This window comes from Affinundibacterium flavidum, from assembly GCF_014284175.1.
GTDB lineage: Bacteria > Pseudomonadota > Gammaproteobacteria > Burkholderiales > Burkholderiaceae_D > Undibacterium > Undibacterium flavidum.
Window position 1 is genome coordinate 288,357 of the sequence record NZ_JACOGA010000004.1, and the last position, 45,828, is coordinate 334,184.

At 45.8% G+C, this 45,828-nt stretch carries 38 protein-coding genes (1 of these 38 cut by a window edge); 21 read left to right on the forward strand and 17 right to left on the reverse strand.

All coding sequences use genetic code 11. The features are described from left to right. From H8K55_RS05995 to H8K55_RS06005, 3 genes are all read right to left on the reverse strand, one after another. Window positions 1-352: the 5' portion of an SRPBCC family protein gene (locus H8K55_RS05995; RefSeq protein ID WP_186941162.1), read on the reverse strand. 131 nt of this gene lie to the left of the window's left edge; 352 of the gene's 483 nt are visible here — the first part of the coding sequence; its start codon is at window positions 350-352; its stop codon lies off the left edge, out of view. A gap of 147 nt (window positions 353-499) precedes the next feature. Next, window positions 500-904 carry a DUF423 domain-containing protein gene (locus tag H8K55_RS06000; RefSeq protein ID WP_230408495.1) on the reverse strand — a complete coding sequence of 135 codons (405 nt, stop codon included), beginning with the start codon at window positions 902-904 and terminating at the stop codon, window positions 500-502. Between the two features lie 151 nt (window positions 905-1,055). Further along, window positions 1,056-4,661, reverse strand: a complete 3,606-nt coding sequence (locus H8K55_RS06005; RefSeq protein WP_186941163.1) for an indolepyruvate ferredoxin oxidoreductase family protein — start codon at window positions 4,659-4,661, stop codon at window positions 1,056-1,058. Between the two features lie 291 nt (window positions 4,662-4,952). Here H8K55_RS06005 and dapF point away from each other — a divergent pair, with 291 nt between their 5' ends. The 6 genes from dapF (at window position 4,953) to H8K55_RS06035 (ending at window position 11,315) form a co-directional block, all read left to right on the forward strand. Next, complete coding sequence (dapF, locus tag H8K55_RS06010) at window positions 4,953-5,810, forward strand: diaminopimelate epimerase (RefSeq protein WP_186941164.1); 858 nt, start codon at window positions 4,953-4,955, stop codon at window positions 5,808-5,810. A 66-nt stretch (window positions 5,811-5,876) separates the two neighbouring features. After that, window positions 5,877-6,536 carry a DUF484 family protein gene (locus tag H8K55_RS06015; RefSeq protein WP_230408496.1) on the forward strand — a complete coding sequence of 220 codons (660 nt, stop codon included), beginning with the start codon at window positions 5,877-5,879 and terminating at the stop codon, window positions 6,534-6,536. A gap of 18 nt (window positions 6,537-6,554) precedes the next feature. Further along, a complete protein-coding gene (xerC, locus tag H8K55_RS06020; RefSeq protein WP_186941166.1) occupies window positions 6,555-7,481 on the forward strand; it encodes a tyrosine recombinase XerC in 927 nt (308 codons plus the stop codon). A gap of 113 nt (window positions 7,482-7,594) precedes the next feature. After that, window positions 7,595-9,475, forward strand: a complete 1,881-nt coding sequence (locus tag H8K55_RS06025; protein WP_230408497.1) for a CIA30 family protein — start codon at window positions 7,595-7,597, stop codon at window positions 9,473-9,475. Between the two features lie 47 nt (window positions 9,476-9,522). Further along, window positions 9,523-10,677, forward strand: a complete 1,155-nt coding sequence (locus H8K55_RS06030; protein ID WP_186941167.1) for a sensor histidine kinase — start codon at window positions 9,523-9,525, stop codon at window positions 10,675-10,677. A gap of 32 nt (window positions 10,678-10,709) precedes the next feature. Then, window positions 10,710-11,315 carry a response regulator transcription factor gene (locus H8K55_RS06035; RefSeq protein ID WP_186941168.1) on the forward strand — a complete coding sequence of 202 codons (606 nt, stop codon included), beginning with the start codon at window positions 10,710-10,712 and terminating at the stop codon, window positions 11,313-11,315. Between the two features lie 97 nt (window positions 11,316-11,412). Here H8K55_RS06035 and H8K55_RS06040 read toward each other — a convergent pair whose 3' ends face one another. Further along, the gene (locus tag H8K55_RS06040; protein ID WP_186941169.1) at window positions 11,413-12,861 is read right to left on the reverse strand and encodes an amino acid permease; all 1,449 of its coding nucleotides are present in this window, start codon (window positions 12,859-12,861) and stop codon (window positions 11,413-11,415) included. 621 nt (window positions 12,862-13,482) lie between these two features. On the opposite strand from H8K55_RS06040, the gene H8K55_RS06045 reads away from it, so the two are divergent. The 7 genes from H8K55_RS06045 (at window position 13,483) to H8K55_RS06075 (ending at window position 19,059) form a co-directional block, all read left to right on the forward strand. Further along, window positions 13,483-14,490: a TraB/GumN family protein gene (locus H8K55_RS06045; protein WP_186941170.1), complete on the forward strand. Its 1,008-nt coding sequence runs from the start codon at window positions 13,483-13,485 to the stop codon at window positions 14,488-14,490. Then, entirely contained in the window at window positions 14,490-14,888 is a 399-nt protein-coding gene (locus H8K55_RS06050; RefSeq protein ID WP_186941171.1) for a hypothetical protein, read from the forward strand. The genes H8K55_RS06045 and H8K55_RS06050 overlap by 1 nt, the downstream gene beginning before the upstream one ends. Window positions 14,889-14,927: 39 nt before the next feature. Beyond that, entirely contained in the window at window positions 14,928-16,049 is a 1,122-nt protein-coding gene (locus tag H8K55_RS06055; protein ID WP_186941172.1) for a DUF4214 domain-containing protein, read from the forward strand. Then, window positions 16,046-16,594: a TlpA family protein disulfide reductase gene (locus tag H8K55_RS06060; RefSeq protein WP_222612378.1), complete on the forward strand. Its 549-nt coding sequence runs from the start codon at window positions 16,046-16,048 to the stop codon at window positions 16,592-16,594. Before H8K55_RS06055 ends, H8K55_RS06060 begins: the two co-directional genes overlap by 4 nt. 10 nt (window positions 16,595-16,604) lie before the next feature. Then, window positions 16,605-16,850: a DUF4266 domain-containing protein gene (locus H8K55_RS06065; RefSeq protein WP_186941173.1), complete on the forward strand. Its 246-nt coding sequence runs from the start codon at window positions 16,605-16,607 to the stop codon at window positions 16,848-16,850. Between the two features lie 120 nt (window positions 16,851-16,970). After that, complete coding sequence (locus tag H8K55_RS06070) at window positions 16,971-18,107, forward strand: DUF3570 domain-containing protein (protein ID WP_186941174.1); 1,137 nt, start codon at window positions 16,971-16,973, stop codon at window positions 18,105-18,107. 46 nt (window positions 18,108-18,153) lie between these two features. Continuing rightward, complete coding sequence (locus tag H8K55_RS06075) at window positions 18,154-19,059, forward strand: FAD:protein FMN transferase (RefSeq protein WP_329605002.1); 906 nt, start codon at window positions 18,154-18,156, stop codon at window positions 19,057-19,059. Between the two features lie 57 nt (window positions 19,060-19,116). Here the strand turns inward: H8K55_RS06075 and H8K55_RS06080 are convergent, their stop codons facing one another. Further along, window positions 19,117-20,031 (reverse strand): hypothetical protein, encoded by a 915-nt coding sequence (locus tag H8K55_RS06080; RefSeq protein ID WP_186941175.1) that lies wholly within the window; start codon window positions 20,029-20,031, stop codon window positions 19,117-19,119. Window positions 20,032-20,152: 121 nt separating this feature from the next. On the opposite strand from H8K55_RS06080, the gene H8K55_RS06085 reads away from it, so the two are divergent. Next, window positions 20,153-21,835: a prolyl oligopeptidase family serine peptidase gene (locus tag H8K55_RS06085; protein ID WP_186941176.1), complete on the forward strand. Its 1,683-nt coding sequence runs from the start codon at window positions 20,153-20,155 to the stop codon at window positions 21,833-21,835. A gap of 102 nt (window positions 21,836-21,937) precedes the next feature. Here H8K55_RS06085 and H8K55_RS06090 read toward each other — a convergent pair whose 3' ends face one another. Both H8K55_RS06090 and H8K55_RS06095 read right to left on the reverse strand, forming a co-directional pair. Further along, window positions 21,938-22,354 (reverse strand): divergent PAP2 family protein, encoded by a 417-nt coding sequence (locus H8K55_RS06090; protein ID WP_186941177.1) that lies wholly within the window; start codon window positions 22,352-22,354, stop codon window positions 21,938-21,940. Window positions 22,355-22,361: 7 nt separating this feature from the next. After that, window positions 22,362-23,222: a decaprenyl-phosphate phosphoribosyltransferase gene (locus H8K55_RS06095; protein ID WP_186941178.1), complete on the reverse strand. Its 861-nt coding sequence runs from the start codon at window positions 23,220-23,222 to the stop codon at window positions 22,362-22,364. Between the two features lie 236 nt (window positions 23,223-23,458). Here H8K55_RS06095 and H8K55_RS06100 point away from each other — a divergent pair, with 236 nt between their 5' ends. Together H8K55_RS06100 and H8K55_RS06105 are read left to right on the forward strand one after the other, a co-directional pair. Beyond that, window positions 23,459-24,763, forward strand: coding sequence for an FAD-binding oxidoreductase (locus H8K55_RS06100; RefSeq protein ID WP_186941179.1), 1,305 nt, complete (start codon window positions 23,459-23,461; stop codon window positions 24,761-24,763). Continuing rightward, window positions 24,764-25,534: an SDR family NAD(P)-dependent oxidoreductase gene (locus tag H8K55_RS06105; protein ID WP_329605003.1), complete on the forward strand. Its 771-nt coding sequence runs from the start codon at window positions 24,764-24,766 to the stop codon at window positions 25,532-25,534. A 133-nt stretch (window positions 25,535-25,667) separates the two neighbouring features. Here H8K55_RS06105 and H8K55_RS06110 read toward each other — a convergent pair whose 3' ends face one another. Then, on the reverse strand, window positions 25,668-26,915 hold the full coding sequence (locus tag H8K55_RS06110; protein WP_186941180.1) for a GIN domain-containing protein: 1,248 nt from the start codon (window positions 26,913-26,915) through the stop codon (window positions 25,668-25,670). 273 nt (window positions 26,916-27,188) lie between these two features. On the opposite strand from H8K55_RS06110, the gene H8K55_RS06115 reads away from it, so the two are divergent. From H8K55_RS06115 to H8K55_RS06130, 4 genes are all read left to right on the forward strand, one after another. Then, complete coding sequence (locus tag H8K55_RS06115) at window positions 27,189-28,010, forward strand: D-hexose-6-phosphate mutarotase (RefSeq protein WP_186941181.1); 822 nt, start codon at window positions 27,189-27,191, stop codon at window positions 28,008-28,010. A 678-nt stretch (window positions 28,011-28,688) separates the two neighbouring features. Further along, window positions 28,689-30,851 (forward strand): TonB-dependent receptor, encoded by a 2,163-nt coding sequence (locus H8K55_RS06120; protein ID WP_186941182.1) that lies wholly within the window; start codon window positions 28,689-28,691, stop codon window positions 30,849-30,851. A gap of 292 nt (window positions 30,852-31,143) precedes the next feature. Beyond that, the gene (locus H8K55_RS06125; protein WP_186941183.1) at window positions 31,144-32,766 is read left to right on the forward strand and encodes a M20/M25/M40 family metallo-hydrolase; all 1,623 of its coding nucleotides are present in this window, start codon (window positions 31,144-31,146) and stop codon (window positions 32,764-32,766) included. A gap of 248 nt (window positions 32,767-33,014) precedes the next feature. Beyond that, window positions 33,015-33,782 (forward strand): class II glutamine amidotransferase, encoded by a 768-nt coding sequence (locus tag H8K55_RS06130; RefSeq protein WP_186941184.1) that lies wholly within the window; start codon window positions 33,015-33,017, stop codon window positions 33,780-33,782. Window positions 33,783-34,027: 245 nt separating this feature from the next. On the opposite strand, the gene H8K55_RS06135 is transcribed toward H8K55_RS06130, so the two are convergent. The 9 genes from H8K55_RS06135 to H8K55_RS06175 form a co-directional block, all read right to left on the reverse strand. After that, the gene (locus tag H8K55_RS06135) at window positions 34,028-36,337 is read right to left on the reverse strand and encodes a M28 family peptidase (protein ID WP_186941185.1); all 2,310 of its coding nucleotides are present in this window, start codon (window positions 36,335-36,337) and stop codon (window positions 34,028-34,030) included. A 73-nt stretch (window positions 36,338-36,410) separates the two neighbouring features. After that, the gene (locus H8K55_RS06140) at window positions 36,411-36,911 is read right to left on the reverse strand and encodes an EVE domain-containing protein (RefSeq protein WP_222612379.1); all 501 of its coding nucleotides are present in this window, start codon (window positions 36,909-36,911) and stop codon (window positions 36,411-36,413) included. Between the two features lie 30 nt (window positions 36,912-36,941). Beyond that, window positions 36,942-37,313: a VOC family protein gene (locus H8K55_RS06145; protein ID WP_186941186.1), complete on the reverse strand. Its 372-nt coding sequence runs from the start codon at window positions 37,311-37,313 to the stop codon at window positions 36,942-36,944. Window positions 37,314-37,387: 74 nt separating this feature from the next. Next, window positions 37,388-38,083, reverse strand: coding sequence for a helix-turn-helix transcriptional regulator (locus H8K55_RS06150; RefSeq protein ID WP_186941187.1), 696 nt, complete (start codon window positions 38,081-38,083; stop codon window positions 37,388-37,390). Window positions 38,084-38,365: 282 nt separating this feature from the next. Then, on the reverse strand, window positions 38,366-39,241 hold the full coding sequence (locus H8K55_RS06155) for a DNA adenine methylase (protein WP_186941188.1): 876 nt from the start codon (window positions 39,239-39,241) through the stop codon (window positions 38,366-38,368). A gap of 13 nt (window positions 39,242-39,254) precedes the next feature. After that, window positions 39,255-41,012, reverse strand: coding sequence for an AAA family ATPase (locus H8K55_RS06160; RefSeq protein WP_186941189.1), 1,758 nt, complete (start codon window positions 41,010-41,012; stop codon window positions 39,255-39,257). A gap of 203 nt (window positions 41,013-41,215) precedes the next feature. After that, complete coding sequence (locus H8K55_RS06165) at window positions 41,216-42,460, reverse strand: type II toxin-antitoxin system HipA family toxin (RefSeq protein ID WP_186941190.1); 1,245 nt, start codon at window positions 42,458-42,460, stop codon at window positions 41,216-41,218. Window positions 42,461-42,462: 2 nt separating this feature from the next. Beyond that, window positions 42,463-42,900, reverse strand: a complete 438-nt coding sequence (locus tag H8K55_RS06170) for a helix-turn-helix domain-containing protein (protein WP_186941191.1) — start codon at window positions 42,898-42,900, stop codon at window positions 42,463-42,465. 150 nt (window positions 42,901-43,050) lie between these two features. Next, window positions 43,051-44,358 carry a dicarboxylate/amino acid:cation symporter gene (locus H8K55_RS06175; RefSeq protein ID WP_186941192.1) on the reverse strand — a complete coding sequence of 436 codons (1,308 nt, stop codon included), beginning with the start codon at window positions 44,356-44,358 and terminating at the stop codon, window positions 43,051-43,053. Between the two features lie 328 nt (window positions 44,359-44,686). Between H8K55_RS06175 and H8K55_RS06180 the strand changes: the two genes are divergently transcribed. Continuing rightward, window positions 44,687-45,547, forward strand: a complete 861-nt coding sequence (locus H8K55_RS06180) for a head GIN domain-containing protein (RefSeq protein WP_186941193.1) — start codon at window positions 44,687-44,689, stop codon at window positions 45,545-45,547. Window positions 45,548-45,828: the final 281 nt, after the last annotated feature.

The following is a 45,828-nucleotide window of genomic DNA, read 5'->3' on the forward strand; positions in this document are numbered from 1 at the left end:
CGGTATGGCCGCTGTCATACACAAAGCGCACAAATAAGGCTTCGGGCACTGGCTCTTCTATGCTCATGCGCAGGGATGATTGTGGAATATCTTTTTGCGCAGGCACATCATAATGCACATGCTGCTGATGAACGAAACTAACTTGATCGGCAATACGCAAATCACCGTAACGCAAATTGCGTGACATGGTCACTTCGCTGCGCTCTGTGATGCTGCATTCATCAATGTAATCAACAAATAATTTGGGCGACTCTGCGCGCAAAATCAGGCCGCGCCATAACTGTTCACGCGTAATTACCAGTATCGCGGGATTGCTCAGGTCATTGATTTCGACCAGATGTTCAAATTTCATAGTAAATCCTTGTTGTATCGGTGTCGCACAAATGGCAGGCTCAGGTGGCACTTCACTCTATACACTTTCACCGCGCTTTGATCCCATTTTTCTGCGTTTTGGTGCCGCAAACTTATGCTTTCAGTTTATACCTCTTAGTGCCCGCGATTAAGTACTTTTCGTCGTCAACGCAATCCAAAAGAGGTTTGCCCATGCGAATAAAAAAGCCAAGCCGCCAATTGGCGTGATCGCGCCGAGTATGCGTATCCCGCTCAATGCCAACGCGTATAAACTGCCACTGAATAGCAAGATGCCCAGCAACATCGCGATCGCGCTGCGACGAATAGTGCGAGCAGGCCAAGGTTGCGACAAACTCGCCAAAGCAAATAATGCTAGACCGTGCAGCATTTGATATTGCACCGCGGTTTGCCAAATTGCGAGCATCTCACTACTTAGTTGGGATTTTAGGCCGTGCGCGCCAAAGGCTCCGGCAGCAATTGCGATAAATAAATTCAAGGCACCAAAAGCAAGCAGATGACGCTCTTGCAGCCATTTTTGCTGATCGTCTTGCATAAAAATCCCGAAAAAAGCGATACCACTGTGATCGCCGCAAGCGGCAGCGAACTAAGTAAACAAAATTGCAGGCGAAAAAAATGACCGGACGAGCCGGTCATTTCCCTTACACACCTACACTACACACACAAACATTTTAGCACGTACTTGATCAAGCTGCAGACTTTGCTGTCGTTGTGACTGTTGCAACCATACCAAATTCTGCTAATAATTTCGCTTCTTTCTCTTTTGCCAACTTGAAATGACGCTCTTTGACATGACCGTAACCGCGAATATCCTCTGGAATGCTCGCAATCGCGACCGCTTTTGATATATTGTCAGCATTCAATTGCGGTAATAATTTGCCAATTAATTGCTTGTACTCGATAGGCAAAGCACGCTCCATGCGACGCTCTTCAGTGTAGCCGAACACGTCTAAGGCGGTACCACGCAAAGATTTCAAGCCTGCCAATACGCCGAAGGCTTTCATCATCCATGGGCCGAATTGTTGCTTAATCAACTCACCTTTATCATTGCGCTTTGCCAACAATGGTGGAGCGAGGTGGAAATTGATCGCGTAATCACCTTCAAACATATCAGCAATTTTTTGCTTAAATTTGCCATCGGTGTACAGGCGTGCGACTTCGTATTCGTCTTTGTACGCCATCAGTTTAAACAAATACTTCGCCACTGCTTCGGTCAAACGTAAACCTTTGCCATCGACCAGTTCGCTTTCTGCCGCTTTTACTTGATTCACAAAATCGCTATAGATTTGCGCATACGCTGCATTTTGATAGTCGGTCAAGAAAGCCACGCGTTTCGCAATCGTATCGTCCAGGGTTGGTGCACGCTTGAGCTCGATGACTTGTGCTGGCGTGGTTAAGCGCTGTACCGCCGCCAAATCATTCGCAGCAATCCGCCCCCAGTTGAAGGCTTGTTTATTGAAGTCGATCTGCACGCCATTCAATTCAATCGCCCGCATCAAAGCCGCTTCAGTCAAGGGCACCCAAGCTTTTTGCCAAGAGTAACCGAGCATGAACATATTTGCCGCGATACTATCGCCCATCAAAGCGGTGGCGATCGTCGTCGCATCCACCATATCAACACGATCTTGACCACAAGCTTTACGGATCTCGGCTTCAGCAGAACCTGCTGGGAATTGCCAGTTAGGATTCTTAATAAAGGTCGCAGTCGGGCTGCTGCTGGCATTGATCGCGCCTTGAGTACGGCCTTCGCCCATACGGGATACCGCATCTTTACCCGCAGTCACGATCAAATCGCAACCTATGACCAGATCGGCCATGCCAGTACCAACGCGCGTTGATTGTATGTCTTCAGCTTTATCCGCTAAACGTACATGCGACATCACCGCGCCACCTTTTTGCGCCAAACCTGTCATGTCCAGCACAGAACAAGATTTACCTTGCAAGTGCGCGGCCATCGCCATGATCTGACCAATCGTGATCACACCTGTACCACCAACGCCCGTCACGATCACGCCATACGGCGTTGCGGTGCTTGGTAATACTGGTGCTGGCAAACTGCTGACATCAAATGCACCGCCTGCTTCAACCTTGGTCTTGGCTGGCTTTTTCAACTTGCCGCCTTCTACCGTCACAAAACTTGGGCAGAAACCATTCACGCAGGAATAATCTTTATTGCACGAAGATTGATTGATCTGACGCTTGCGACCAAATTCTGTTTCCAATGGCTCTATCGACAAGCAATTCGATTGCACGCCACAATCACCACAGCCTTCACAGACGGCTTCATTGATCACGGCACGTTTGGCTGGATCAGGGAAACCTGGCTTGCCGTCTTTGCCGATTTTTTTGCGGCGACGACGCTTTTCAGATGCACAGGTCTGATCATAAATCATCGCGGACACGCCTTTGCATTCACGCAATTCGCGTTGTACCGCATCGAGTTCGCTGCGATGACGGATCGTCACGCCCGCTGCCCATGGATAATTCGCTGGATACTTTTCTGGCTCGTCGGTCACCACGATAATCGGTGACACGCCTTCTGCCGCAATTTGGCGAGAAATCATGCCCGGATCGAGTGGACCGTCAAATTCCTGACCACCCGTCATCGCGACCGCATCGTTAAACAAAATCTTGTAAGTAATATTCACGTTACCAGAAACCGCTGCGCGGATCGCCAATAGGCCAGAGTGGTAATAAGTACCGTCACCCAGATTGGAGAAAATATGCTTCTCATTGGTAAACGGTGCCGCCCCAACCCAAGTCACGCCTTCGCCGCCCATGTGGGTGAAGGTCGTGGATTCACGGTCCATCCAAGTCACCATGTAGTGACAGCCGATACCGGCTAAAGCACGGCTACCTTCTGGCACTTTGGTCGATGTATTGTGTGGACAACCTGAGCAGAAATGCGGGATACGATCTTTGTTCGCATCTGGTTTGGATACGGAATTCAGAGCCGCTTCTTTCGCTTCTAAATAAGCGACGCGCTCTTTGACTTGTTGTTCGACTGGATGACCAGCGAAGTAACGGCTGATACGCGATGCAATCGCATGGGCGATCTGTGCTGGACTGAGTTCATACGTCGCTGGCAATAACCATTCGCCGTGACCGCTACCCTGAATATTGGTCCACTCACCGGTATCGTCAAACTTACCAACCACGCGTGGACGTGCTGCTTCTTCCCAGTGATAGAGCTCTTCTTTCAAAGCGTATTCGAGAATTTGACGCTTTTCTTCGACTACCAGAATTTCTTCCAAGCCAGTCGCAAATTCGCGCACGCCGTCGGATTCTAATGGCCAAGTCAAACCAATTTTGTAAAGACGAATGCCGATATCTTTCGCGACTTGTTCATCGATGCCCAAGTCCGCCAAAGCCTGACGTGTATCGAGGTAAGACTTACCCGCAGTGATAATACCGATCTTGGCTTTCGGGCTATCCCAAATAATTTGATTCAGTTTATTCGCACGGGCATACGCTAAAGCTGCATACCATTTGTAATTATTCATGCGCGTTTCTTGCTCCAGAATTGGGTCTGGTGTTCGAATATGCACGCCATCCGCTGGCATCACGAAATCAGTAGGAATCACTGGTTTAACACGATCAGGATCGATATCGACCACGCAGCCAGATTCCACGATATCGGTCACGCATTTCATCGCTACCCACAAACCGGTGTAACGCGACATCGCGATACCGTGCAGGCCGTAGTCCAGATATTCTTGGACTGAAGATGGGTACAGCACAGGAATACCGCAAGCTTTCAGAATGTGTTCACTTTGATGCGCAGCGGTAGAAGATTTCGCCGCATGATCATCACCAGCAATCACCAAAACACCACCGTGTGGCGAAGTACCTGCCAAGTTCGCATGTTTAAATACGTCACCGCAACGATCCACGCCCGGACCTTTGCCATACCAAATACCGAACACGCCATCGTATTTTGCGCCAGGGAATAAATTCACTTGCTGCGTGCCCCAGACCGAAGTCGCGGCTAAGTCTTCATTCACGCCAGGGTGAAATTTGACGTGATATTTGTCTAAATGCTTCTTAGCTTTGGCGGCTGTAGTATCAACCGCACCGAGCGGTGAGCCGCGATAGCCAGTTAAGAAACCAGCCGTATTCAAACCAGCTTTTTCATCGGCTTGACGTTGCAACATGGTCAGACGAATCAAGGCTTGCGTGCCAGTCATAAAGGCGCGACCACGCTCTAAAGTGTACTTGTCGTCGAGAGAGATATTCGTATTGATTGCGGCATCCGCTATAGCGGATTGCTCGTTTTTATTTGGGGAATTCATGCTGCCTCCGGGATTTTTTTGATTTGGCTTGAATATGCCTTCGCCCTGAAACGAAAAATGCGAGCTTGTGGCTGCATCATACGCTCAAAGCCTACTAATTTACGAGGCTCGCACAGTAACATGTGTCCTATTCGCCCCCCATGCACAGTCACCACCAAAAAGACCAGTACAGTATGACTGACAATTAAGTAAAGTGTACTGGTCAATCCATGGATTTCACTCTTTATATTGCTTAGACTAGCACTTCCCAAGCCATGCTTACTGGCTACGATTACAGGCTATAATCCCTGCATGAAACTTAAATTCACCAAAATGCACGGTGCGGGCAATGACTTTATTGTGATTGACGCCATCAATCAATCCATCCATTTTTCTGCCGAACAATGGCGCGCCTTGGCGGATCGCCGCTTTGGCATTGGAGCTGACCAAATTTTAGTGGTCGAAGCGCCACCGACACCCGATCTGGATTTTCGCTATCGCATATTTAATGCCGACGGCGGCGAAGTTGAGCAATGCGGCAACGGTTCACGCGCCTTTGTCCGTTTTGTGGTTGACAAAGGTTTGACTACTAAATCAACGATACGTGTATTGACCATGTCCGGCGTGATCGAACCAAGTATCGCCAGCGATGGCCAGATTACCGTCAATATGGGTGTCCCGAGTTTTGTCCCTGCAGATTCACATTTTGATGCCGAAGGTCTGACGACAGAAGAACAGGCGAATGCGACTTTGTATCTCTTGCCTTTGTCCGACCATGTAGTCGAAATAAGCTGCGTCTCTATGGGCAATCCACATGCTGTACAGATCGTCAAAGATGTTAAGCATCATGCTGTCGCCAGTGAAGGTCCGACAATCGAGCATCATCCTTTATTCGCAAAACGTGTGAACGCAGGCTTTATGCAAGTCGATGATGCTCAGCATATCCAATTGCGTGTTTATGAGCGCGGTGCTGGTGAAACACTGGCCTGTGGCACGGGTGCTTGCGCAGCGGTCGTTTCTGGGATTCAACGCGGCGTGCTGCAAAGCCCGGTTGAAGTACGGATGCGCGGCGGCGATTTGCAAATCGCCTGGGCTGGCGCAGGACAACCGGTCTATTTGAGTGGACCTGCCGTTGCCGTCTTTGAAGGTGAAATCGAGATCGCTGATTAAAATCGGGCGTCACGCAACACCATCCAACCATTAGATAACTAAGTTAGATCACCGAGTTCAATGATTATGAATAGCAATGACATCGCAGAATTTTTGAGTCAACATCCGCATTTCTTTGAAGAACATGCGGAACTATTGGCGCAAATAAAACTGACTAGCCCTGTCATGGGACGTACCATTTCTTTGCAAGAGCGACAAATGGAAGTCGTACGTGAAAAATTGAAAGTCATGGAATTACGCCTGTCAGACTTAATGCGTGTCGCGCAGGAAAACGATGTCATCACGGATCGTTTCCAACAATGGACGCGTGAACTTTTGTTAGCGCGCAATGATGTCGATTTGCCGTATATTTTAACGCGCAGCCTGCAAGAAATATTTAACTTGCCGCATGCCACCTTACGTCTTTGGCATGTGGGTGCAGACTTCAAACACACTTGGTTTGCCGCCGAAACAACGGAAGATGTGCAATTGTTCGCAAAAGGATTACGCAATCCATTTTGCGGCGCGAACAACGACTTCGAAGCGGCTGGCTGGATAGAATCTGAACAGGCAATCGCCTCCATCGCGATGTTGCCCTTACGCCTAAGTGCTGACGAAACCTGCTTTGGACTCTTAGTCTTAGGCTCACCCGATCCGGCACGATTCACCAAAGAAATGGCCACCGATTTTTTGACAAAAATCGCCGACACCTCAAGCGCCGCTTTGATGTGTATGATTGATCTCTAAACTTATAGAATCTCTCCTATGACTACCACCACGCAGAACGATTGGATACAACAGTATCTCAACGTTTTGCGGCAGCAGCGTCAATTATCTGAACACACCGTCAGTGCTTACGCACTCGATTTGGCAGAACTGCTAAGCTACGCGCAACACAAAGAATTGGCGAGTCTGACGTATTTTGATATCCGCCGCCTGACTTCACAACTGCATGCCCAAGAACTCAATCCGCGTAGTATCGCTCGCAAATTATCGAGCTGGCGCGGTTTTTATCGCTGGCTGGCAGAGCAAATATCTATGCCCGCCAACCCAGTTGAAGGTATCAAGGCGCCGAAGAAGGCCAAATCACTACCGAAAGCCCTGGGTGCCGACGATGCAGTACAGTTAGTCGCGCATCACGGCAGCGATGAAGCTTCACCTTTAGCCAATCGTGCGATGTTTGAACTCTTGTATTCCAGTGGCTTGCGGGTATCTGAATTAGTCGGCCTGGATGTGCGAGATTGCAGCGATGCCAGCTATCAAAGTTTGGGTTGGGTCGATTTCGCCCAAGCTGAGGTGCGTGTTACAGGCAAGGGCAATAAACAAAGAATCGTCCCGGTCGGCAAACCCGCGTTAGCGGCATTGCAAGATTGGCTAGCGATACGCCCCACGCTGGTGAAAACCGCTGAGCACGCCTTGTTTCTGAATGAACGTGGGAATCGCATGTCGGTGCGCTCTGTGCAACTACGGCTGAAGGCACATGCGCAAACTATCGGTATTCCGGCGGATGTTCATCCGCATGTATTACGTCATTCATTCGCCTCACATGTATTGCAATCTTCCGGCGATTTGCGCGCAGTACAAGAAATGCTAGGTCATCGCTCTATCGCTGCGACGCAGGTTTACACCGCACTGGACTTCCAACATTTGGCACAGGTCTATGACGCCACCCATCCGCGGGCAAAGAAATAATCCGATTCCAAGCGGATGACATTTGTCATACAAAATTGGTGGCAATCTGCTCTAAAAATTCAAGCGAGATGCCGCCATACTCTCTCCATCAACACTGACCAATGGAGACGACCATGCATATCAACACACAATTCAATCGGGTATCAAACGTAATGCGCACTGCGCTTTTTACAACAGGCTTGCTCCTGCTTAGTGCAGTACAAGCACAAACCCAAACACAAGCCCAAACCCAAGCAGCCACCCTAATTCAAAACGTAAGGGTTTTTGACGGCGAAAAAATGCTGACAACACGCCATGTCTTAATCAATCAGGGAAAAATCGTCAATGCTAATTTCAAAGGAAAGATCACAAGCGATATGCAATTAGTCGATGGTACAGGCCGTAGCCTGCTGCCAGGCTTGATCGATGCACATGTACATGCTTTTCAAGATCAAGACCTGCCTTTGCTATTTGGCGTTACCACCCAGATCGATATGTTCAGTCCGGTTGCAGCCATGCAGGATATGCACCAACGTCGCCAAAAGCCTAATAATCCGAACAATGCGAACAGTGCGAACGGTTCCGACGTATTTTCCGCAGGCATACTCGCCACGGCACCAAAAGGGCACGGCACAGAGTATGGTATGGAAATCGAAACACTGACTAAGCCAGAACAAGCACAAGCCTGGGTCGATCGCCGGATAGCCGAAGGCTCGCATTTCATCAAGATCGTGATGGAACAAGGCGGCATCGGCTTTCACTTCAATAGCCTCGATCTCGCCACAGTTCAAGCCTTGATCAAGGCCAGTCATGCACGCCATAAATTGGCGGTTGTCCATATCAGTACTTACGCTGATGCCAAAGCTGCATTAGCTGCGGGCGCAGACGGTTTGGTGCATTTGTTCAACGGCACCGCGATTACACCAGCGCAGATACAAGAATTGGTGCAGCTCGCCAAAACCCATCACGCTTTCGTGATTCCTACTTTTTCGGTCTTAGAAAGTATTGCTGGTATCAAAGCCAAAGACGTATTGGCTGACAACAACATGCTGCAGTTGCTGGGTAAAAATCAACTCATGCCACTCAATACAACTTACGGCATGGAAGTGAAACAAGAATTATTGAACGCACCAAAACAACTTACTGCGGCGCTACATCAAGCCAAGATTGCTGTCTTGGCAGGAACTGATGCTGGTAATCGCGGCACGCAATATGGCATCAGCTTGCATCATGAACTAGCTGCTTTAGTACAAGCTGGCATGTCTCCGAGTGCCGCCTTGCAAGCGGCGACCTCTGCACCTGCACGTGCCTTTCAATTGAAAGATCGCGGTCGTGTTCAAAACGGCTATAAGGCGGATTTGCTATTAGTCGATGGAGATCCCAGTGCGGATATCAGTTCCACTCGTCGCATCGTTGAAATCTGGAAGAATGGCAACATCGTATCCCCGCTACGCACACAAAAAATACAACAAGTCGCAGAAGAAAATTCGCGCAAAAAATCTGCCATTGACTTGCCCGCAGATGGCCGCATCAGCTTGTTTAGCGCCAGCAAATTTGCCAGTCCTTTTGGTTACGGCTGGATGGCATCTACCGATGCACCTATGGGTGGGAAATCCGCCGTGGAATTGAGTGCGGCAGACGCCGATATTGCTGGACAAACGTCCTTGATGATCAAAGCAACGATCAATCCCGGCTTTGCTTTTCCTTGGGCTGGTGTGGTGTTTTTTCCTTCAAGCCAACCTATGCAGCCAGCTGATTTAAGCAATGCCAACACCCTGAAATTTAAGGTGAAAGGTGATGGCAAGTCCTATAATGTAGGCTTCACCATGCAGGGCAGTTATATCCCTTTAAATCAGCGATTTACAGCGGGTGCAGAATGGCAAGAGATCAGCTTATCGTTTAAACAGTTTAAAGGATTAGATGCCAGCATCGTCACCATGCTTAGCTTCAATGCCGGACCCGATGCAGGCACTTACCAATTGCAAATTGCCGACGTACGTTTGCTCAAAGAATAGCGCATCGTATTTTGCATACTCATCGCGACTTTCGTAAGGATACTCAGATGTCACAGACAAACCAAGCAGGCCAAACCGAACCAGTGGGTTTTCTGGGAAAACTGCAAGGCCTATGGAGCAAACCATGGATACCAAGTCGCTATGGTAAGGCACCTTTTTTCTGGATGCTGTCGTTTGTGATTTTTGGCTGGAAGTATATCTACGAAGCACCAAGTACCTTCGAGTTGCTGATGATCATCGTGAGTATCAGCATCTTCCTGCCGATTTACATTTATAGTTTTTGGATCAGCGGCTGGCGTGCAGCACTTTGCATCATCGTCATTTTGAGCCTGGGCTTGGGTTGGGCGAATTATAATTTTGGTGGGTCTAGTTTCGTGATTTTTGCGGCGACCATGTGTTCGCGATTTCAGCAAAAACGTGATTCCTATCTGGGGCTATTTTTGGTATTGGCAGGAGCCGCGTTGGCCAGCTACGTGCTTAAATTTCCAACGTATTTTTGGATACCTGCCGTCATCTTTAGTATCCCCAGTGCGATGGGCGCGATCATCGGTGAGCGACTCGGTCGTGCGAACGAAAAACTCTTCAGAAAACAAGAAGAAATCGAACATCTCGCCGCACTCGCCGAGCGTGAGCGCATCGCCCGTGATCTGCATGATTTACTCGGTCATACTTTATCCGTCATCACGCTCAAAGCCGAGTTGGCGAAGAAACTGTTCGACAAAGATAATGCGGCCTGCAAAAAAGAAATTATCGACATCGAACAAACCGCACGCCAAGCTTTGGCAGAAGTACGTTCAGCCGTCTTAGGTTATCGCGATACCGGTTTAGCCCATGAATTACGCGGTGCGAAAAATACTTTAGATTCCGCCCAAGTCCAGTTAGAAAGCGAAGTCGATGTGGTGCAACTACCCGCTGCGATTGAAAATATTATTGCCTTGGCTTTACGTGAAGCCGTAACCAACATCATTCGCCATTCAAATGCCAGCGTGTGTCATTTATCGCTGAAGTTGCTAGAGCAGAACATACATTTTCATATTTCAGACAATGGCTTTAAAGATACACAAAAGACGCCCGAAATCGAAAAAGGCAATGGCTTGACGGGCATGAGTGAACGCGTGCGTGCCATGGGTGGGAAAATGCTTATTTCGGTCAATCAAGGTGTTGCGATTGATATCCATATTCCTCTACACGGTGCGCATTGAGAAACATTGGAAGGCATTAAGAAAGTTTGATGATGATAAAAATTATTTTGGCAGAAGATCAAGCACTGGTATCCGGCGCTCTGGCGGCACTCTTAAAATTGGAAGGCGATATTGAGATATTGGCATTGGCAAAAAATGGCAAAGAAGCCCTCACGCTTTGTCAAACCTTACAACCCGATGTGTTGATTACCGATATAGAAATGCCCATCATGACAGGCTTGGAATTAGCGGCCGAAATCGCGGAGCAAAAACTCGCCATCAAAGTCATCGTGCTCACCACTTTTGCCCGCTCAGGTTATCTACGCCGCGCGATGAGCAGCGGTGTACGTGGTTACATGTTGAAAGACTCGCCAGCAGAAGATCTGGCAAAAGCGATACGCAACGTACAAGCGGGTGGAAGAGCGATCGCACCAGAGTTAGCGATGGAGAGTTGGAGTGGTCAACAAGATCCGCTGAGTGAACGTGAACGCCAAGTATTGCGTCTGGCAGGGACAGGCTCGACCAGTACCGAAATTGCCAAAGTAATGCATCTCTCCGAAGGCACGGTGCGCAATTACTTATCGGAAGCCATCAGCAAATTGAATGCCAAGAATCGGGTAGAAGCATTTCGCTTGGCGCGTGATGAGGGTTGGTTGTAAATTGTCATCGCAGATTTGTCGATTTCAGTTTTCTGACAAACATAAAAAAACGCCGCAAATTTGCGGCGTTTTTCATTGCTGGAAATTAATTTCCGGCTTATTTCTTTTCAGACAAACCCAATACGCTATAACGACGGGCAAAAGCAAAGTAAGTTACCAAGCCCAATACTGCCCAAATACAGAAGTACTTAATAGTTGGATCCCAACCGAGGCTTACGAACAACAATGCACAACCACCCAATGCCAAAGGACCTACAACCCAGATCATTGGTGCACGGAATGGACGTGGACGATTTGGCTGAGTAACGCGCAAAATCATCACACCCAAAGCGACGACGAAGAAAGCGAACAAAGTACCGGAGTTAGAAATATCGGCCAATACACTGACTGGGAACACCGCAGAGAAAATCGCAACAAATACACCAGTCACAATAGTCACTACATGTGGTGTATGGAAGCGCTCATGCACAGCAGTAAATGCTTTTGGCATCAAACCATCACGTGCCATTGTGAACAAAATACGTGTTTGACCGTAGATCATCATCAAGATAACAGATGGCAAAGCCAAAATCGCAGCGATACCTACCAAATCACCTACGCGTGGGTAACCGAGTTCACGCAAAATGAAAGCTAAAGGCTCTTTAGATTGAGACAAAGCACCACCTGGTTGCGCACCAACAGCGCCAACTGCAGCATAAGCTACCAGCAGGTAGAACACAGTACAAATACCGAGTGAACCGATCAAACCGATAGGCAAGTTAACATTTGGATTTCTTGTTTCTTCTGCCGCAGTAGAAACTGCATCAAAACCAACATAAGCAAAGAAGATAGAAGCCGATGCCCCCAACACACCAACACCAGATAACGGTGTGCCCCAACCATTTGGCAGCATTGGTTCAAAGTTCATGCCTTTAACTGCTGGGAAAGCCAAGATCACAAAAGTGGTCAATGCAACGATTTTGATGATAACCAAAACGGAAGTCACTTTCGCGCTCTTAGAAGTACCGATCACTAATAACCAAGTCACCAACAGAGAGATCAAAAATGCGATCAGATTAAATGCACCATGGGCAGTCGTGCCGTCAGGTAAAGTGATCGTGTCTGCAGGACCTGCTGTCAATGCCAAAGGTAAGCCAGCGCCGATAGAGTGCAAGAAACCATTAGCATAGCCAGACCAACCTACTGCTACCGCACCCGCAGCGATCGCGTATTCGAGGATCAAGGCCCAACCTACTGTCCAGGCGATCAACTCACCTAACACAGCATAAGAATAGGTATAGGCGGAACCTGCAACTGGCACCATCGCAGCGATTTCAGCATAAATCAATGCCGTCAACGCGCACACAAAACCAGCGATGATGAAGCTATACATCATGCCTGGTCCTGCTTTATTCGCAGCAACCGAAGTCAAAACGAAAATACCCGTACCGATGATGGCACCAACACCCAGCATCATCAGGTCAAACCAGCCTAATTGGCGTTTGAGACCTTTCTTTTCCGCGGATTCCAGAATCTGGTCCAGCGATTTTACACGATCAAAAAACATAGTGTTTCCTTAAGGCAAATACGATAATTTAATTTCTTATTCCCTCTCAAACCGCTTTCATTCTCGTTGTGACGAGCGTTGTCCGCAGGCGAAAAGGATCTGTTTTGTCAAACCTGCGTAACATAAGCGATTTATAGCTAAACAGTAAAGAGCAAATACGCGAAAAAATGCCGAATCCGCACGTTTCCGACAAAATTTCTGCACTGCATAGCAACAATCTGACTTATTGTGGTAGCTGCGCAAATATTATTGGCAGCACTTGATTTGACGCAGGCTTTCGATCAAAAGCGGCATGTTTAGTTCCCAAAGAAAATTATATTTTCCACAAGGAAACTTAAACTAGGGTATTCACTAGCTTGTCTTCAAACATGATCGAAATATTCAAAGCCCTGTTTGCGATTGATCTGTATTGTTTTTACCGCAGGCTCTGACAATTCGCCCTTTGGTCGGCTTCGATAGTTTTGTTACTTTGCCAGCAGGCAATATGGTGTATATTCGGCCGATTGCGCCAGCCGCTACAGTATTCATTTCTACGTGCATCTCATTCATTTCATACCATCGTCATCAACGTAACTATCGTAATCATGTCTTCTCGCATTCACTTTTTTGATTGGACGCATCATGCGAAATAATTTGCCCCAAATCCCCTATCAAATTTGCCAACGCAGCATCGCCCTATGTTTTGGTAGCTTATTTAGTATCGTGATTTGCCTCGGTCTGGGACTGACGCAAACCGCCAGTGCTGCTGAAAAAACCATCAAGGCCGCAAAAGCTCCAAGCAAAGTCACAGGATTGCTGTATGAACTCAGTTTGCCACCAACTCCGGGATTAACATCTGTCCGAGATAGTAAGCAGAAAAAGACGGTCGCCTATCTCTATGGCACCATCCATATCGCGAAAAAAGACTTTTATCCCTTAGCCAAAGCGGTCAAACAATCTTATGCGAGCGCTGATACCCTAGTAGTCGAAACCGATATCACAGATGAAACCGCGAATCGTTCTATTATTGGCAAACTCAGCTATATCGCACCCGACCGCTTGGAACATCACCTGGGCCCTGGCACTTGGAATACTTTACGAGAAATGACGGGTCAGTCATTGGAACAATTTCAATTCTACAAACCAATTTTAGTCGCGATGGGGTTGACCGTCAGTGCGGGTATGCAACTCGGCTTCGATCCAGAACAAGGATTAGACCTACATTTCATTAAGGCAGCCCAGAAAGATAAAAAGAAGCTCATCGAACTAGATGGGATTGAAGTACAAGCCGATGTCTTAAATAGTTTAAGCAATGAAGAAGGTGATGCAATACTCATCAATACTTTGAATTCATTCAAAAATGGCGAAATTCGCAAAGAGTTTGAACGTATGAGTGAGGCCTGGCGTGCTGGCGATGCTGACAAACTGGCACAGATCTTTGTTGAGGCAGCAAACAAAGACATAGGCTCGAAAAAAATCACACAAAAACTCATCGATGAAAGGAATCCCGACACAGCAAAGAAGATTATTGAATTGATGTCGAGTGGTAAAAAATTATTCATCGCAATCGGCGCCGGGCATATGGCTGGTGAAAATAATCTGATCAAGCTACTGCAACAACAAGGACTGCAAGTGCAACAAATACGCTAATGACAGACTACGAAAATACTAAACTGGAAGTCGATCATCCATGGATCGCTTTTGAATCTATGGCCGAATTAGAAGCATGGATGGAATTGAACAATCAGGAATTACAAAAACTGATAGGTAATCGCGCCACACAAGGTCAGGGAATTTGTTTCAATTTGTTACTAGGTGGCGAAATCTACTTTCATACTAATGCGGATGGCGATATTCTGTTAGATGTGACTCCTGAGGCACAATGGGTGACGCCACTCATTTCCGCATGTACTCAGGTCGAGGCTCCACGTGGACAAATCTGGCACTTACCGCAACATGTACTGATCGCCATCATTATGGGATTAAACCCTCTGGTCGCGAGTAGCCGCTTAGTGACGCAACACGCATTCAGGATACAAAAGTTTTAGAACCGAATCTTGCTTTGAAATTTGCCTATGAGGTGCACCATGCGATTCCCGACACTGTTACAGTTTCCCCGACTATTTCTGTGTTTGCTCAGCGTGTCTATCATAGGCTGCGGTGGCAATCCTGAGTTTGCCACTAAGGACACGCCGAAAGCAATGTCTGCGACGCCAGCTGCCGCACCAGCGACGGTAGCCACTTTCGCTGGAATCAGAAACGCGTATAAAATCAGCAAAACCAGTACAGGTTTTAGCGTCAAAGAACTCAGTGGTGCGGGTACGACCGTCAATCTCAGCGGCCAAACCAGTGCTAAGTTTGCAGACGTCACCGTTAATTTATTGGTTGGCGACAAATCCAAAACCATACCAGCAGCGAGCCTTAAAACACTGATCGAACTTTACATCGCCTTTTTTAATCGCGTGCCCGACGCCGATGGTATGAGTTACTGGATAGATCAAATCAAAGCAGGCGTCAACGTCGATCAATTATCGGCCAGCTTCTATGATGCTGCGGTTCAATTCACGGCATTGACTGGCTACTCGGCGACCATGAGTAATGAACAATTCGTGCGCATCATTTATCAAAACGTTTTAGGTCGTAGCGGAGCTACCGCGCCACCCGATGCCGATGTCGCCTATTGGGCAGGTGAGCTGGCAAGTGGCAAACCCAAAGGATTTCTGGTCGCTACCATGCTGAACTCAGCGCATACTTTTGCGAATGACCCGGAATGGGGTTGGGTGCCACAATTACTCGATAACAAAGTGACGGTTGGTACTTTTTTTGCGATTCAACAAGGCTTGAACTACAACACCTCGGAAGAATCTATCAGCAAGGGCATGGATATCGCCAAAGCTGTCACGTCAACTGATATCTCGCTGGCGAAAACAAAGATCGGGATGACCGATGTGCTATTTGATTTGACTGCGGCGATCAGCAATTCTGAATTTGAAAAAGTACAGAGCATTATCAATGCACATTGCCTGACATGCCATTCGACTCAAAGAACTGAGGGCGGCATCGCCCTCCACACTGCGGACTTGATCCGACGCAATGCCGACGCTCTATATATCATGACCGTCGTTACCCGGGCGATGCCACAAGATGGTGTATTAAGTGCCGACGAAATTGCGACGATTAGCGCCTGGTATTTAGCTGGGGCGAAATGATGACTGCGTTTGGTGGTTTTAACCGACGACACATTCGACTATCGTGGTGGCAAATTGGGCTGAGCCTAATCTTGGCTTTTCCGCTGATTTCCCTCGCCCAAGAAACCTTAAAAATAGAACCGGTGTCAGCACCAGCATTTGAACTAACTGCCGAAAACAATAGCAAACACCAGCTCAAACACTATTTGGGCAAATTGGTGTATATCGATTTTTGGGCTTCATGGTGTGCGCCTTGTTTGCAGTCCTTTCCATTTATGAACAGCATGCAGCAGAAGTATCAAGCGGCTGGTTTACAAATTGTCGCTATTAATTTGGACAAAAAAATGGACGATGCGCAGATTTTTCTGAAGAAAAATCCTGCACAGTTTTTGGTACTGTTTGACCCTGAAGGAAAAACACCACTGCAATACGCCGTTAAGGGAATGCCAAGTAGTTATCTGCTAGATCGCAGCGGCAAAATCATCTTTACCCACAAAGGATTTAAGGCTGCAGATCAAGCGCTATTGGAAGCCAAAATAAGAACCGAATTGGGACTAAAGAACTAAGGGACTCCACATGAAAAGACCACACACGATAGGGCGCTCCTTGATGATCGCTGGTTTATTACCTCTCATTCTTATCTGCAGTGGCTGTAGCCACTTCAGTTCGGTCGCAGCTTGGGAGAAAGGCTATCTGGCCAAAGCTGAGATGCGTTTCGATCAAGATAAACTCGCGATGAAAAATGCCGATCACATTTACACCAGTAAAGAAGCGGCATCGGGCAGCGGTAGTGTGGGCGGTGGTGGTTGCGGTTGCAATTAAATTCCGCAGCATTATTACTGCCAATCTTATGACCACTCCTATCGCCACAAGATTGACCATCGAGCAGCATGCCTCACAGACAGCAACTATTTAGTGACGAATTTTTAGTAGATTGAACTCATGAGCGACAACATCAAAGCAAGTCCAAGCATTTTGCTAGCCGCCCTGAGTCTCAGCGGCGTCTTACCTGCCGTCACAAGTACTGCGCATGCGGAAGATGCCCCCGACAAGGCGGAAGTCAGCGTGAAATATTTGCGCTATCGGGATCAACAACCTGGGCTTGATCGTCTGACCGTCAATTCACCATCGCTGTCGCTGAGTGTACCGCTAGCTGGATTGTGGAGTCTCGATGCTGGCCTGATCGCGGATCAAGTTTCCGGTGCGTCGCCGCGCTATCACACTGCGGTGTCGAGCGCGTCAAAAATGAGCGACTCACGCCGTGCTGCCGATTTAAAACTACATCGCTATTTTGAACGCGTCAAACTATCGGCTGGAATCGCCTATTCGACCGAGCATGATTACGATTCGACCGCGCTATCGTTGAATGCCAGCATCGCATCGGAAGATAACAATACCACCTGGAATCTGGGCGTCGGCAATGCCAGCGACAAGATCACGGCCACTGGTCGCGTTTTGAAAGAAGAGAAAAACGGCCATGATTTTCTCATCGGCGTCAGTCAGGTTTTGTCACCGGTCGATATCGCACAATTGACTTTTACGCATACGAATGCGCATGGCTATTTTTCGGATGCGTATAAATCGCTTGATATCCGCCCACGTGAGCGCCAGCAATCCGCCATGCTGCTCAAGTATCATCATTACTTTACACAGGTCGATGGCACTTTACGACTGAATTATCGTCACTACCACGATAGTTTTGGCATACGTTCGCACACTATCAATCTGGAATATGCGCAAAGTTTAGGTGATGAATGGACGATCACGCCCATGCTCCGTCTATATTCACAAAGCGCGGCAGATTTTTATTTTGATCCGGTTTATACGTTTTTATTTATCCCAGTCGGCTATAAAATTGGCGGCACACAATTTGTCAGCGAAGATCAGCGCATGTCAGCATTTGGTGGTCGCAGCTTTGGTCTCAAATTAAGTAAGCAAGTTGATCAGCATTGGCAAGTCGATGCCAGTCTGGAGCGATATCGCCAACGCAGTGATTGGACGTTTTTTGAGAATCACCGTCCAGCCTTGGCGTCACTAAATGCCAGCATGTTACAAATAGGTTTGCGCTATCGGTACTAAAATCATTACCCCGATCGTCGTGTAAATCTGAATATTGAGCCTCTTCGTGCAACTATTTTCATTCTCATTTCAGGCAATGGGCAGCCGTTGCGAGTGCCGTTTGACGGCGACCACGGAGTCGCAAGCCTTCATTTTTGCGCAGATGGTGATGAATGAGGTCGGTCGGATTGAACACAAATATTCACGCTACCGCAACGACAGTATTCTCAGTCAGATCAATCAGCAGGCCGGGCTCAAAGCCGTCAACATTGATCAAGAAACTAGCGAATTACTCGATTACGCCGATGTCTTATTTCGTAGCAGCGACGGCCTGTTTGATATCAGCTCCGGCATCCTGCGACGCGCCTGGAATTTTAGTAATCCAGTGCTGCCCGCGCCATCTCTGATTGAATCCTTACTCGACAAAGTTGGTTGGAACAAAATTGAGCGCGATCGCCAACACATCTACTTACCAATACCGGAGATGGAAATCGATTTTGGTGGATTTGGTAAAGAATATGCAGCAGATCGCGTCGCTGCGCTATTGTTAAATGCTGGCGTAAGGCACGGCTTAATCGACTTGGGTGGGGATCTGCGCATATTGGGGCCGCAGACAAATGGCGATGCCTGGCAGATAGGCATACAAAACCCGCGTGATACCGAACAGCTGATCGCCACCATCCCTATACATAGCGGTGCTTTGGCGACCAGCGGTGACTACGAACGTTTTTTTGACATCGATGGACAACGCTATTGCCATATTCTCGATCCACGAACTGGTTATCCAGTCAGACATTGGCAATCGGTGAGTGTGTTAGCGCCCTTAAGTATTGCAGCAGGTAGCTATTCTACCATCGCGATGTTGAAACAAGACGCAGCTCAAGCATGGTTGGCTGAGAGCGGCTTAGCTTACTTATTGGTAGATGCGCTCGGTCAAATTCAGCAACACAATTCGCAAACATCCGTCGCATAAGTGGGCAACACACGCCAATTAATAGCTTATGCGTCAAAAATGAAATAAATACAGGCCTTAAGTTTCTTGATATCGTTGAACGACCAGAAGTACAAATGGCAATAGTGGCAAATACAATCGCATCTCACCAATGATTGCGACTGTGCATAAAGCAATCAAATAAAGTACAAAAATACCGAAAATATGTTTTCCGGCAGGGCATTTCTGCCATACCCACTTCATAAAACGAATTGACTGCTCTAAGTACAGTAGAAATAGAGCGCTCAAAAAAATTACTGTTGGCGTTTTTATTAATGATAGTAATTTCACGTTCTCGCTTATCATTACTACGGCAACATAATAAGTGGCGTCTGGAAAAATGACATACTTTAGAACAGCTTGTATCAAAATCGGAATGGCAAGAATAAGCATCCACATACCATGTCTGAAGAAATTTCTATGAAACAAAAAGCTAAAAAGAACGGCGAACAAGGCCACGTCCGCACGTGCAAAACTCATACAAACAACGCTTATAACAAACAATGACTTCTTACCTAAATTTAAAAAATGTACGATCAAAATCGACAGTAGAAGAATAAAAGCACTGTCACCACGAGGTCCATTAAACATCAATACTGGGTAAAGTAACGCGAGTATCAGTGCTAGAAGAATTCGATATTTTTGATTAATTTTTAAATAGACGACTTCTAAAATTAAATAGATAGACGCGGTCAAACTAAGCGCTGTAAATAGCATCACTGCAAGATACAAATTGAGGACGCGAAACAATAGACCAATCAAATGATTTTGCAAAAGTCGATATTGGTCAGGCGCCGGCCCTTGACCATTGAGTATTTGAATGAAAGACGGTTCATGCATCTTTAAAGTTTCTGGAGGCAAATGTATATGCATGAACAACCAGGCACCGAGATAGCCTAACAGCAGAGAAGCTAGTAAGTTAATAAACTTTGACGATAGCAAGGTTTTTTCCATATTAAGAAATTTTAAACTTTTAGGTTACTAACGAATTAATTTCAAATTGTTGAAAATCTAAATTTCGTTGAATTTGGGTTAACAACATTAACTTCAGAACTTTATCTTATAGAGGATTTTTATGCTGAGAAAATTTTTACCAATACTTTTTACCGTACTTATTTCGTCAAATGTGTTTGCAACAGCCACAATGCCTCCTGTTGCTGCCGCATATCCAGCACCAAGCACGCAGCAAATGTATGTAGCACGTGCATATTTCATGCTATTTGGTAGGATTCCGGATACAAGTGGACTAAATTATTGGGTATCGCGGGTCGCGGCAAATAATGGTACTACGTTCATTGATACAGTAAATGTAATAAGCCGGGAAGCTGCTGGTGCAAGGTTAGCGCCGATAGTAGGGTATGTTGATAGTACTGGCACTGTAACAGACCCTAATATAGGAACATGTTCAACAAGCACACCAGGCCCTTGGGATGAACTTGTTGAATATGTTTATGCCAATGCGCTTGGACGAGCAGCCGAGGATGAGAATTTGGCTAGTTCAACTGAAGGTATTCGTTACTGGCAATGTCAAGCAAGATTCGGCGCATACGGAAAGAACACAGGCCAAATGCTGGATGCAATTAGTAATTCAGCAGCATCAGACCCTATTTATAGCAACCGACTTGTGTTTCTTGAAGCAGCTGTGCGATTACAGTTAGGTAGAGGCAGATCACTCAATTATCACGACTCCAATACCATATTGGTGCGTGTTCGGGGAACAAACAATTCGTTCAATGACGCGTTTGATGTATTAAATCAATTAACAAATGGTATGCCCGTTAGTGCCAATGTACATTGGGAAATTCCAACAAGTGGAGCATATACCCGATCAAACATCTCCACCAATTCAAGCCCATTGCCTCGTCTTGAAAAATCTATTGATGACGGTCTCACTTCAATTTCAGGCGGCTCTGTTCACAAGTATTTGGTCTGGTACAACCGCAGTGGTCGCATGATGCTTGCACACGCATTTTTGCCACAAAATTATCAACTCTCAGGTGTTTACTATCCTACAATCGTAAGTGTCTTTGGCGGAGCTTGGAGAGGGGGACTGATTGAAAAACTTCAGCGATTTAACACTTCGTTTATCAGAACCACTCCATTAGCAGGTGGAACTGCAGGAAACAACTTCATAGTATTGGCACCTAGTTATCGTTTAACATCAAACCTGTATTATTCATCTACCGATTCTGCAAAAAATAACATGCCACAAGAGGATATTGATGACTTTATAAGCTTGGTTAAAAGACCAGAAACTATGACTATGCTCGGTGTGGACACTTCAAAAGTAAGTTTATTCGGGCACTCTTCGGGGGGGCACATTCTAAATTTGCTCGGCAGCACAAAAAATATGGGAAGAATAGCGACATTAGCACCAGTTAGCAATTTGGCGATTACAAATAATACCAATACAAGTGCATTAATTCCGTATATTAATTACTATACCGACGCTCAACAATATGGTACTTGGGGTGGTACGACTTCACCAATAAATGCATGGTTATTAAATAAGCCATTAACATCCTTTTTTATTCAGCATGGCACTGATCAATTGGTCTATCAAGCACAATCAAAGGCGTTTAGAGATCAAGCCATTAGTAATAACAGTAATAATGTTCAAGCATGCAACTCTAATTCAGGTCACATTTTCTTTGAGTCTTATAGCGACCCAAATGTTAATAACGCAATTTATAAAACCACGGCCTTCCGGGCGTTTCAATACTTGAGTGGAATTACCCCTGTTTGCACGTCACTGTAATTAGATTTCGTATTACATTACTCTGTAAATTTTGATATAAGCCTTAAAAAAGGAAAGCTCAACACATCGAGCTTTCCAAATTTCAAATGTAAATCAACTTCTTCAAAGAAAGCTCATTAAATAAAACAAAAGCGAGGAGGTCACAACACCGGTGACAATACCACCGATAATTTCAAAATTACTATGTCCGACTTTTTCACGAAGAACCGTTTGTTTTTGCGTAGTAAGTTGGTTAATTATAGTTGCATGCTTTCCGATTTCATTACGCAGACCATGAGCATCGATAATCACGATGATCGCAACACATAAAGACACACAAAAAACCGCAGATGAAACCCCTTCCTGTATTGCAATTATTGTGGCCGTCCCTGAAACAATACAACTATGATTACTTGGGAAGCCGCCATAACCAATCTTGTGAAAAGCCAGTTGCCTAGCTTTAAAACTATTGATCACAAATTTCAGTCCACCACCGACCAACCAGCATATAGGAGGGGTCATCAAGTATAAAAATTTCATTTCGCTCCTAACTTGGCCACAACGCCCACATACAAATCAATATCCAAACACAAATGGTGATAATAAGCGGCACGTCAGAAAGTACAACCTCAGTTGGTGCTTCACCGATTGTTGAATCTTCAATGACAAACCAGTATCTAAAAATACCAAATAAGACAAATGGTATCGTCAACAACAATCGAGGCTTACTCGACATCACAAACATCCCGTAAAAAACTAAAGCACCTGTCGCAGACATTTCAGCATAGCGATTGACTAGGCTAATGGAATAAGACCGCAAAACTTGTCTGCCTGAATCTTTTGCTATATTTTGTTCCAGTTCCTTCTTTCTTTTAATTGAAGCCAGATAAATTGCAAGGCACAAACTGGTAATAAACATCCATCCAGACATCTGCACCGAGAGCGCTACTGCACCTGAAAATACGCGCAAGACAAATCCTATTCCGATAGTGAAAATATCAATGACAGGTTGATGCTTTAAATAATAAGAGTAGGCGATATTGAGTAATAGATAGGAGAAAATGACCAACATCACCGAGCTTGAAAAAAGCCATCCGCTAAGTAATATAAGGTACAAAATCGCAAGAAAAATCAAAGCTTCATTACTTGAAATAAAGCCGGCAGCAATCGGACGGGTTTGGGACTTTTCAGGATGCAATCTATCTACTACTTGATCTTTGATATCATTCACAATGTATGCTGCGGAAGAAGCGACGCAAAACAACAAGAAAGTGATTAGCACGTTACGATTGGCAGTCCAATTTAAAAATGATCCCGTAAACAATAGAGGCGCGAAAACAAAAATATTTTTGACCCATTGCTTTGGGCGTAATAATTTGACGAAAAAATGTAATTTATTTATTTGCATTTAAATAATTATTTGTTATTGAGATAATGCTTTGGCTGGAAGAGTATAAATTAACTTTCTACCTAAAATAAATTTGGACTAAGATTTGTTTCAAATTAATTCAAAAAACAAAGAATTTACTTGGAGAAAAATTAATTTCAACTCCAATAAAGCAAATATAAATCTACTAATGCTCTACTCTATATACTCGGCGAATAAAAAAATCCCAATAGAAAATTCGCATTCAATTTCAAATCATGGAAAAAATCTCATCGTGGGGACGCCTGTCCGCGGAAAAACATCAAAGTATTTATTTGACCGACCGCGATTCCGTGCTGGCACAAATCCAATCGAGTGGGGTGGGAATTAGCTATGGTGCGGGACGAAGTTATGGCGATGTGTGTTTAAACCCGGGCGGGGTAATTTGGCGCACCAACAATTTGGATCACTTTATCCGCTTCGATTCAAGTACAGGACGCTTAATCTGTGAGTCAGGTCTTCGCCTTCAGGAAATTCAAGATTTGTTTGTTCCCCTTGGATGGATGCTAGCGGTGACACCTGGAACAGAATTAATTACTGTCGGAGGGGCGATTGCGAACGATATACATGGAAAAAATCATCACCACTGTGGCACATTCGGCGAATGGGTTCATAAAATTTGCCTGCAAAGAACCGATGGGGAATTAATTGAATGTACTCCTGAAAGTAATTCGGACTGGTTTGCCGCAACTGTTGGGGGCATAGGCTTAACCGGAGTAATTGTTTGGGCTGAACTACAACTAGTCGAGATCCCAAGTGCTTTCCTGCACGTTGAAAATATTGTGCAAGCTAATTTGAAAACCTTTTTTGAATTGAGCCAAAACTCTCAAAATGAATGGCAACATTGTGTCTCTTGGATAGACTGTACACAGAATAGGCAAAAGGATCTCACCGGCATTTTCTCCAGAGCCAATTTCGCGCATGGTGAATACCCGTTGAAAGTTCAAAAGCACAATCTCACTTTCCCCGTAACCCCTCCCATATCGTTGATTAATGCTTACTCCATGAAGTGTTTCAATTTACTTTATTTGTGGATGAAACAGCAGGGCAAAAAGCAGACGACTGAACACTATAAAACATTTTTATACCCACTAGACGCCATACAAAACTGGAATAAGGCATACGGGGCAAAAGGCTTTTACCAATACCAATGTGTCCTACCGGGCGACGCAGCCGCCATCGCGCTCACCGAGATGTTAGAGCAAATTCGAAAGGCAAATGACGGCTCGATTTTGACCGTATTAAAGTCATTCTCAGAGAGACCCTCTGTTGGAATGTTGAGTTTTCCGACTGCAGGAATTACCTTAGCCATAGATTTTCCGAATCGTGGACAAAGAACCATGAAACTATTTGACAGCTTAGATGCTATTGTTCGAAACGCAAAAGGACGCCTATATTTGGCGAAAGACGCACGCATGCCTAGAGATCTATTTGAATCGTCTTACCCGCGACTGAATGAATTTCTTCCATATCGTGACCATGGAATTAGTTCGGCGTTATCTCGCCGTTTGATGGGATATTAAGTGGAAAATTTAAGTACTATGAAAAGAAAACGACGAATATTAATCATTGGTGCCACTTCTTCTATAGCTGAACATTGCGCTCGATTATGGATAGAAAAGTCATCTTGCGATTTCGTTTTCGTGGGTAGAAATTTGGAAAGATTGAAAATTATCTCAGACGATATTCTTATCAGGGATTCTCAATCAAGTATTAAATTAATTACGATGGATTTCTATGACCCGAAAAAAATTGCTACAGGGATTGATCAAATTATGCAGGAAGCACCGGTGGACATTGTCTTGGTGGCACATGGTAGTTTGCTTGCGCAACCTGAGTGTGAAGACAATTTGACCACGTGTCGCGATAGTCTGCTGATCAATTTGATCTCGCCTATCCTTTTTATAGAAGCCTGCGCAAAACATTTTGCAGTTCAAAATTCTGGAACCTTAGCAATCATAGGATCTGTTGCTGGGGATCGCGGTCGAAAATCAAACTATATCTATGGCAGCGCAAAATCTGGTTTGTGGCGTGTAGCACAAGGATTACAACATCGCTTTGCGAATACTAAAGTGCAAATCACTTTCATCAAACCTGGTCCGACAGACACGCCAATGACGGCGAAATTGAAAGTAAACGGTACGAAATTAGAACCGGTGAAAAATGTAGCGCGACAAATCGTTTTAGGCATCGACCGTGGTGACCGCATTATTTATACTCCGCCGAAGTGGCGTGTAATCATGTGGGTTATTCAACATCTGCCGTCTGTGATTTTTAATCGACTCAATATTTGATCTGATTTAACACATACCAACAAAAAAGCGACCATTGAAATCAGTGGTCGCCTTTATGTTAACTTTATTTCTTTGCTCAATCGTTCTTCATAATTTTATTAATCAAGTGCTTGAAGAAGTTGTTCATGAATATTTATTGAACTACACCATTACGATCAATCGTCACCACGCGTGAGCCATTTTTGATCCGGCTTTCATGGGCGTTTGCTTCACCTGCCGCTTTCACATTGACGCTGGCTTCACCGGGTCCATTTACTTTGACTGAAGCGAGTTCGAGTAATAATTCAGTCGCATGCAAATCACCAGAACCGTTTAAATTCGCGCTCAGTTTTTTTGCTGTGCCGTGCAAAGTGATACTACCTGGGCCATCAGAGCTGATTTCTATCGTCGTCGCAGAAGATAAATCCGCTTCGATGTCACCCGAACCAGAGGCATCAATCATCACGTTGCCCGTCAAGGTCTTAAACTGCAAATCAGCAGGGCCTGAATTACGAATGTCCGCGTCACCCACTTTTAAACGTGATGCATCAACACTACCAGAACCACTAACACGCAATTTCAAAGACTTCGTTTCGCCAGAAATAGTCAACTCACCTGGACCGGACATTTGTATATCGGCCTTCTCTGCCTGAATTTCATCGACTGAGACATCACCAGAACCTGACATATCGATGTCGAGGTTTTTACTCACTCCGCGTAAGCTGATGCCGCCTGAGCCTTCCACAGTTAATGTGGTTTGTTCGCTTTGTAATTTAGCCACGTGCAAATCGCCGCTACCAGTCAATTTCGCATTCAGGCTTTGCATCACTTCACCAAATTCAATATCGCCAGAACCATGCATTTCTACTGTCAATTTTTTGGTATTCAATTGACGCAAGCTAACGTCACCGCTGCCACTGGTGCGGAAGTTCAATTCTGTCGCGGAACCCGCCGCTTTGATGTCGCCAGAACCTTCATTCACAATTTCCAGCTTGTCATTTTTCAAATCACGCAAGCGCATGTCGCCGCTGCCTGAATTCATCGCTTTTGCCAAAGCGGCTGTACTGATCTTGACGGTCGTTGGAGCTGTCTTCCAAGAGAAGTGGAAGCTGCCTTTGCGTTTATTGCGCACCACCAGCGTATGACCTTCGACTACTGTCTCAACTTCTTTGACAAAATTATCATCGCCTTCAACAACAACATTGTTTTTGCCATCTACGACTAATTCGATATCGAATGGCGATTGGTTATCGATACTGTCAAAAGTAGTCGCGTCACGTTTCTCGGTGATGATGTGACCACTGCCTTTGATGCTGTCGTCATTGATACTGATTTCGCAGCCACTCAGGCCAAGTACCATAGTTGATGCGACTGCTGCCGCGATAGCTATTTTTGTAAACATGTCCGCCCCCTGAAAATTAAGAACCAAAATTTGAAACCGATAACTAAAAAAAGATGAAAATTCTTTGGAATTTCTATGTTCACAGTTTACGTCAAGCCGATTTTATCCGCCCATGGTTAACGACAGAACGCAAAAATCATCGACTCAATGGTCGAATTGGAGCCAAATCGGTCGTAATTTGCGCTAAGTTTGAACTCAGTATGTGGCGCAGAGGCGATAAAATGCAGGCTTACTATTCACCTCATCGCTATTTCAGCAGAAAGTTCTAGTCGCATGGATAAAGTCATACTTCAAGCAAGAGATGGTGCCCGCGCCGAAATCGTCACGCATGGTGCACATGTCTGTTCGTGGGTGCCGGCGCAGGGTAGCGAGCAATTGTTTATGAGTCAGGCCTCAGAATGGAAGGAAGGCGTGGCGATCCGTGGCGGTGTGCCCATCGTCTTTCCGCAATTTTCTAATTTGGGCAATTTGCCTAAGCATGGTTTTGCCCGTACCGCGATTTGGCGCCTGGTGCGCTCTGGTCAATTAGAACAAGGAGCCGCGCAAGCTGTGTTTGAATTACAAGAAAGCGCGGCGAGTTTACAGATCTGGCCACATGTATTTAGAGCAGAAATGATGGTCACCGTGGCAGAGCAGAGTTTGCAACTAGACTTCTCAGTAGTAAATAACGGCGACAGCGAACTGCGCTTTCAAGCTGCCTTGCATAGCTATTTCCGCGTGCAGGATATTCAGCAAACCCGCGTCCATGGTTTGGGTGGCCTCAACTATCGCGATACCGTGACAGGTGAGGACAGCTGCCATCAATCCGATCAGATGCTACAAATCGTCGGGGAAGTCGACAGCATTTATACCGATGTGGTGTCAGATATCGTGATCAAGCAGCCACACCAAGTACTGCAATTGCGCCAATCGGGCTTCACCGATGCCGTAGTATGGAACCCAGGTGCGGAAAAAGGTGCACAACTCGCCGATTTAGAAAGGGACGGATTCCGTCGCATGCTTTGCGTAGAAGCCGCTAGCATCATGCAGCCCGTGGTATTGGCACCAAGTCAGGTGTGGTCGGGTATGCAGTTGATGAGTATATTGACGAAATAGTTATCTGCAACTTCATTCTTGCTCACTAAGCCTCTTATATTGACCCAAATAGGACGCAAAGATTAAGAGCGGGTGCAGCTCGCGGCACTAGAATACAGCGTCTGCATGCTTTGAAACGGCCAGCGCGCTCGCTTTACTTCTTCCCCTTCAAGAAATAGGTATCTATACAAGTCCAAGTAACTCAAAAAAACCCTGCACATACTTCCTTCCCGCAAGCGGCGAGTCGCAAATGCCGGATTGTGGATGGGGATCGTTGAGTAGGTGAAATGATGTTTCATCCGTACATTTTCGATATAGACAACGACTTTAAGTAAGCATTTTGCCAATCTGAACGCCCCTCACACCACCCCTCTCCCGCTTGCGAGAGAGGGTGTTTTATCCCTTCCTCGACTTGTGTAGATGCCTATGCCTTGAAAACGCGGGAACCTAGTGCCCATGCGGTTTAGGTTAATTTTGAATTTGCTTAGCGCCTATGCAATTGCACCCACCGTACAAATACCACTCTGGAATTTCGCCGTTTGCCCATCAAAAACAAATAATAAAGAGACAAAAATAAGCCTCCCTCTCGCTACCAAATCTTGATTTAAAACAAAAATCCGACCTAATTTTAATTGCAAATGATAATAATTCGCATTTATAATTGCGACTATTCAGTTATTTTATCTTTGTGAGAATTTTATGCAACGCACTACACCACGATTTGCTTTAGCAACGCTGCCGGCTTTATTGGCATTGATCAGTTTCCCGGCACTGGCGCAAAACAGCACGACGACCGCTACAACCAACTCAACAACAAACACTACAAGCACAAACAGCAAGCAAGAAACCAAGCTGCCAGAAGTACAAATCGTCGGTGCCAGTGAGCAAAAGTATGCGACCAAGATCAGCGGTACGGCGACTAAAACCGATACTTTGCTGCGCGATACGCCGCAGTCAATTACGGTTGTCACCAAAGAATTGATCAAAGATCAGGCGATGCAAAGCATGGCTGATGCAATCCGTTATGTGCCTGGCGTAGTCACTGCCCAAGGCGAAGGCAACCGCGATACCGCCGTATTCCGTGGCAATAGCTCGACTGGCGATTTCTTCGTTGATGGGATTCGTGATGACGTGCAGTATTACCGTGATTTCTACAATATCGAAAGCGTCGAAGCCTTGAAAGGCTCAAATGCAATGATCTTTGGTCGCGGTGGTTCTGGCGGCATTATCAATCGCGTGACTAAGCAAGCACAATGGTCGCCAGTGCGTGAAGCATCGATTACGGTCGGCTCTTGGAGCAATCGCCGCGCCACAGCTGATATTGGTCAGGCAATTGATCAAAACATGGCTTTCCGTGTCACTGGCATGGTGGAAAATTCTGACAGCTACCGCAATGGCGTGAATATCAAGCGCAGTGGTATCAATCCGACTTTCGCGATTCGCGCTGGTCAAGACACCAGCATCGTACTCGGCTACGAACATTTCAAAGATGATCGTATTGCAGATCGTGGTATTCCTTCTTACCAAGGCAAGCCACTCAATGTAGATAGCAGCGTGTTTTTTGGAAATGCCGCTTTGAGCCCGACGTCTTCACGCGTTGATGCCTTCACCGCTTTAATCGACCACGATTTAGGTAATGGCTTTAGCTTACGCAACCGTACTCGCTATGCGGATTATGATAAGTTTTATCAGAATATTTTTTCTGGCGCAGTCAATAACACCGCCACCAGCGTGGCCTTAAGTGCGTATAACAATGCGACCCAACGCAAAAATTTGTTTAATCAAACTGATCTGACTTTTGATATTCAAAGCGGTGGCATCAAACACAAGATTTTGACAGGATTAGAACTCGGTCAACAAACGACCGACAACTTACGCAACACCGGCTATTTCCCTACGGTTTCTGCAAATGCGACTAGCATTAACGTTCCGGTTAGTAATCCCATCACCAGTTCCGTCGTATTCCGCCCATCGGCGACAGATGCGAACAATCATGGCGTTGCCACAACGGTCGGTGTGTATGTGCAAGACCAGATCGAGTTTTCACCGAATTGGCAGGCAATCGTTGGCTTACGTCGCGACAGCTTCGGGGTCGATTTTACGAATAATCGCACGGGCGAAAAGATAGAAATTACGGATACACCAGTCTCGCCGCGCGCAGGTTTGATTTACAAGCCATTCACAGAAATGTCTTTGTACGCCAGCTATAGCCTGGCATTTGCCCCCCGCGCAGGTGATCAATTGTCATCGCTCACTGCCAGCAACAAGGCTTTCGACCCTGAAAAATTTAAGAATTTTGAATTGGGTGCGAAATGGGATGTGTCACGTGACTTAAGCTTAAGCGCCGCGGTATATCAATTAGATCGCAGCAACGTCGCGATTACCGATCCTAGCGATTCAACGAAATCCATCTTGATTGATGGTCAACGTACCAAGGGCCTGGAATTAGCCGTCAATGGCAAACTTGCCGCGGGTTGGAGCATCATGGGTGGTTATGCTTACCAAGATGCAAAAATCACTCGCACGCTGTCCACCACAGCCTTAGCGGGTGCAACTTTGGCACAAGTGCCGACCCATAGTGCATCATTGTGGAATCGCTACGACGTCAACAGTCAATGGGGTTTTGCCGCTGGTGTTGTGTATCGCGGGGCAATTTATCCATCGACTGACAATACTGTGGAATTGCCGGGCTTCACCCGCATTGATGCGGCACTCTACTATGCTTGGGATAAGAATATTCAAGTCCAGTTGAATGTAGAAAACCTAGCGGATAAAAAGTACTACGCTTCAGCAAATAGTAATAACAACATCACACCAGGCTCACCACGCGCCGTGAAATTAGGGATTAATTTTAGATACTAATCTAGATTCTGATTCGCTTTAGATTGGAAACACAGCGAAAACCACAGCCCCGACAACAAGTTCGGGGCTTTTTTTTGCCTCAGCGCGAATGAACTGCAAAAAATATTGCATTGCAGCATCATTAGTCCCGACTTTGTGTCATCAGGTGGGAACCATTTCGGGTCAAAGCTTATCCAAACCGCTTCGATAGCAGATGCATCAACATCTGTCCGAATCTACGGTACTAAGCAATCGTCATTAATCAAAAACTTAATCACTAAGATTAATCACTAAAACTACAAGGAACAATAAGATGCGTTTGATCAGCCTTTTGGTGTGTTCGCTGTTTGTCAGCTCCACACTCCCTGCACTAGCCGCCGATGAAAAAGTCGATTTAAATCTCGTGAATAAAATTCGTGATGAAGGAACAAATCGTTCCAAAATCATGGAAACTTTAAGCGTACTGACCGATGAAATCGGTCCGCGCCTGACAGGATCACCAGGCTTACGCAAAGCGGGTGACTGGACTAAATCACAATTAACGGACTGGGGTCTGCAAAACGCCCAAATCGTCAGCATCGCGCCTTTCGGTCGTAGCTGGGTATTAGAAAAATCCTCCATGCGTTTGGTCGCACCATCGAATCTGGTATTAGATGCAATCCCTAAAGCTTGGACGCCAGGCACAGACGGCGTGAAACGTGGCAAAGTAGTCTACGCTAAACTCGAAACTGAAGAAGACTTGGCCAAGTGGAAAGGCAAATTGAAAGGCGTGATTCTGTTGCGTGACGCCATGACCCCAACCAAATTGCATACGGCTGGCGATGCAAAGCGCTACACCGAGCAAGAATTGCAAGAATTAGAAAACTTGGATTTAGGTGGTGCAACTGGTCGCCCACCTATGGATATGGCAGAAATTGCAAAACGTATCGCCTTCGGCAAAAAAATCAATCCTTACCTGACTGAAGAAGGCGTGATTGCAACGGTGAATGTCTCACGTGGTGATGACGGCACAATCTTTGTACAAGGCGGCGGTTCTTACAAAAAAGACGAGCCAACTGGCCCGGCAGCATTGGTCATGTCGACGGAACAATACAATCGCATTTTCCGCCTGATCGAAAAGAAAAAAGATCTTGAAGCAGAAGTCGAAGTCGCTGTGAATTTTGGCGATGAAGACCCAGCTAATTCCATTAACGTATTTGCAGAAATCCCAGGCAGCGACAAGAAAGATGAAATCGTCATGCTCGGCGGCCACTTAGATTCATGGCATGCAGGCACAGGCGCGACCGACAATGCAGCGGGTGTCGCAGTCGCCATGGAAGCAGTGCGCTTGTTAAAAGCCATCGGTTTCAAACCACGCCGTACCATTCGCATCGCCCTGTGGGGTGGTGAAGAACAAGGCTTGTTAGGTTCCCGTGACTTCATCAACAAAAATGTCGCATCACGCCCAGAATCAACTGACCCTAAAGAAAAAGACTTGCCAAGCTTTATGCGTCGTCCAGCCGGACCACTGAGCTACAAACCTTTGCACGGTAAAATTTCTGCTTACTACAACCTCGACAATGGCGGCGGCAAAATCCGCGGCATTTATGCAGAAAACAATTCCGCTGCGAAAGTCATCTTTGATACCTGGTTAGCGCCATTCCATGACTTAGGTGCCAAGACTTCTACTTTACGCAAAACTGGTAGCACCGACCATGTGTCCTTTGATACTGTCGGTGTACCTGGCTTCCAATTCATCCAAGAACCGATGGACTATTTTGCCCGTACTCACCATAGCAATATGGACGTCTACGACAAACTGCAAAAAGGCGACATGATGCAAGCTGCCATGATCATGGCGAATTTTGTTGCCCACACAGCAAATCGTGATGAATTAATGCCACGCAAACCTTTGCCAGTAGAGCCTACACGTCCTGCAGCACCGGCTAGTCGCTAAGTTATTCAGGGTTAGTTGCAATAACTAAGTTGCCATAGCTAAGTTATTGCAACGGAGATGTGATAGTCGACCAGCAATAAACACTTATCACAATCCGACACCAAACCAGCATGTTGATATAAACAGCATGCTGGTTTTTTTACATCCTTTGTTCGAAAAACGCATAAGCAAATCGCCACTGATTATTTCAATCTCAGCCGCATCAATGTTAAGGTAGCTCACCTCATCACAGCTCACCGATTATCCTCATGTGCCAACTCTTAGGAATGAATTGCAATACCCCGACCGACATCGTGTTTAGTTTCACGGGTTTTGCCACGCGTGGCGGGCGCACCGACGAGCATAAAGACGGCTGGGGCATCGCATTTTTCGAAGGTAAGGGCGTGCGGCATTTTGTCGATCATCAGGCTGCGATTGATTCGCCGATTGCAGAATTAATTAAACGTTTTCCGATCAAATCCACAAATGTCATCGCCCACATACGCAAAGCGACACAGGGCGTGATTGCTTTAGAAAACTGTCACCCATTTGTGCGTGAGGCCTGGGGCTATCAATGGGTATTTGCGCACAATGGTGATCTGAAAAATTTCGACCCACAACTCAACGGTAGCTATTTGCCTATTGGTACTACCGATAGCGAACGGGCATTTTGTTATCTGATGCAAAGTCTGCGCACGCGCTTCGGCGCGCAGTTGCCAGAACTCAGCGCCTTGCGCGAATTCTTAAGCGAAATTTGCCGCGAAATCGCCAGCCACGGCACTTTCAATATGATGCTCTCCAACGGCAGCGCCCTATTCGCGCATTGCTCAACCAAATTGCATTACATAGAACGCCAACATCCATTCAACACGGCTGCCTTATCCGATGAAGACGTGTCGGTCGATTTCGCCCAAGTAACAACGCCACAAGATCGGGTGGCAGTGATTGTTACTGAGCCGCTGACGACCAATGAACAGTGGACTGCTTTGCAGTCCGGTGAATTGAAATTATTTGTAGATGGGCGCGCCTTGGATTGAACGTAGTTTTGTTGAGGGTAAAAAAGGTAGAAGCAATCCACGACGCTTAAACGCCGTGCACATGGAGAGCTCTACAAACACCTTCAAATATTCGGCGAACCGGAATACCGATAGAGCTTATGGCCCCGCCCTACATGTTTTATCCTTTTAGTGTAATAGTATCCGCGCTCTCAAAAATCAAGTTTGATGCTGAATCGACCTCGACTGCGCATAGGCACATTTGTGAATTCTTCCACTTAGCAACGTCAAGGAATCTGCAAACTACTAATCGTTTGCGCCACAAAATCCACCGATGTCGCCGGTGGCGCAACGATATTTTTCGCCGTAGTTGGCAACACATAAAAGCTATCCGTGACCCGTACTGTCATACTTGCAGGTGCCTGATCTTTGGCGATTTGTAAGTATAAATTGACTCCCTCGGTGGGCATCGCATGCACACTGGTCGTCCATTTTTCTTTTGCTTCTTTTGTCAATACCAAGCCTTGTAGGCGTGCCGATAAAACGCTGCCACCTTCCACTTGTATTCTGGCGTGATTCGCTCTATCCGGGCTACTGATATGGAGTGTGATTTCACGGCTATCACCGACGACCTGATCGGATACCAACTGCAATACTGGTGCCGCAATGCCAGCATCAGGCGCTGGCTTGAGCCAATAAACCCATTCGCCGCGTGGCATGTTTTTACCGAACAATTCCGGTACGGTGCGATGTTCTGGATTGTCAGCCAACATAGGCAAAAGCTGGGCGTTCACTGCTTGTTGTGGCGTCAACCAATAACTAAGCTGGCTTTGTGGCATAGCGACATACACCAGTTGCGGTGGAATCGGGAAATCACGATGAAAGGCTGCGGTCGCGAATGCACCAACAACGACAGCAACGACACTGATCAGTAAAAAATAACGTGCTCGACATTCTTGCAATATCCATAGCCAAAGCGGTGTCAGCAAGCTCAACAAGATGAGAAACAAAATCACGGGAACGCCGAGAGAATGGAAACCCAAGGCAATATTGAACAGCAAAACCAAAGGAGAAAACAAGACGATGCCGACTACGCTGCCAGCACCGATGAGCCAGATATAAGTCGCGCTATCCTCACCGATCTTGCGTAAGCGAATGAGTAACCATGACAACAACACCGCACATAGAGGCCAGGCAAATAAAAAACTGGCTCCCGGAAAACGTGCACTGGTCATCAGCAATAACACGATCCAGATGAGCGCCGCGCCATGGGCCCATTCTTGTACGCGTATCCAGCGATTTAGCACTTTTTGCAAAAATCCAAATCCCAATGCACTTAGCAGCAACACGCCTAGCAAATAGAAATGCCCCGTATCTTGATCATGCATTTCCAAGTACGCAGGATAAAACTTAAACACCAGATTCCACGCTTGCTGCACTAGATAACCTATCGCTATCAGCCCAAGCAACAAAGCAAAGGATGCCCCAAGTGTTGCTAAGGCGCGCACTTGCCCATGCTTGCGCGCCAACCAGAAACAGGCGATGCCCAGCGCGCTGATCAACAGCGCAATCGGCAAAGCATAACCGACCGGATAATGCACCAAGCCCAGTAAGGGAAAACTAAAATACACATGGTCGTCCGCTGTAAGCTGAGTCAAATCCTGATTACCAAAATGGCGCACCAAAGCCAGCATCATTGCCCCTTGCTGCTGTTGTGAAGCGGGGCTGATTAATTCGGAACGATCATAACGCGTGTGATAGCTGGAGATATTTTGTATCATCGCAAAATTCAAACCCGGTATTCCTTGCTTGCGGAACACGGTGAAGTCGGTATCGTTTGGCAGAGCCTTATACACTTCATACATCATAGAATTACTGATCACGCCCGGCACCGCTTGCGCCAGACCTGTGATTAATTGCCCATTGCCCGCCGTTGGTTCAAACATCAACACCGGCCCCGCATTGCCACGGTTATCAAAATTGAGCAACATGCCCACGTCTTTCATCCACGTGTGGTCTTTCGCAAAACCAGCCGCGCCTAGCAGGCCAACTTCTTCGGCATCGCTCAACAGGCAAATCACATCATTGGCTAAGGGAGCTTGCGATTTCAATACACGCAAAGTCTGCAAGATAGAAATCACCGACACGCCATCATCGCCCGCACCAAAACTATTTGGCACCGCATCGTAATGCGCAACCAGCAGTAAGGCTTTCTTGTTTTGGTCTAGCGCTGCATTGCGACCAGACAGCCGCACCACAATATTTTGTACCTGACCACTCGCTGTGCCTTTTTCAAAGCTGGCGAAACTGTTGTGGATTTGCGGCTCTAAACCCATGGCTTTGATTTCTGCCACCAAATAGTCGCGCACGGCATCGTGTGCAAGGCTACCGACCGGATGCCGTTCGCGTGTGATCTCGCGCAATTGGGTTTGCGCTGCAATGAGAGAGAATTGACCCGCAGCTGGTGTCTGTGGTGTCAGAGCGGGTGCTGGTGGTTGCACGCTGGATAAAGCCAAGCTGATCAACAAAAACAAGGCCAGTAGCAAGGCGATCAAGGTGTACTTGTGTTTGGCTGTAGCCGGAAAGAAGAATGACATGAAAGCTCCCGAAGAGTAGTGCATGCATTCTGACCCAATTCACTTCGCTTGCAAATCAAGATCAAGCGCGCAGTTAATCTTCGAGGATTTCTAACAACAGATCAGCTTGTTGGTTTTGTAGCTGTGTCGGTGCTTTGATGTCGGTCGACATCGCCGCTGCAATCAAGGCCATGTCATGTGCACTAATTTCAAATAAACCAAAGCGCAACTGATAACCCCAATTTTTCTTACCGCGTGAAAATTCTAATTGATCTAATAAGGACAAAATCGACGTCGGCGGTGCGTTAAGCCAATCGACGTCACGCCTGAACGGGCAAAAACCCGGTGCCATTTCGACTTGATACGGCACGCTTTCTCGCACCGTCCCTATCGCTGTAAAATTTTGCAATTTGTTTTTGCTACTAAATGACGAAGCTGACGAAGCCATGGTCTGCGTCGGTGAATAATAGACGACGCAGTCACCCGCCTGAAGGCGACGTAGAGGAGCCACCTTACCGTGGCAGACCTGCATAAATCCCTGCGCGTGACCGATGGCGACATGATCGGCAGAAGCGACTGCAATCCAGTTTTTCATAATGGTTCTTAGTTGGTTCTTAAATGGTTCTTAATGGGAGCCAGGTGCAAATACACGCAAGCGATGCCCGTCAGGATCGAGTCCAACAAAGGTATAGCCAAAGTCCATTACGGTAGGTGTTTGTGCTAAATGGATGCCGCGTTCTTGCCAATCTTGCGCCATCGTATCGACGAGGTGATTATTCTCGACGGCGAACGCCAACTCATTGCTACCTGCCGCCGCGACTGCAGTTGGTAACACCGTGTGCTTCGCCCACAGGCCGAGCATGACACCAGAATCTAAAGCAAACATGGCAAAAGTGGCGGAAGCTTCAATGGCTTTTGTGCCCAGCAGATCGGCGTAAAATTGCGCGCTCAAAGTAGGACTCTCAACGTAGAGTAAGATGAAATTTGGATGTGGCATGGTTTCCCCAATCATGGATTTAAGTCCACACAGCAAGTGGTGTGAACGAGCTTTCATCATATTGGGCACTACTGTCAGATTCTGTCAGTAGTGATGCCTTCTTTTGCGCGCCATTCTTTCAACAGTGCTTGGCGGCGTTTTGGATAACGCAAGTCATAGACTTCAAATGCTTCAATGCGGTCACTGCGAAAGTGTCGTATCTCTTGCCGCAGTTCGCACCAGGCAATCAAGACTCGTACGTGTTCAAAATAACCTAGCGCAAATGGCCAGATCATGCGTTGGCTTATTTGACCTTTACCATCTTTATAACTTAGGAAGATCTTGCGTTCATTGCGAATCGCCGAACGCAACAATGGCAAACCGGTATCGATGTCCGCTTTGGACTGATCGGGGCCAGCGAGCAGGGTGGTCGTATCTAGGGACTCGCGCAAATCAGCGGGCAAAACCGCCGCAATTTTATGTAAAGCATTACGCGCCGCGGCTGCCAGCCTGTCATCACCACGATCCGCTACCCAACGCGAACCCAGCACCAGCGCTTCGATTTCTTCTTCAGAAAACATTAAAGGCGGCAACATAAAACCAGGTTTCAGCACATAACCCAAACCCGACTCACCAGCAATACTCGCCCCTTGCTCTTGCAAAGTTGCGATATCACGGTACAAAGTACGCAAACTAATCCCCAATTCTTCCGCCAATTGCGTACCAGTCACCGGAAAACGATGACGACGTAAGATTTGGATCAGATCAAGCAAGCGTTGTGCGCGGGACATGAGGTTGATGGGTATTTAAATGGCGTGGTAAGGATGAGTTTGGCGCATTTGCTGTCAAAAAATGGCAGTATTGGTAGCTAAAACTTTCCGTTCATGTGGCATTAGTGACATACCTTGCTTGATCTAACTGAGCGATAAATTTCGACTTTAAATCGCCTATGAAGACGTTATAGCAGACGCATACGAGGAAATTATTTTAAAGGCTAAAAAAGGTGTGACAATTTTCTATGCAAGTTACAGGCTAGAAGATTTGATCACCTAACTAAGCTAAAAAACTTATGTTTATGCTGCCATTAATGGTTTAGGAAGACCCTTGTCGGTTATTTTTAGCTTCTGACTGAAAAACATTACTTCCGATCCAATATATCTTGTTTGTGCTGTGTAGCTCAGACCATAATCTAACGACCGTGTATTCACATACATATCTTTTATTTCTTCAACGTTATCATACGACACGAGCCATTTTCTACCGAAGCGCGAACTCTGCAATAATTTGGCGATATTTTCATGGTCGATTCGCTCATAAAAATTACGGTATAGTCCTTGACCTTTTACAAAATATGGAGGGTCTAAATAAATTAGAGATTTTGACGGTAGAAATGAAGCACAGCGTTTTAAGAGTGAAAGAGCATCTTCACAATAAACGGAAATATTTAAAGCATTTAAGGCGATTCTTGCGATGCGATCCGACAATACTTTTTTATTCAATCGCGCATCCATTTTATAAACACCAGCTTGTTCTTTCCCGCCAATAACACCTGCTTTCAGAATCCCAGAACGATTCGTACGATTTAAAAAGAGCGTTGCAAAGCCTCTTTCAACCTGGCTAACTTCAATTTTTCCTCGTAAGACATCACGCCAAAAATGCCATTGTTCCATATCTATTGGAGTGTCTTTTAGAAGCTTAAGTAGTTCTTCAGGATATCTGGTAACGCTAATCCAAAAATCATAAATCGCAGTGTCATAGTCATTGATATGAATGTGCTTAGCAACTCCGTGGAATAACAAATCCAATGCAACCGCAGCTCCTCCAGCATAAGGTTCCAAGTAGTGTCCATCAACGAGGTTGTTTTCAACCATTAAATTTGTGACTAACGGAGCAAAGGCGGATTTGCCACCTGGGTATCGTAATGGAGAATAAAGTCTGTTTGAGTACATGTTGTGAACGTTATCATTTCATACTAGTCTTGGCCAGTTTTTTTTGGGATTCGATTTGAGTTTCGATATGTTTTACAGCTTCAACGATTTTATCAATAAAAAGATTAACATTTAATTCGTTATCGGCAACCCAACCTTCAATTAATCTCAAATTATTTATGTTTTCTAGTCGACGATTAAACCATGTCTTTGCATGGTCGCGGTCTGCTGCGACAGTTTTCTCTGGTTTCGCTTCATTGCCTTGAAGATTCAAGACGTGCTCTTGAATATGATCAGTAGTATAGCTTTTTGCCCTAAGTAATTTACGCGTTTCTGGATAAGAGTTCTGATCGCTTACAAGCAATTGACACATTCCTTCAATAATTGGTTCTGGAGCTTGTTTTATCGTTAGACGCGGATCTACTGGAAGTCGAACAATATTTTTTACATTAGGAATCCCTCTTGACTCAGTATCTCCATCAACGACGACAATTACTGTTTTAAAGTAATCGTCTGTCTTGTGCAAAGCCATCAAATTTGAGCACCCTAAGTGACAAGAAAGAACTTCAATCCTCTGATTTGTCGCAACTTGAATTTTGTTCAGTCGAGTTCTCGTTAATATTTTTTTGAGAAACAAAGCCGCTTCATCATCTTCAACATAAATTTTTATTGGCTTCTTTTTTTCCTCTGAAGAAAAACGTAAAAACATATCGTCATGTATCTTTTGATATTCCGTGACGTCTAATAACTCTACTGGATTTCCACCTTGTAGATAGACGATTGAATCTTCGCGTTTTGAAATTTGAGGAACTTTTGAAATCTCAAAATGAACTTCAGAAAGTAACGTTAGTGAATGTGTCGTTGCGATTATTTGCAAATCTAGTCTACGTGCCTCCGTTTTCAATTCTTGAAATAATTTTTTTTGCGCTTGCGGGTGGAAGCCAGCATCAATTTCGTCAATTACCAATAAACCACCTGGATAATCATTTCCCATACTCGTCTTTATTTTTTGAAATGATGCCAATGCGGTGGCAATTGAACTTAAAGAGTCCTGACCGAGAGACACTCCTTTGCTGTCATACCCAGCATAAGGCGGGTGTAATGATCGTTTCTTTGTCCCCTTTACCCATTGGTTGGTAATTTCTGGTTGTTCACTTGAAGAGCCTGTATGGATTATTCGTTTTGTAAATTCGTCTATAAACATAGCGTCGGCAATATGCTCAGTCGTGAAAGCACTACTTTCCAGCGTTCCAGGTTCGGTTTCACCGACAGGCATCATTCGAATCATTCCTAAGTAAATAGTTGGTAGCGGTACCTTACCTGCTGCTTTTATAACGATATCACCTGCAACTATTTCGGTTTTAGGTTCATTTCTAGGAACTATACGAAGACCACTTCCCTTTCTCAAAGTTATATTGCACTTCTTTACTACAGGAGTGTCATTTGCAACATATGCTAAGAACACGTTTGGTTTCTCGGCTTCATTTTCAACGTAATCATTTTCCATTGATAGATGAATTATCTCGTGCAAATTACCTTGCGGAAGCTTGCCAAAAAATGTGAAATTTTGACCTCTAGTGATTCCTGACGCGTTAGCGATAAGTCCGAGTAAAGTCGATTTACCTACGCCATTTCGACCAGCAATCAAAGTAAATCTAGGAGCAATATTAATTTTTAAACTTCCTAATTTCCTAAATGGAATTTCAGAAAAATTTATCGAAGTGAGTTGAATTCTATTTAATATCTTTTTGCTTACTTCAGATACAGTTTTCTTATTGGTTTTCGTCGCCATAGATTTTTCTCAATTTTTTAGGTTTGTCTGCTTCTTTTAGCAATATTTTATTTTTTATAAATCATACATAGAATTAGTAGGCGAGTTACCGAGAGGTAAGTTTTATTTCTATAGACGACGTGTTGAAAATCAAAAAACAACGTTCTGAAAGGGAAAATCAAAGCATAGGTTAAGCTCAGCATCGCATTCTCTTAACTATCCACTTAAATCTTAAACACAGATTCCATACGTTTAATTTCAGCCGCTGTTATTTGCAAACTCTTCGCTTCTTCCCGCCAAGTCTGCACCGCACCGAGCACTTCATCAAGAATGATCGCCGCTTGTTGTTCGTTCAGGCGGTAAAATTCATAGGTAGAAATAACTGCCTCTAGCGCATTCTCAGGTGTCGTTGCGATGCCTAGATGCAAGCTGTGTTCGCGCTTTGCTGGATTAGGATTCACATCGAAGGCAGGAGCGAGTCGCCAGCCTGAATCGTCTCTCAAGAAGCCGTGATTGCGCAGATGATCGTCTCTGTTTCCGATGGTGACATTAAACAAGAGTCGTCTAAATAGTTGCGCTAAATCGGTTTCGATAAAGCCGCGTGATCCATGTTCTGTGAGGACTTGAGCGATGTCTAAATAGCTGCCGGATTCACCATCTTGTTTGCCCGTCATGGTCATGGCAGAGGCATACATGCGGCGTCGATGATTAAGTCTGTCAAACCGTTGCACGCAGAAGGTGTGGTAATGGGAATTGAGTTGTTCGACTTGGGCATTGGGAACGTGAATGCCAGCCTTTTTTGCCAGATGGTGTGCCAGATATTCCCATTTTCCTATGTCGTAGCGATCTTCCTGTGCGGGAAACTTGGCGATCCACAAGCTACCATCGATGTTTTGAAAATTGGCTTTTGGTCGCGCTCCACCGAGCGATGAGCCTGGTGCCATCAGCATCGCCAGCCATTGCTCGTATTCTGGTAAAAATTCAATCCCAACTTCTTGTATCCGTGTTGCCAATGCTTGTAATTCACGTAGTTGACTGACAGGTGGAACGGCAAATTCTGCGGCGGCAATAAAGTGGCCTTGATTGTTCTGAAATTGTAAACCGCCCATACGAGAGGTATCTTGTACAGCGAGTAAAAAATCAATATCAAATAATGTCTTGCTGGTTCTATTTTCTTTGATAGCGCTTAAAGATTCTCGACGTTCTATCAAGACGCGGCCCCATCGATCTGGTGCAGAATCCCGAAAGATGCCTGCGAGTGTGCCGCGTACTGGATATTGATGTCCATTGACTAGTGGGAGATAAGGATCAATCGCATAGGCATCTTTATGCTGCAGCCATGTGCTTTCATAACTAAATGAGGCCGGCGCTTCATTGCGATCAGAAATCCGCAACTCTCCTATCAATACTGGCTGTATGAAGCCAATATCATCTAACCAGACTTTTACAAGAGTAGACGGACGTGCCATGTTTACCCCTGTTTGTCTGATGGGGGCTTATTTTTATATTTCGCCATGACCTGATTGATTAACGATGGCGCATTTACCTGAAAAGTATTCTCAGTCACGCCAGTTTTGCGTGGTAGTTTTAACGTTGAGCTGATGCTGTTTCGCTTAGATTTTGTAGCCAAGCTTGCATCCTGTAGTTTGCGCCCCAATACATCTTCATTTGCCAGATGATCGATATCGTTTGCTAAACCTAAAGTTTGTAGTGCACTCAGATACGAGCCAAATGCCACTGTAGGATCACCATTTTCAACTCGACGCAGGGTTTCTCTTGAAACACCCATACGCTCAGCGAACAAGCTTGTAGTGAGCTTACGCCGTAGTCGGGCAAGACGAATGCGTTCACCCAATGCCACCATCTGAGTGGTTTGATTTGGATAAAGAGTGAGAGATTTTTTTACCATGGTGACTTATATCATAGGCAAAGCATTTAATTTTGTCAATTATATGAGTCAATTAATGAGATTTCTTGAATGTCTTAATAAAATAAAGCCACATAAATAAGGCAATTAAATAGCTATTGCTTGATTTATGTGGCACGTTTGCCGGAAGATTTACACTGGCAATTTATCTGCGAGCACAGGGTTTTCAGGTGTAGCTGCTACCGTACTCGGTTTCCCCAACTCTCTATGCATAACATCATGCTGCAATTCACCTTCCCAATGCGATACCACGACCGTCGCGATGCCGTTACCGATGAAGTTGGTGAGGGCGCGGGCTTCTGACATGAAGCGGTCGATGCCGAGGATGAGCGCCAAACCTGCGACAGGAATTGTTGGCACAACCGCCAAAGTTGCTGCGAGGGTGATGAATCCTGCACCGGTCACGCCAGATGCACCTTTGGACGTCAGCATGGCGACCCCTAGCATGGTGAGTTGTTGCGTCAGAGTGAGTTCGATGTTTAATGCTTGTGCTACGAATAAAGCCGCCATCGTCATGTAGATATTGGTGCCGTCCAGATTGAAGGAGTAACCGGATGGAACGACCAAGCCAACCACGGATTTTGAGCAACCCATTTTTTCCAGTTTATTCATCAAAGGTACTAAGGCAGATTCTGAAGACGACGTGCCCAATACCGTCAGCAATTCTTCTTTGATGTAGACAATGAAGCGGAAGATATTAAAACCGACTAGCTTGGCGATAGAACCGAGCACGATGATGATGAACAAGATACAGGTTAGATAGAAACTACCCATCAACGCGGCTAAAGGTTTTAAGGAAGCGAGGCCGTACTTGCCGATGGTGAAAGCCATCGCCGCGCCAGCACCGATTGGTGCTAATTTCATGATCACATTCATCATGCCAAAGAAAATATGCGAGGCTTCTTCTATGAATAAATGTACAGCCTTGCCAGTTTTACCCATGCGCATCATGGCGTAACCGAACAAGACAGCAACCAATAAAACTTGTAATAAATCGCCAGAACCCGTGAAGGCATCGGTGAAGGTTTTAGGAATAATGTGGAGTAAAAAGTCGACTGTACTTTGGTCATGTGCAGCTTTGGCATAAGTTGCCACCGCTTTCGCATCGAGTGTGGCAGGGTCAACATTGAAACCCGCACCAGGGCGTATCAGATTGACGACGATTAAGCCTATGGCTAGAGCGAGCGTCGAAACCACTTCAAAATAGATTAAGGCTTTGCCGCCAACGCGACCGACTTTTTTCATATCGCCGGCACCCGCGATACCCAATACCACGGTGCAGAAAATCACGGGACTGATCAGCATCTTGACCAGAGCGATAAAACCATCGCCAAGCGGTTTTAGTTTGACGGCATTGGTCGCATCGAGAAAACCAAATAGACCGCCACAAAAAATGGCGAGTAAAACCCAAAAGTAAAGATGTCCGGTAAAGCGTTTCATGTTTGTCTCCTGATAATTTTTTGACCATTGCAGCTAAGGTAGCTAAGACTGCTATGACAGCTCTGATAGCAATGGCGAAACTGGATGATCCGTTACATGAATATGGCGTATGAGCGAACTATCCTTGTGCCCATTATCAAGAGTGGCGCGGGCAGCGTCTATTGTGGATAACCGCAATGGGGTTTTCCCTTAGGGTTCATATTTTCGCAGTTCAAGCCCTCGACTCAACAGTTCATCGCTTTGCTATGGAGACAAGATGACGGTTTCGATACAGTGCACTCCTCAACGCAATTTCTGCATACGATTAACTTAATTAGGAAGACCTACCATGCGTACTATTTTTGCACTTTGTTCAATTTTGGCTTTCTCTGGCTGCGCTATCATCATCGCTCCAGACGGTAATGATGCTCGCTTTGAAACTGCCTGGAGTAGCAATGCAATTAAGGGAAATGGCGATGTCACAAGTGATAAGCGTCAAGTGAATGGCTTAGCCGCCTTAAGTGTCAGTGGCCCTATGCAAGTCGAAGTCAGAGTCGGTGCTGCGCCTGGATTAGAAATTATTGGCGATAGTAATTTACTTAATCTGGTGCAAACGCAGGTGAGTGGTGATACACAAAAAATTTGGATAGACGAAAAATTCAATAGCAACAATCCTATTCGCGTGGTGTACACAGTGCCAGCCGTGACGGAGATTACTTCTAATGGCTCGGGTCGTTTGATGGTGAATGGCTTGAACGGCGGGAATTTGAGCGTACGCAACTACGGTTCACGCAGCGTGAATTTGGATGGTAACGTGAGTCGCATCGACATCGTGAATACTGGCTCTGGCAGCATCAATGCATTGGGTTTGATGAGTAAGGATGCAAAAGTCAACTTGCAAGGTTCTGGCTCTTTGAATCTGGGCGCCGTGAACGGCAATGAATTGGCAATCACCGTGAATGGCTCCGGTTCAGTCCATGCGAGCGGTAACGTGCGCAATCTGGTAGCACAGACTCACGGTTCTGGCTCGGCAGATCTCTCCGCAGTGAAGAGCTTGAGCGCCGATTTAAATAGTTATGGTTCAGGCTCAGTGACGGCAGCTGTTTCACAAAACGTCAACGCGCAAAGTAATGGATCTGGTAGCGTGAATGTGTATGGCAATCCGGCACAGCGTAATGTGAATGGACGCCGGGTGAATTTTATCAACTGATGAAGAAATTTTTCAGGCAAGTTAAAAAGGCGACAAAATTTTGTCGCCTTTTTTCGTCTTTTTTTGTTTGTCATTTACCTACGCAAATTTGCACTAACCAGAGTTTCATCGCGTAAGGTGCGCCGTGCGCACCACACACGTTGACCTAGGCTTCGGTGCGCATGGCGCACCCTTGTATTATGAATGAAGAGTCGGTATTTTCACGGACTCGATGTTTTAACAGTTTTTGATAGGCATATCAGAAACGAGCAACTGGATGCCGTGCGCACCCTTTGGTTAAA

Bases quoted from the DNA above. Each gene is read 5' to 3' on its own strand.
- H8K55_RS06080 (WP_186941175.1), bottom strand. From the start codon at position 20,031: ATGGAAAAAACCTTGCTATCGTCAAAGTTTATTAACTTACTAGCTTCT.
- H8K55_RS06015 (WP_230408496.1), top strand. From the start codon at position 5,877: ATGAATAGCAATGACATCGCAGAATTTTTGAGTCAACATCCGCATTTC.
- H8K55_RS06160 (WP_186941189.1), bottom strand. From the start codon at position 41,012: ATGGCGACGAAAACCAATAAGAAAACTGTATCTGAAGTAAGCAAAAAG.
- H8K55_RS06150 (WP_186941187.1), bottom strand. From the start codon at position 38,083: ATGTCCCGCGCACAACGCTTGCTTGATCTGATCCAAATCTTACGTCGT.
- H8K55_RS06085 (WP_186941176.1), top strand. From the start codon at position 20,153: ATGCTGAGAAAATTTTTACCAATACTTTTTACCGTACTTATTTCGTCA.
- H8K55_RS06045 (WP_186941170.1), top strand. From the start codon at position 13,483: ATGCGAAATAATTTGCCCCAAATCCCCTATCAAATTTGCCAACGCAGC.
- H8K55_RS06110 (WP_186941180.1), bottom strand. From the start codon at position 26,915: ATGTTTACAAAAATAGCTATCGCGGCAGCAGTCGCATCAACTATGGTA.
- H8K55_RS06155 (WP_186941188.1), bottom strand. From the start codon at position 39,241: ATGTACTCAAACAGACTTTATTCTCCATTACGATACCCAGGTGGCAAA.
- H8K55_RS06115 (WP_186941181.1), top strand. From the start codon at position 27,189: ATGGATAAAGTCATACTTCAAGCAAGAGATGGTGCCCGCGCCGAAATC.
- H8K55_RS06170 (WP_186941191.1), bottom strand. From the start codon at position 42,900: ATGGTAAAAAAATCTCTCACTCTTTATCCAAATCAAACCACTCAGATG.
- H8K55_RS06060 (WP_222612378.1), top strand. From the start codon at position 16,046: ATGATGACTGCGTTTGGTGGTTTTAACCGACGACACATTCGACTATCG.
- H8K55_RS06005 (WP_186941163.1), bottom strand. From the start codon at position 4,661: ATGAATTCCCCAAATAAAAACGAGCAATCCGCTATAGCGGATGCCGCA.
- H8K55_RS06125 (WP_186941183.1), top strand. From the start codon at position 31,144: ATGCGTTTGATCAGCCTTTTGGTGTGTTCGCTGTTTGTCAGCTCCACA.
- dapF (WP_186941164.1), top strand. From the start codon at position 4,953: ATGAAACTTAAATTCACCAAAATGCACGGTGCGGGCAATGACTTTATT.
- H8K55_RS06000 (WP_230408495.1), bottom strand. From the start codon at position 904: ATGCAAGACGATCAGCAAAAATGGCTGCAAGAGCGTCATCTGCTTGCT.
- H8K55_RS06025 (WP_230408497.1), top strand. From the start codon at position 7,595: ATGCATATCAACACACAATTCAATCGGGTATCAAACGTAATGCGCACT.
- H8K55_RS06090 (WP_186941177.1), bottom strand. From the start codon at position 22,354: ATGAAATTTTTATACTTGATGACCCCTCCTATATGCTGGTTGGTCGGT.
- H8K55_RS06035 (WP_186941168.1), top strand. From the start codon at position 10,710: ATGATAAAAATTATTTTGGCAGAAGATCAAGCACTGGTATCCGGCGCT.
- H8K55_RS06175 (WP_186941192.1), bottom strand. From the start codon at position 44,358: ATGAAACGCTTTACCGGACATCTTTACTTTTGGGTTTTACTCGCCATT.
- H8K55_RS06165 (WP_186941190.1), bottom strand. From the start codon at position 42,460: ATGGCACGTCCGTCTACTCTTGTAAAAGTCTGGTTAGATGATATTGGC.
- H8K55_RS06135 (WP_186941185.1), bottom strand. From the start codon at position 36,337: ATGTCATTCTTCTTTCCGGCTACAGCCAAACACAAGTACACCTTGATC.
- H8K55_RS06130 (WP_186941184.1), top strand. From the start codon at position 33,015: ATGTGCCAACTCTTAGGAATGAATTGCAATACCCCGACCGACATCGTG.
- H8K55_RS06065 (WP_186941173.1), top strand. From the start codon at position 16,605: ATGAAAAGACCACACACGATAGGGCGCTCCTTGATGATCGCTGGTTTA.
- H8K55_RS06070 (WP_186941174.1), top strand. From the start codon at position 16,971: ATGAGCGACAACATCAAAGCAAGTCCAAGCATTTTGCTAGCCGCCCTG.
- H8K55_RS06100 (WP_186941179.1), top strand. From the start codon at position 23,459: ATGGAAAAAATCTCATCGTGGGGACGCCTGTCCGCGGAAAAACATCAA.
- H8K55_RS06180 (WP_186941193.1), top strand. From the start codon at position 44,687: ATGCGTACTATTTTTGCACTTTGTTCAATTTTGGCTTTCTCTGGCTGC.
- H8K55_RS06095 (WP_186941178.1), bottom strand. From the start codon at position 23,222: ATGCAAATAAATAAATTACATTTTTTCGTCAAATTATTACGCCCAAAG.
- H8K55_RS06145 (WP_186941186.1), bottom strand. From the start codon at position 37,313: ATGCCACATCCAAATTTCATCTTACTCTACGTTGAGAGTCCTACTTTG.
- H8K55_RS06140 (WP_222612379.1), bottom strand. From the start codon at position 36,911: ATGAAAAACTGGATTGCAGTCGCTTCTGCCGATCATGTCGCCATCGGT.
- H8K55_RS06050 (WP_186941171.1), top strand. From the start codon at position 14,490: ATGACAGACTACGAAAATACTAAACTGGAAGTCGATCATCCATGGATC.
- xerC (WP_186941166.1), top strand. From the start codon at position 6,555: ATGACTACCACCACGCAGAACGATTGGATACAACAGTATCTCAACGTT.
- H8K55_RS06120 (WP_186941182.1), top strand. From the start codon at position 28,689: ATGCAACGCACTACACCACGATTTGCTTTAGCAACGCTGCCGGCTTTA.
- H8K55_RS06055 (WP_186941172.1), top strand. From the start codon at position 14,928: ATGCGATTCCCGACACTGTTACAGTTTCCCCGACTATTTCTGTGTTTG.
- H8K55_RS06030 (WP_186941167.1), top strand. From the start codon at position 9,523: ATGTCACAGACAAACCAAGCAGGCCAAACCGAACCAGTGGGTTTTCTG.
- H8K55_RS06040 (WP_186941169.1), bottom strand. From the start codon at position 12,861: ATGTTTTTTGATCGTGTAAAATCGCTGGACCAGATTCTGGAATCCGCG.